The following is a 55,842-nucleotide window of genomic DNA, read 5'->3' on the forward strand; positions in this document are numbered from 1 at the left end:
GGCACGTCGCTCACCCTGCCGGATGATGTGCTGGTGCAGGCGCCGGTCCTGCTCATTGACGGCTATTCAACCCATTCCGAAGCCGTCGTCGCGCGGGCGCGGGCCTTGGGTCTGTCTGTCGTCGCGGATATCGAATGGACGATTGGTGCTGCCACCGACAGGATCATGGCTCTCACCGACCACCTCGTGCTGCCGCTGGCTTTCGGTCGATCCTATACCGGGCTGACCGCGCCCGAGGCGGTGCTCAACGCGCTGTGGTCAGAAGAACGATCCGCCATCGTGCTCACCGACGGCGAAAACGGCTCTTATGTGCGTCAGAGGGAGGGCGCCACGCGGTGGCATTTCCCCGCGTATGCCGTACGGGCGGTCGATACCACCGGTGCCGGGGACTGCTTTCACGGTGCCTATTGCCTGGCGCTGGCGCAGGCAAAGGCGCCGCTCGATTGCGTCGCCTATGCCACGGCCGCCGCCGCCGTCGCCGTCACGGCGCGGGGTGGCCGCATGGGTCTTCCCGACGACAGCACGTGCCGCCAGCGGATGGCTGCGGAAGGCGCGCCCGTTCCCATCCCGCTCGCCGGGTGACGATGCAGGCCAAACGGTCTTCTAGCGGCGGCGATCCCGATCGGCCCGCCGCGTTTGGCGTTTCCTTCCTGCTGTCGAGCTTTCGCCTGAAGTGCTATTCAGCTGAAGCCGGGGATGCATAAAATTACGCGCGTCAAAAAATAAAATCCCATGCATATAGATAAATAAATACAATAATAGCATTTTAGATCAATAACTTAAGTTTCAGGATGGCGATCCATTCTCCATCATAGGACGTTTTTTGTATTGACTTTGTGTCGCACTCCTGAGCTTTTTGTCGAGGAGCCGGTAGCGGGGAAGAGGGTCGCTCATCGGTATGTCGGAATGACAGGAGGAGATTGTCGTGGCCGTGGTTGTTCTGGATAAAATCTGCAAGACCTATGGAAACAACTACCATGCGATCAAGGAGTTGAGCCTGACGATCCACGATGGCGAATTCCTGATCCTGGTTGGACCATCCGGCTGCGGGAAATCGACCGCGCTGCGCATGATTGCCGGCCTGGAGGAGATCACCAGCGGCACGTTGAGCATCGGTGGACAGGATGTCGTCGATCTTCCGCCCAAGGACCGGGATATCGCCATGGTCTTCCAGAACTATGCGCTCTATCCGCACATGACCGTGTTCGACAACATCGCGTTTTCGATGAAGCTCGCCCGCAAGAGCAAGGCCGAGCGCACCAAGCGCGTCAACGAGATCGCCAAGATCCTGCAGCTTGAATCCTTGCTCGGCAACAAGCCTGCCCAGCTCTCCGGCGGCCAGCGCCAGCGCGTCGCCATGGGCCGTGCGATGGTTCGCGAACCGGCAGCCTTCCTGATGGACGAGCCGCTATCGAACCTCGATGCGAAGCTGCGCGTGCAGATGCGGGCGGAAATTGCCAGCCTGCAGCGGCAACTCGGCGTGACGACGATCTACGTCACCCATGACCAGACCGAAGCGTTGACGATGGGCGACCGCGTGGCGGTCCTCAAGGGCGGCGTGCTGCAGCAGGTCGATACCCCGAAGGCGCTCTACAATCGTCCGGTCAACGCATTTGTGGCCGGCTTTATCGGCTCCCCGTCGATGAACCTCTTCGAGGGACGCCTGCAGAATGGCAGCATCCATCTGCCAACCTTCTCGATCCCCCTGCCGATGAGCGCTTTCGAGCGGGCGCCCGGTCTTTCGGACTTCGAGGGAAAGCCGGTTGTTTTCGGTATCCGTCCCGAAGCGCTGTATGACAGCCGCCTGCCGTCCGGTGCCGCATTCCCCTCCATCCCGGCCGTCGTCAAGACCATCGAGGAACTCGGCTCCGAACTGATCGTGCATTTGAATGTCGAAGCGGTTCGTGTCGATTCCGGTGACCCGGATGCCGTCGAAGACCTGCGGGGGGCTGCCAACGCGGTCGCGAAATTCGAGGCGACCAGCACCGTGGCGATCGGACAGACGATCGATGTCGCCCTCGATCCGGCCAAGCTGCACTTCTTCAATCCCCAGACGCACATGGCGCTGTGATGGCCCTGCCCGGCGGCAGGTGACTGCTCCGGGACCGCTATCCGTGACCGCGGCGTTGCACTGAAACCACGAGACTTCGAGAGTTACCCATGCCAGCAAAGCAAGAAAAACGCCTTCGTGTCGGCGTATTGGGAGCGGGCCAGATCGCCCAGGCAGCCCATTTCGAAAGCTGCACCAAGGCGGCCAATGCCGATCTCCACGGAATCTGCGACGTCGCCGATGATCTGCGCGAGCGCATGGCGATCACCCATGGCGCGAAGAAGACCTACAACGATTATGACAGGATGTTGGCCGATCCCGATATCGACGCGGTGATCATCGCGACAGCCGATGCCTTCCACGTTCCGGCCTCCCTTCGCGCGCTCGAAGCCGGCAAACATGTCCTGTGCGAAAAGCCGGTCGGCCTGACGGTCGAGGAATGCCGCGACCTGAAAGCCGCTGTCGACAAGTCCGGCAAGGTGTTCCAGGTCGGACATATGAAGCGCTTCGATGCCGGCCTCCAGGCGGCAAAGTCCTTCATCCGCGACGAGATGGGCGCGCTGATTGCGCTGAAGGCCTGGTATTGCGACAGCACCCATCGTTATCCGATGACGGATGCGGTTCAGCCGCTGATCGTCGCGAGCGCCAATGCCCGCAAACCCTCGACCAATCCCAAGGCGGATCTGCGGCGCTATTACATGCTGGCGCATGGCTGCCACCTGATAGACACGGCGCGCTATTTCGCGGGCGATATCGTGTCGGTGGAAGCGCGCCTATCGGAGCGCGCCGGCATCTGGTGCTGGTTCGTCGATGTCGAATTTGCCTCCGGCACGCTTGGTCATCTCGATCTGACCGTACAGGTGCGCATGGACTGGCACGAAGGCTTCCAGATCTACGGCGAGAATGGCAGCATTCTCGGCAAGACCTTCAACCCCTGGTACTACAAGTCGAGCGAAGTCGATATCTTTCGCGAAGCCGACGGAGCGACCCATCGGGTGCTCGGGGCTGATGGTCATTTCTATCGCCGCCAGCTGGAAGGCTTTGCCCGCACCATCCTCGACGGCACGCCCATGGAGGGCGCCGATATCGATGATGGCCTTGCCTCCGTCCAGGCGATGGTGGCGATCGCCCGCTCCGTGGAAAGCGGCAAGGCGGTGGCGCTGACCGACGTTTCGGGTGGCGTGTGATGAAGCTCGGCATCTTCGCCAAGACGTTCGAGGGCAGCGATCCGGAAACGGTGCTGAGATCCGTTGCCGACGCGGGTTTTGCCTGCGCGCAATATAACATGGCGTGCTCCGGACTTGCCGCAATGCCGGACGCCATCAGCGAAGAGCAGGCGCGTTCGGTGGCTGCGGCCGCAGAGGCGAGCGCGATCGAGATTGTCGCCGTGTCCGGCACCTACAACATGATCCATCCCGATCTGGCCCTGCGCGCGGCGGGGCATGTCAGGCTGGCGGTTCTGGCCGAGCGCTGCGTTGCCATGTCGACCGGCCTCATCACGCTCTGCACGGGAACGCGCGATCCGGTGGATCAGTGGAAGGAACATCCAGACAACAATTCGCCAGAGGCCTGGCGCGATCTGCTGGACGCCATGGGTACTGCGGTCGAGATTGCCGAACGCTACGATATCGATCTCGGGATCGAACCGGAACTGGCCAATGTCGTCAATTCGGCGGCCAAGGCACGGCGCCTGATCGACGAACTGAAGAGCCCCCGCATCAAGATCGTTCTGGATCCGGCCAATCTCTTTGAGGTGGAGACGCTGGAGGAACAGCGGACCATCGTGGCTTCGGCGATCGACCTTTTGGGCGACCGCATTGTCATGGCCCATGCCAAGGACAGAACTCAGGACGGACGCTTCGCCACGGCGGGCAAGGGCGTTCTCGACTATCCCTTTTACTTGCGCAAACTGGCCGAGATCGGCTTTGACGGCAGCCTGATCACCCACGGGCTTGGCGCTCAGGAAGCCGCTGGTGTCGCGGAATTCCTGAAGGCTGGGCTTGCCGGAGCAGGGCGATGAACGAGAGCCGGTTGTTCGAGACCAGCGACGGAACGCGGCTCAACGTCGACAGGGCCGGCGAGGGACAAGCAGTCGTTTTCCAGCATGGGCTGTGCGGCGATGCCGGCCAGACGCAGGAAGCCTTTCCGGTCGAGCCCGGGTTTTGCCGCATTACGGTGGAAGCCCGCGGCCATGGCGGTTCGCAGTCCGGCCCGCTCGAGCGCCTGTCGATCGCGACATTTGCCGATGACATCGCCTCATATATCGAAAGCCGCCTGCAGCCGCCGGTGGTCGTTGGCGGCATCTCGATGGGAGCGGCCATTGCGTTGCGCCTGGCGGTCAAGCGGCCGGATCTCGTCAAGGCGCTGATCCTGGCAAGACCTGCCTGGGTGACGGCGGCAGCGCCGGACAATATGGCGCCGAATGCCGAGGTCGGCCGGCTTCTGCAAACCCTGCCGCCAGATGAGGTGAAGGCCGCATTTCTGGCCGGACCAACCGGCCAGCGCCTTGCCGCAGAGGCACCCGACAATCTGGCTTCGCTGACGGGTTTCTTCGCGCGGCAGCCGATCGCGGTGACTGCAGCCTTGCTGACCGCGATCTCCAGTGATGGGCCTGGCGTGACCGATGAAGAGGTTTGCCGCATCGCCGTGCCGACCCTGGTGATCGGCCACGATCACGACGTCATTCACCCCATCGCCTATGCGCATGAACTGGCCGAATGGATTCCAGCCGCCCGTTTTGTCCAGATCACGTCAAAGACGGAAAGCCGCACGCACTATGTCGCCGACTTCCGGCATGCCATGAGCACATTTCTGAAGGAGCTTTAAATCATGACCGTCCCCTCCAAGACCTGGATCGCCGACCTTCCAGAGGATCGCCTGATTGCAGAATTCTCCGTCTGGTCTGCCGACCTCGTGCGCCTGGCCGACGATCTCGCCCGCGTCGATCCCTATGTGGATGTCTTGCATATCGATGTCGCCGACGGCCACTTCGCGCCGGCCATGCTGTTCTTTCCCGATCTCGTCGCGGGCGTGCGAAAGATTTCCGCGCGCCCGATCCATGTCCATCTGATGGTGGCCGACAGCATCCTGCTGTCGCAGATCGAGCAATTCGCCGATGCCGGCAGTGACCTGATCAGCATCCATGTCGAAAACGAAGCGGTCGCAGAACCCGCTCTCGACCTGATCGAGTACCGCCGCGTCGCCGCCGGCATGGTTCTCCGGGTGGAAACGCCGGTCGAGACGATCCGCAAATACGCAGCCCGCCTCGATTTCGTGACGCTGCTGGGTACGGCAATCGGGGTCAAAGGGCAGGGGCTGAACGAAAAGGCCGGCGAGCGTCTGCAGCAGGCGGCGCAAATCATTACCGATTGCGGTGCCGCGCATCGCATCGTCCTTGCCGCCGATGGTGGCATCCGCGAGCATACCGTGCCGCTGCTTCGCCAGGCCGGCGCGCAGACCGTCGTACTCGGTTCGCTTGCCTTCAACGCGCCATCGCTTGCTGAGCGCATGGCGTGGCTGCACGCACTCTAGCCGGCAGGTCGCGGGATGCAGCAGGTCGCCATCGGCATTGATCTGGGAGGGACGCAGGTTCGTGCGGCCCTGGTCGGCGAGCAGGGCACAATCTTTGCCCAGGCCGAGGATCGGACCGATGCGGCGGCTGGCCCGGAGCGCGTTCTGCGTCAAATTCTCGATCTCGCCGAACAGGTCCTGGCGGCAGGACAGCCCTTGTCGGTGGTGGGCGTGGGGGTGTCGACGCCCGGTCCGGTCGATACGATCGCCGGTATCGCAAGCGACGTGCCGACGCTGGCCGGCTTTGCCGGCTTTCCGCTGAAGGCGGAACTGCAGAAGCGCTTCGCCTATCCTGTCAGCCTGGAAAATGACGGTATTGCCGCGGCCATCGGCGAATGGCAGTTCGGAGCCGGCAAAGGGCGCGGCAACCTGATCTATGTGACCGTCAGCACCGGCATTGGTGGCGGCATTATCTCGGACGGTCGCGTCGTACGCGGCCGCAAGGGCATGGCAGGCCATATCGGCCATATGTCCGTCATGCCGAACGGCGAACTCTGCCCCTGCGGCAACCGGGGATGCTTTGAGGCCTACGGATCGGGAACTGCCTTTGCGCTGCGGGCCCGCAGGCGGGCACTGGCCTGCACGGAAACCACACTCGGAAAGAAGGGCGGAGAGATTCACAGTCGCGACGTCTTTGCCGCTGCCAGAAACGGCGATGGGCTCGCCAATACACTGATTGACGAGGAGGCCGAAATCCTCGGCCGTGGTTTCACCAGCCTCATCCAGATCTTCAGCCCGGATATCGTCGTGATGGGCGGCGGGCTTTCCCACGAGTTCGAGCGGTTGCAGCCCGGCATCCAGGACTATATCGCCCGATGGGCCATGCCGGCTTTCAACGATGTGCACGTCGTCCGGGCGGCACTCGGCCAGAATTCAGGCCTGGTGGGTGCGGCAGCCCTGGCCTTTCTTGCCGAACGGCCACCCCAGGACCAGCCGGGATTCTTCACGACCTTCTGATATCGGGAACGTTGAAGGTCATGCGGGGCTTGTCGCACATTTCCGAGCCTAGGCTCAGGCCTTATTGATGAAGCTCCTCCCAATTTTGCGTCATAATACCAGCCTAGACATATTCCGAAGCTCTCTGGTCTCAGGGGTTTGGCGTGACAGGCGGCAGCTGGCATTCGCTTGAAAACAGTCGCGTGCTGATAAAATCGACGAACACTCGGACTTTGGGGGAAAGGTGTCGGCTCGATGGCCAGATCAGGTTGAACTGGCCGGGGGCATCGAGGTGATCGACCAGCAGCGGCACGAGTTCGCCTGTTTTCAGCGAGGCCGCAGCCAGAAAATCGGGCATGCAGCCGATGCCGAGCCCGCGCAGCACGGCGCCGCGCAAGGCCTCCATATTATTGCAGGTCAGGATATGGCGGACCCTGACCTCCTTCTCTCCCGCCGGAAGAATGAGCGGCCAATCCTGAACTTTCCCGCTGTTGGGGTAGCGAAAACCGATCCCGATATGGTCACCGCATAGATCACGTGGGCATTTCGGCGTGCCCTGCCGCTCCAGATAGGCGGGAGACGCGCAGAGGAGCAGCTGGAACGGACGAAGTGCACGGACCATGATGCGGCTGTCCGGCAATTGCCCGCTGCGAATCGCGACATCGACACCTTCCTCGATGAGGTCGACGATGCGGTCGGTGAAATCGAGATCGAGTTCGATCTCTGGGTAAAGCGACAGGAACTCGGCAAGCACCGGCAGCAGTAGGTGGTAGGCGACGATGGGTGCGCTCACTCTGACGCGCCCGCGCGGCGTCTCCCGTGTCATCAATAGCGTCTCTTGGGCGTCGTCAAGATCATCGAGGATGTGGCGGCATCGTTCGTGAAATGTGCGACCTTCCTCCGTCAGGCGCAGGCTGCGGGTCGAGCGCTGGAAGAGCCGCACGCCCAACTGGCTTTCGAGACGTGTGACGGCCTTGCCGACGGCAGACGGCGACAGGCCGAGCACACGTCCGGCGGCGACGAAGCTTCCGAGGTCGGCCGTGCGCACGAAGGCCGTCAGGCCGGTCAGGCGGTCCATGTCACTCGTTCCATTTCCATCCTATTCGAGCGTTTTGTTCCGTTATGATTGGAACCTTGACGACATTTTCGAATATTCAAGCACAGATAGACTGGTCTGGAAATAGGCCGCGCTCTGCCGCGGCATCCTCCAGCTTCAGGAACGTTTATGTCCTCCCATTCGAAAACTTCAAACGGAACCCCGAAATGGCTGCCGTTGCTGGCGGTATGTCTCGCCGCCGCCGCCATGCCGCTGACCTTTACCGGAACGGCGGTGGCACTGCCCTCCATCGGCCGGGCGCTTGGTGGTAGCCCTGTGGCCATCGCCTGGGTGACCAACGCATTCATGCTGACCTTCGGCTCGACCTTGATGGTGGCGGGTGCGCTGGCCGATAGCTATGGCCGCAAGCGGATCTTCCTGATCGGGGTTGGATCGTTTGCCGTCTTCTCACTGGCGCTCGTCTTTGCGCCGGATATTCTCGTGTTCGACCTGTTGCGCGCGGCCCAGGGGCTTGCGGCCGCCGCGGCCTTTTCCAGCGGCATGGCGGCCTTGGCGCAGGAGTTCGACGGCCCGGCGCGCCTTCGTGCCTTCAGCATCGTCGGCACCAGTTTCGGCGTCGGCCTGTCGCTCGGCCCGGTCGCATCGGGCCTGATGATCGAAGCTTTTGGCTGGCGCAGCGTCTTCCTGGCGGTGGTGGTCTTCGCCTTTCTCGCCTTTGCTCTCGGTTGGCGCGTGCTGAAGGAAAGCCGGGATCCGGCCTCCCGTGGGCTCGACTGGAGTGGTGCGCTCACCTTCACCGCGGCGCTCGGTCTCTTCACCTACGGCATCCTGCTGGCCCCGGAGCGTGGATGGGGCGACGGCAGGGTCGTCGGCTTGCTGTCCGGTGCGGCCCTGTTCCTCATCCTCTTCGTGGCGATCGAACGCCGAGTTCCCCGACCGATGCTCGATCTGTCCCTGTTTGCCTATCCGCGCTTTGTCGGCGTTCAGTTGCTGGCGGCGGCCCCCGCCTATGGCTTCGTCGTCTTGCTGATCCTGCTGCCGGGACGCTTCATCGGCATCGAAGGCATGCGCGAGGTCGCGGCGGGGACGTTGATGATCGCACTGTCGGCGCCACTGCTGATCCTGCCCGTTGCTGCCGGATTGCTGACGCGCTGGTTCCGCCCCGCTACGATCTGCGGCACGGGCCTCCTGATCACAGCCGTCGGCCTGTTCTGGCTGGCGCAAATCCCGGTTGGCGCTTCCATCTGGATGACTGCCCTGCCTATGCTGGCGATCGGGACCGGCATCAGTCTGCCCTGGGGGCTCATGGATGGGCTGGCGGTCAGCGTTGTGCCGAAGGAGCGTGCCGGTATGGCGACCGGCATCTTCAGCACCACGCGGGTGGCGGGCGAGGGCGTCGCACTTGCGGTCGTCAGCGCGATACTGTCCTTGCTGGTCGCGGGCAGAATGGGCGGGCACGCTGCGCCCGGCGACATCGCCACCGCTGCCCAGAGGCTCGCCGCCGGAGATGTCGGCATGGCCCAGATCGCCATGCCGGGGGCGGAGCAGGCCGCGCTGGTGTCGCTCTATTCGGATGCTTTCAGCGAACTTCTGCTACTGCTGACGGCCATCACCCTTCTCACGGCGCTCGTGGTATTCATGTTTCTGAGGACAGATGCGCACGACGTGTCCGGTAGGGAAGCCGAAGGAGCGACGTCATAGGTGCCATCGCTGTGCCCCATTCAAGGCAGCGATATTTCAAGCGGTCGGATCGCCACAAATGGATTGATCCTTTGCAGATGGAATTCGCACCTTGTGCTCATTCACGATTGAGTTGAGCTCAGGTGGCGATCCGTCCGGCCGTTTGGTTTCGATTTTGGATTGTGATGTCGTTTGTTTCGAGAATGCGGACGAGACAAACCCGATGGGGGAACTTGCCGGACAACCGAATTTGGTCCAGCGTCCCCACACCAAACTCACGACATGATCAATCCTCCGTCAACGTTGATGGTCTGTCCTGTGATATAGGCTGCATCCTGTGAGGCAAGGAAAGCGACAAGGGCGCCAACTTCGGCCGGTGTGCCGGCGCGGCCCATCGGGATGCCTTCGACCCATTCGGCCATCAGTTCACCGGGGCCGTAGTCGCCCAGCATTTCACCCCAGACGCGGTCGTTGTAATCCCACATTTCGGTGTGGATGATGCCGGGGCAGATGGCGTTGACGGTGATGCCTTCGCGGGCCAGTTCCTTGGCGAGGCTCTGGGTCAGGCCCACCACGCCGAACTTGGAGGCGGCGTAATGCGGCGTGTAGATGAAACCTTGCCGTGCCTGGCCGGAGGCGGTGTTGATCAGGCGTCCTTTCGTGCCGCTGGCGCGAAAGCGGCGGATAGCCTCCTGGCAGCAGAGAAACACCCCCTTGGTGTTGACGTCGAGGTTGAGATCCCACTCCCGTTCCGTCAGGTTTTCGACCTTGGCAATGGTGATGACGCCGGCATTCTGGACGGATACCGAGAGAGGCCCCAGTTTGCCTTCGGCTCCGGCATAAGCATCCTGCACGGCTTGAGCATCGGTGACGTCCAGAACGAAGCCGACCACCTCGGTGCCGGTTTCTTCAGCAAGTGCCGCCGCGACCTCGGGCGTATCCTTGTCGATCGCCGCGATCGCCACCTTGGCGCCTTCCTCGGCGAAACGCCTGGCAATTCCGTGGCCGATCCCCTTGTTGCCGCCCGTGACGAAAACGGACTGATCTGCAAAACGTCTCATGGTACCTTACTCCCCATTGCGCAGCAGATCGGCCGGTCCGTCTCGGGTGAGATCAGGCCGTCAGTCTGGCTGCTGTGAACTTGTCTGTGACGAAGACATCGATGACGCCCAGTTTCAGGGCGCCGGCGATCGCCTGCGTCTTTGATTCTCCGCCGGCCAGCGCCATGACGCGGTCGGCCTTCTTGAGGTCTTCGAGGGTTATGCCGATGACCCGCTCGTTGAGCGGTGTCTCGACCGGCCTGCCATCCTTGTCGTAGAAGCGGAACGATATTTCGCCGACCGCACCCGCCTCGTTCAGCATCGCCATCTCCTGGCGGGAAAAGACATTGCCGGAGCGGGCCAGCAGTTCCGATGGCTCCACCGCGCCGATGCCGATGATGGCGAGACTCAACCGGCCAAACAGGTCCATCGTGCCGCGCACGACCGGGTCGGCCAACATCACCAGTTTCGCCTCACGCGACGAGGTGATGCCCTGCACGAGCAGCAGCCGCGGTTCCCCTCCGGTCAGTTTGGCGAGACGCGCGGTCAGTTGCGTGGCGTGGGTCTGAACGGAAGCCTCGCCCATGCCACCCAGGATTTGCACGATGTATTTGGCCTTGCCGGTCTTGAGGGGATGAATGTTGTCGACCATCCGCAGGATCGTCTGGCTCCAGCTTGAAACACCGATGATCTCGTCCTGCTGAAGCGTGACCTCAAGGAAATGCGCCGCGGCCTCTCCGATGCGCGCCATGATGGCGCCGTCGCGGTCCTCGGAACAGTCGATGACGATCGCTTCCGTCAAGGCGTAACGCTCACGCAGGGCGGTTTCCAGATCGGCGAAGGTGCCCGGCGGCGGGATGACCGTGGTCCGGACGATGCCTTCCACCTCCGCACGCTTCAGCATGCGCGACACCGTCGCCTGGGACATGTGCATGGTGACGGCGATCTCTGCCTGGCGCTTGCCTTCGACATGATACATCTGTGCAATGCGGGCAATCAGTCGAAGCTCGTTGAGGCGTCCCATGGTCCCTCCAGGGTGTGAATTTTTATTCACCCATAGTTGAAGTCGTGGGAACGGTCGAGCGGAAGATTGCGTCCTGCCAGACCTGAAGACGCTCGCCGGCATCGTTCGGCCGCGGCGCAAGCGCGGTCCTGGCGCGGGGCAGTGCGGAGATCACTGCAAGGTCGGACCAGATTCCAAGCGACAGGCCGGCGAGATAGGCAGCGCCCAGGGCGGACGCCTCCGGCGCATCGCACTGGAAGAGTTCGTGACCCAGCGTATCCGCCACGCATTGCATGAGGAAGGTATTCTGGCTCGGTCCGCCGTCGGCATAAAGACGGCCAAGCGGTGTGGGAGACTGCGCCGACATCGCCTTGAAGACATCATGGACCTGGAAGGCCATGGAATCCGTGACCGCCCGGGCCATCTGGGCGCGTGTCGTGTTGAAGGTGATGCCGGAAAAAAGCGCCCGCGCATCGGCATGCCAATGGGGTGCGCCCAGGCCGACAAAGGCCGGCACGAAGCCTGGCCCCGAAGGTGCGGCGGTCGCCGCCAGGTCCACCAGCGCCTGGACATCCGGGAGGCCCAAGATCTCGACCATCCAGGGCAAGGCCGCTGCCGAAACGAGGATATTGCCCTCGAATGCATAGGTCGGCTTGCCGTCGATCGACCAGGCGATCGTCGTCGTGATGCCGAGTTCAGGCGCAATGAAGCGGGGCAGGGTCGTCATGATGGAAGAGCCCGTGCCGAATGTTACTTTTCCGTCACCCGGATTGAAGGCGCCATGGCCGAACAGGGCGGCGTGACTGTCCCCGATCGCCGCAGCGATCGGGATCCCATCGGCAAGTCCGGAAACGTTGCGCGTCTCCCCGAACAAGGCTGCGCTGTCGCGTACCTGCGGCAATGCCGCCTCTGGCACGCCAAACAGGTCGCAGAGGTCGTCACTCCAGACCTGACGGGTGAGATCATAGAGTTGGCTACGGGCCGCGTTCGATGCGTCACAGGCATGTATGGCGCCATCCGTCAGGCAATGGATCAGCCAGGAATCGATCGTTCCGAGGCGAACAGGCCGGCCGGCGGGTGCGCGATCGAGCAGCCATTTCATCTTGGGGCCAGGGAACATCGGGTCGATCGGTAGGCCCGTCAAGGCCTGAACCGTAGCGGAATGACCGGCGGCATTCAGCTCGGCGCAGGCCGGGGCACTGCGGCGGCACTGCCAGCTGATGACCGGGCCAAGCGGTTTTCCCGTCTCGGCGTCCCAGATCGTCACGGATTCGCGCTGGTTCGAGATGGCTATTCCCAGGATCTCCACCGTCGGCCCGTTGGCAAGGCATGTGGAAATCGCCTCCTGCACGGACGCCCAGATGCGTTCCGGGCTCTGCTCGACCCAGCCCGGCTGCGGAAGGGAAAGCCCGACGGGCGAGGCGCCGCGCGACAGGATCTCGCCCGTGGTCGCGACAAGCACCGCCTTCGAATTCGTGGTGCCCTGGTCAATGGCGAGGATCGCGGTGGTCATGCTGGCTCCGGAAAAGTGGTGGGCGCGGCCGCCGCATGGATCGGTCGCGTCCCGTTGTTATCAGCGTGAACGATGTCAGTTGCGAGCGGTTTTTCGGGCAATCAATGCCTTGGCCGCCGACGCAATGCCATCAGGCGACATGCCGAATTCGTCGAGAAGGGCTTCTGCCGATCCGGTCGGTGCGAATATGCCCGGCACGCCGAGGATCTTCATCGGCACGGGAGCCTCGGCCACGACGACTTCCGCGATCGCAGAGCCAAGGCCGCCGAAGATCGAGTGTTCCTCCGCGCTCAGAATGGCGCCGGTGTCAGCTGCTGCCGCGATGATGGCATCCACATCGATGGGGCGCACGGTCGCCATGTTCAAAACACGCACCTCGATGCCTTCTGCGGCCAGCAGGTCCGCCGCTTTCATCATGCGATGGGTCAAGGTGCCGTTGGCAATCAGCGTGAGGGCATCGCCGTCGCGCAGCAGATTGGCCTTGCCGAGTTCGAACCTGTGGCCGGGGGGGAGAAGATCCGGGACGCCGACACGGGAGAGGCGCAAAAAGACCGGTCCTTGATACTGTGCCGCCCATTCCACAGCGGCCGCCGTTTCGATCGAATCGCAGGGTGCGATCACCGGCAGGTTCGGCAGCACGCGCATCCAGGCAAAATCCTCGATGGAGTGGTGCGTGGGGCCAAGCTCACCATAGGCCATGCCCGAGGAGATGCCGATCAGTTTTACATTGGCATTCGAGTAGGCGATGTCGGCCTTGACTTGTTCCAGCGACCTGCCCGTAAGAAAGCAGGAGGCGCCACAGACAAAGGGCAGAAGGCCGCCATTGGCAAGACCGGCGCCGACGCCGACCATGTTCTGTTCGGCGATGCCGACATTGACCAGTCGTTCCGGCCACTTGGCCTTGAAGCCGCCAAGCTTGGAGGATCCGACGGAATCGTTGCAAACGGCGACGATCTTGGGATTGTCCGCTCCGAGACGTTCCAGCACGGAGACAAAGGCGTCGCGGCAATCGTGGAGTTTGGGAGATGTCGTCACGGCATTCATCATAGCACCTCCGAAAGCTCGGCCACGGCAATTTTATACTGTTCGGCGTTCGGCACCTTGTGGTGCCAGTCGACCGTGTCCTGCATGAAGGAAATCCCTTGCCCCTTGTTGGTATGGGCGACGATGCAGTGCGGGCGTGTTGTGCGATGCTGCAGTGCCGGGACGATCTCGCTCATGGCGTTGCCGTCGATTTCCGTGACGTCCCAGCCGAAGGCTTCCAGCTTGGAGGGAAAGGGGGCCAGGTTGTTGGTGTCCTTCAGCGACGCACCCTGCTGGAAACGATTGTGGTCGATGATGAGGGTCAGGTTATCGAGGTTGAACTGGGCTGCCGATGAAATCGCCTCCCAGTTCGAACCCTCCTGCATCTCGCCGTCACCTGTCAGCACGTAAGTGTGATAGCCGGCGCCCGTCAGCTTGGCGGCCTTGGCCATGCCGACCGCGACCGGGAGCCCGTGGCCCAGAGGTCCGGTATTTGTCTCGACGCCGGGCACCTTGTTGCAGTTCGGGTGTCCGTTGAGTCGCGAGTGCGGCTTCAGGAAGGTCGAGATTTCCTCCTCCGGCAGGAAGCCGCGCTTGGCGAGCGTGACGTAAAGTGCCAGCGCGACATGACCCTTCGACAGCACGAACCGATCGCGGTCCGGGTGTTTCGGCTGTTCCGGCCAGAGGCGCAGCACCTGAAAATAGAGCGCGGTCAGGATGTCGATGGCCGACATTTCGCCGCCGATATGGCCGGCGCCTGCTTCGTAAACCGCTTGCAGATCGCGAAGGCGTATCTGTCGGGCGATGCGGTCGAGATCATTCGGCTGCATGAAATCCTCGTCGTGAATAATTATGCTATTGCCAATATAATTGCATTTGCTGCCGGGGTGTCAAGCCAGAGACGCGAAAATAATCCGGCGCCGATTGCTCGATGGGTGGTTGACAGGGTGCAGTTTGATCGGATACGAATTTCCACACAAGCATGAATATTTATGCTATACCGAAAGCCAAGCGGTGCGGTGCATGAAACTGGGAGGGCTGGATGCTCGCGTCCGTGAAAGATGAAAACAGAACCGTAAGCTCGGGCGTGTTTTCCGTGCTGAGAGGGGCGACAGGGCCGCTGATCGGGCTTATCCTGCTGTGCATCTTCCTATCCTTTGCGACCGACAAGTTCATGTCCGTTCGCAACCTCCTCAATATCCTCGACCAGATCACCGTGCTCGGGATCATGGCGGTCGGCATGACCCTGGTGATCCTGATCGGTGGCATCGATCTCGCGGTCGGTTCGGTCATGGCCCTGACCATGATGGTCATGGGATATCTCGCCAATCAGGTCGGTTTTCCACTGGTGTTGGGAATAGGGCTGGCGCTGGTTGCCGCCGGTGTCACCGGCGCGATATCCGGGATCTTAATCACCGCACTCGGGGTGCCCGCCTTCATCGCAACGCTTGCCATGATGTCTGTCGCACGCGGCCTTGCCAATATGATCACCGACGGCCAACAGATCGTCGGATTTCCGACATGGTTCAGCCTGCTCGCCTATACCCGCTTCGGCGGATTCCTGACCCTGACCGTGGCCATCATGCTGATCGTCTTCGTGCTCGGCTGGCTCTATCTGCGCTACACGTCGGGCGGCCGTTCGCTCTATGCGATCGGCGGCAATCAGGAAGTGGCGCGTCTCGCCGGCATCAACGTCAATCTCTACACAGTCGGAGTTTATGTCGTCTCTGGTCTGTTGGCAGGGCTTGCCGGCGTCGTCCTGGCGATGCGGCTGGACTCCGTCCAGCCGACGGCAGGTGTCTCCTATGAACTCGATACGATTGCAGCCGTCGTCATCGGCGGTACCAGCCTCAGCGGCGGCAAGGGCGGCATCCTCGGCACCATCATCGGCGTGCTGATCATTGGCGTCCTGCGCAATGGCCTCAACCTGCTGGGTGTTTCACCCTTTACGCAGGCGGTCGTCATCGGCGTGGTCATTGCCCTTGCGGTTGCGGCGGAGGCCTTCAAACGAAAATGAAATTTGGCTTTGCGCCAAAGTCTGGCGGCCCTGCCGCTAGTTCACCGCCCGGCGAGACGCCAGGCTAAAACTTCGGTCCTGCGATGGTAGCGGGTGCCCGAATCCAACGGAGGAGATCTACCATGAAAATCAAGACTGTTCTTCTGGCTGCCGCAGCATTGGCGACCACGGCCCTCATTCCCCTCGGCGCTTCGGCAGCTGAAGTGAAGAAGATCGGCCTCGCGGTTTCCAACCTGCAGGCCGACTACTTCAACCAGATCAAGATCGGTGTCGAAAGCTATGCCAAGGAGAAGGGCATTGAGGTCATCACCGTCGACGCCAAGAATGACGGAGCGACCCAGGTCAGCCAGGTTCAGGACCTGCTGACGCAGGGCATCGATGCCTTCATCTACATTCCCGCCGGCGCTGCGGCTGCCGCAGTCCCGACCCGTCTCGCCAAGGAAGCCGGCATCCCCGTCGTCAACGTCGACCGCAACGCCGACGGCGCACCGGGCGACACCTTCATTGCCACCGACAACGCCACATCCGCCTACGAAGTCTGCAAGCACATCATCGGCCTGGCGGGCGGCAAGGGCAAGATGCTGATGATCCACGGCCAGAAGGGCACGACACCGGAAGTCGAGCGCACCAAGGGCTGCATGAAGGCGATCGGCGAAAACGCGGGCGTCGAGCTCGTGGCCGAGCAGTGGAGCGAGCAGTGGTCCCAGGCCGAAGGCCTCAACATCGGCCAGAACCTGCTCCAGGCAAACCCTGAAGTCTCGCTGATCTTCGCCCAGGCGGACGGCTTGGCGCTCGGTGCCGCTCAGGCCGTCAAGGTCTCGGGTGTGTCGCAGCGCATCTATGTCGGTGGTTTCGACGGCGACACGACGGCTCTGCCGATCCTTGCCCAGGGCGGCTTCGATGCGACGGCAACCCAGCAGGTCCGCGGCATTGGTCGCCTGGCCGTCGACAGCGCCATCAAGCTGGCTGCCGGCGAGAAGCTGCCGGCCGAGCAACTGCTTCCGGGCTTCCTGACGACGCCGGAAAATGCAGCCAAGTACGTCGCCGAGCATCCCTGATCCACAGCGGAAGATAGTGCCATGACTGCCAAGGACCTCCCTCCCATCCTTTCCCTCCGCCAGATCCGTAAGGTCTACGGGTCGCTGGAGGTGCTCCACGGCATCGATCTCGATGTCGGGGCAGGGGAAGTCGTGGCACTGCTTGGCGAGAACGGTGCAGGAAAGTCGACTCTTTCGAGGATCGTTTCCGGCGCCGTTCAGCCATCCGCCGGCGACATGACATGGTTCGGGGCGCCCTACGCCCCGGCCTCTCCCCGTGACGCGATGGATGTCGGTGTCGGCATGATCCACCAGGAGCTCAAGCTCCTGCCGCAGTTGTCCATTGCCGAAAACGTCTTCGTCGGGCGCTACCTTATGAAGGGCGGTCGCATAGATCGCCATGCCATGGAGGAGCGAGCCCATGCCGGCTTGCAGCGCCTGGGGCTGGATGTCTCGCCTCGCCGCGTGGTGGAAGGTCTCTCCACGGCAAAACAGCAGCTGATCGAGATCGCCAAGGCGATGACGCTCAATGCCAAGCTGCTCATTCTCGACGAGCCGACGGCAGCGCTGGGCGGCGATGAAACGCAGCTGTTGTTCCGGCAGATCGAACGCCTGAAGGCCGATGGCGTCGGCATCATCTATATTTCTCATCGGTTGGAGGAAATCCGGCAGATCGCCGACCGGATCGTCGTCATGCGCGACGGTTCCAAGGTGCAGGAATTCGACAGCGGCGACGTGCCGGTTCGCACCATCGTGGAGGCCATGGTCGGCCGCTCGCTGGAGCGCATGTTCCCGGCCATTCCCGAGCCGCAACAGGATGTGACGCTGGAAGTGCGCAGCCTCTCGTCCCCGGCTGGGACCTTCAACAATATCAATTTCTCGGTCCGGCGCGGCGAAGTCTTCGGGATCGCCGGCCTGGTCGGAGCGGGCCGAACCGAACTGGTGCGCGCCATCACAGGCGCCGATCCGATTGCCAGCGGCGACGTCCTGCTGAATGGCGAGGCCATCCCTTTGCGCTCGCCGCGCGACGCGATCCGCCGCGGCATTGTTCTGGTGCCCGAAGATCGCAAGCTCCAGGGCCTCGTTCTGGAGCATTCCATCCAGGAAAACATCGGTTATGCCAACCTGGAGGAAGTCTCGCGTCGCGGTTGGGTGACGTCGCGGCGGCTCAGCCAGTTTGCCGACGCCTATATCCAGAAATTCGGGGTCAAGGGTCGCGGCGGCCAGAATGCCGGAGAACTGTCCGGGGGCAATCAGCAAAAGGTGGTGCTGGCGAAATGGCTCGCCCGCAAGCCGAAAGTCGTCGTCCTGGACGAGCCGACCCGCGGCATCGATGTGGGCGCGCGGTCGTCGATCTACGATACGATCATGGATCTGGCCCGCGAGGGCGTGGCTGTGATTGTGGTGAGCTCGGATCTGGAAGAAGTGCTGGGCGTCTCCAATCGCATCATGGTCATGGCGCAAGGAAAGCAGGCCGGTATCCTGGACCGCAAGGACGCCAACGACGTCTCGGTCATGGAACTGGCAACGATTTGAAAGGGAATCGAAATTCATGTCGGACATCACACTGAATGCACCAAAGCTGTTTGATCTTAGCGGCAATGTCGCCTTGGTCACGGGGGCGGGCAGCGGCATAGGCCAGCGGATCGCCATAGGACTTGCCCAATGCGGCGCCGATGTCGCGTTGCTGGACAGGCGCACGGACGAGGGCCTTGCCGATACCGCAAAATTCATCGAGGCGACCGGCCGCCGCAGCATCAGGATCGCTGCCGATGTCACGCAGTCGGCTGCGCTGAACGACGCCGTCGCGCGCACGGAAGCGGAACTGGGGCCGCTGACCCTGGCCGTCAACGCGGCCGGTATCGCCAATGCCAATCCGGCTGAAGAGATGGAGGAGAGCCAGTTTCAGACGATGATGGACATCAACCTGAAGGGCGTCTTCCTGTCCTGCCAGGCTGAAGCCCGAGCCATGCTGAAGAACGGCCGCGGATCGATCGTCAATATCGCCTCCATGTCCGGGGTGATCGTCAATCGCGGCCTGAACCAGTGCCACTACAATGCGTCGAAGGCCGGCGTCATCCACATGTCGAAATCCATGGCCATGGAATGGGTGGGCCGCGGCATTCGGGTCAATACCATCAGCCCAGGCTACACGGCGACCCCGATGAATACACGCCCCGAAATGGTCCACCAGACCAAGCTGTTTGAGGAACAGACGCCGATGCAGCGCATGGCGACGGTCAACGAGATGGTCGGACCGGCGGTCTTTCTCCTGTCGGATGCGGCAAGCTTCGTCACGGGCGTCGATCTGCTCGTCGATGGCGGTTTCTGCTGCTGGTGAGCCGGCCGGGTCGCCTGGAATCTGCAGCGATTTTTCTTTAGCGCTTGAAATTGCTCCGGAAGTATACTTATCTTTCGATTGTTCTCAGGGCGGGGTGCAATTCCCCACCGGCGGTATCCGGCTTTGCCGGGAGCCCGCGAGCGCTTCCACTTCGGTGGAAGGCAGCAGATCCGGTGCGATGCCGGAGCCGACGGTCACAGTCCGGATGAAAGAGGACAACGTCTGCGACGCCACCCGCAAGGGGAAGGCGTAGGCTTTGTTCGCCCAAGGGATGGATGGCGGCCGGAAGGCCGTGGTTTGGCCGCACATGCGGTGACCCTTGAAAGGCACAGGAATGACACTTTCGACAATTGAAGATGCAATCGACGCATTGACACGGGGCGGCATGATCGTCGTCGTGGATGATGAAGATCGCGAAAACGAGGGCGACGTCATCATCGCCTCGGATGCAGTGACGCCCGAGGCGATCGCGTTCATGATGAAGCATGCACGCGGACTGGTTTGCGTGGCGATGGAAGGCGAGAGACTGGATGCGCTGGACATACCCCTGATGGTTCCGAAGAATACGGAATACCTGAAGACGGCCTTCACCGTTTCCGTCGACTACATCCATGGGACCACGACCGGCATCTCGGCCGCGGATCGGGCCGCCACCGTGCGGGCCCTGATGGACGACAAGACAAGAGCAGACGACTTTGCCCGTCCAGGCCATATCTTCCCCCTGCGGGCGCATCCGGACGGCGTGTTGGGACGACCGGGGCATACGGAGGCTGCGGTCGACCTGGCGCGACTGGCGGGAAAACGTCCCTCAGGCGTCATCTGCGAGGTTGCCAATGATGACGGCACGATGGCCCGCCTTCCAGATCTCCGGGAGTTTTGCCGGCTCCATGACCTGCCGCTGATCTCGATCAAGGATCTGATCCGCTACAAGCAGCAGCGAACGGGCCAGGCGGCGGCCGCATGACCTGTTTCCGTGCCACTCCTCGACATCCGGGGTCTACGCCGCCTGCATAGAGTTGCACAAGGGAGTTGCAGCAAAGCTCGGGTTCAATTCCGAAGACGCCGTAGCGATCCGCCTCAAGCGCAAGGGCGATGCGGATCGCCGACCCGGACCTTGGACGCGGCGGCGTGTTCGACTTGCGCCGATACGACGAGTCTGCCTCGTTCGCAACCGAGGACAGTGAGACCGCATTCCTCACCGATCGGTCCCTCGATCTTCTGTCTGTTCAGGGGCAATCGCCCCTTTTGCGCACCTGTCTTTTGCCGCGCCTCGCTCGCGATTTCGCATGCATTTTCTGCCGCTCTGCGCGATGACGGTCACTGGCTGCCGACCCGGTTTCGCGCTTGCTGATCGCGATCGGAATGAAAGCCCAGTTTCTCCGAGATCTCGTTTGCGGCCGTCAGCAGGCTGTCGAGATAGGCGTCACGATTGCGCAGGCCATCCTCGCGGGGAGCAACCAGGCACAGCGTGGCAATGCAGGCACCGTCTGCCTGGTGGATCGGCACTGCGAAACATTGCGTGAAGTTCTCGACTTCGCTGTTGAAGGTAAAGTAACCGTCGCGGCCGGCCTGGCGCACCTGGGCGATAAAGTCGGCGGGCTCGAACAGCCGGCCGTTCGGCAGAACGAAGTCTTCCGCCGGGATCAGGTCGAGGATTTCCTGGTCGCTCAGATGCGAGACCAGCAGGCGGCCCGAGGCGGTCCAGGGGACCGAGACCAGTTCGCCGACATTGGAGGAAATGCGAAACGGCCGGATGCCCTCGCGCATCATGGCGACGGTGTATTTGCGGCCTTCCAGCAGGCACATCTGCGCTGTCTCGCGGGTTTCCTCGGCAAGCCGCACGAGCATGCGGTCGCATTCCCGCATCAGGTCGAACTGTTCGGCATAGGCCGTTCCGAGGAAATAGAGGCGGCGGCCGAGAAACACCCGGCCATCGCCCCCCTGGTAGTCCAGCATGCCGTGACTGAGCAGCAGGTTGACGAGTTCGTAGATCGAAGAGCGGGGGGCGCCGATCTCCGAGGCGATCTCGTTTGGCCGCATGGGCTGGCGCTTGACGCGCAGGAACTCGAGGATCTCGAAAGCGCGATCCAGTCCCCGCGTGCGTCGCGAGATCGTATCGCCTGCGGCCTCGGTCATGCTCTTCTCCACAATTTTGTCAGGCGCGATCGGCGCGATAGGCCACGCAGTCCACCTCTACCTTGCAATCGACCATCATCCGCGACTGAACACAAGCGCGCGCTGGCGGGTTCTCGCCGAAGTACTCGGCATAGACGCCGTTGAAGCTCCAGAAATCGCGGGGATCGTCGAGCCAGACGCCGACGCGCACCACGTCCTCGACGCCGTAACCGGCCTCATGCAGGATGGCAATGAGGTTCTCGATGGCCTTGTGGGTTTCTGCCACGATGCCGCCGCGGACGATCTCGCCCTTTTCCATCGGCACCTGGCCGGACACGTAAAGCCATCCGTTTGCTTCGACCGCGCGCGCGAAGGGAAGGGGCTGTCCGCCTGCACCGGATTCGCCGGCGCCGTAACGTTTGATCGTCATGAAATGCTCTCTTTTCTTGTCGTTAAAGCTGGTCTTTTAGTTGAAGCTGGAGGTCTTGAGGAACTCGGCAAGCCGCTCGGTTTTAGGCCTGACGAACATGTCCTTGGGGTCGCCTTCCTCGCAGATGACGCCCTGGTTCATGAAGATCACGCGGCTTGAGACCTCGTAGGCGAAACGCATTTCGTGGGTGACCAGCAGCATGCTCATGCCGTCGGCGGCCAGACCCTTGATGACCTGAAGAACTTCGCCGACGAGTTCCGGATCGAGCGCCGAGGTCACTTCATCGAACAGCATGAGCTGCGGCGCCATGGCAATCGCGCGGGCAATGGCGACACGCTGCTGCTGGCCGCCCGACAATTGCCCGGGATAGTGGTCGCCGCGGCCGGTCAGCCCGACGCGATCGAGCCATGTCTCACCAAGCACGCGGGCCTCGTCGCGGCTCATCTTCTTCACCTTGAGGAGGCCGAGCATGACGTTCTGCACCGCGGTCATGTGCGGAAAGAGGTTGAACTGCTGGAAGGCCATGCCCGTCATCGCCCGCTGCCGGGCGATTTCCTTTTCGCTCTTGCGCTTGCGAACCGGGCCTGCGTGCTCGTAGCCGATCTCTTCGCCGGCCAGGCGAATATGCCCGCCCTGGAATTCCTCCAGCATGTTGATGCAGCGCAGCATGGTGGTCTTGCCGGAGCCGGACGATCCGATGATCGAGATCACCTCGCCTTCGTGCATGGTGCAGTCGACGCCCTTCAGCACTTCGACCGGGCCGTATTGCTTTCGAAGCCCCTGGATTTCGAGAAGTATCTTGCTCATGCGGGAGCCCTCACGACGGAACGGCGGTCTTGCGCTCGACATATTTGCCGAAACGTTCGATGCCGTAGTTGATAACGAAATAGAGAAAGCCGGCGACGAAATAGAACTGCAGGCTCATGAAATTGCGGGAGATGATCTCCTGGGTTCGCAGCAGCAGTTCCGCGACGCCGATCACCGAGAGCAGCGTCGAGGCCTTGACCATCTCGGCCGAGGTGTTGACCCATGCCGGAAGAAACTGCCTGAGTGCCTGTGGCCAGAGCACGTAAGCGAAGGTCTGTCCGAAGGTCAGGCCGATCGCCTTGGCCGCTTCCGTCTGCCCCGTCGGAATGGCCTGCAGGCCGCCGCGGACGATCTCGCCGACATGCGACGAGCAGAAGACCGCCAGTGCCAGCACGCCGGCCTGGAACGGTCCAAGCTCGATGCCGATCGTCGAGAGCACATAGTAGCTGGCCAGAACCAGCACCAGGACAGGCGTGCCACGGATAAAGTCGACATAGGCGCGCACGACAAAGCGCAGCACGCGGTTGCCGTAGACCAGGGCCAGGCCGACCAGCACACCGAGCATCGACCCGATGACGATCGACAGGAGCGAGATCGAGACCGTCACGCCTAGGCCCTTGAGAATGACGGCGCGGGCAAGCCAGATCTGTTCGAAGAAGGCTGATAAATCCATCATGACATCACCTCGGTACGACCAGGCGCCGCTCAAGCAGGCGCATCAGCGCCGCCAGCAGCGAGCAGGTGGCGACATAGAGACCGGCGGCGACGATCCATGTCTCGATGACCCGGAAGGTCTCGACATTGATCTTGCGGGCCTCGAAGGTCAGCTCCGGTACGGCAATCGCTGCGGCAAGCGACGTGTCCTTGAACAGCGAGATCACGGTGGACGACAGCGAGGGAAGAACGTTGCGGAACATCAGCGGGGCGATGATCGAGGTGCGGATCTGCATCGGCGTCAGACCGATCGCCAGACCCGCCTCCGTCAGCCCGCGGGGGATCGACAAAAGCCCGGCACGGAACACTTCCGCCAGATAGGCGCCGGAATAGATCGACAGCACCGCCACGAAGGTCTCGATCTTGCCGAGCCGCACGCCCAGTTGCGGCAGCGCGAAATAGGCAAAGAGCACCAGAACGAGGATCGGCAGGTTGCGGATCACGGTGACATAGGTTGCCGCCGGCAGCTTGACCCAGCCGCTTTTGGCGATCAGCGCGAACGCGACGATCAGGCCGATCACGGCACCGACCAGGATGGAAAAGAAAGCTAGGCCGAGGCTGAGCAGCAGTCCTTCCAGAAGCTGGTCGAAACTGCGCCAGACGGCGGCAAAATTGAGGGTGTAACCCATGGGAAGGTCCCGTCACAGAGAATGGAGACGGGACGAAGGGTGTAACCTTCATCCCGATAGCAGGCCTTGAGGCTTACTTGTACTCGACCGGGAAGCCGATCTGCGGCGGGGCCAGTTCCTTGCCGAACCAGGTCTTGTAGGATGCGGCATAGAAGTCGAATTCGACGCCGGTCATTGCCTCATGCAGGGCGGTGTTGACGAAGTTCAGCCAATCCTGGTCGCCGCGCTTGACGCCGCAGGCGTAAGACTGCGGGTTCCAGCCATAGCCGGCATCCTTGTAGCGGCCCTGGTTCTGGGTCATGTACCAGGCCAGCGACGACTGGTCGGTGGCCGCCGCATCGGCGCGGCCGGATTCCAGTGCCTGATAGATCATGTCGACGGACTCGTACTGGTCGACCGTCGCCTCCGGCAGGGCGGCATGCACCATGGCTTCGGCATAGACATTCTGCAGGACCGAGATCGTCACCGAAGACCTGGCGGCCTTCAGGGCAGCATAGTCGGCATATTTGCCGTCAGCCTTGAGCATCAGGCCAACGCCTTCGCGGTAGTAGGGAATGGTGAAGGCGATCTGCTGGGCGCGCTCCCCGGTCACCGTCATGAACTGGCAGGTCAGGTCGACCTTGTCGGTGGTGATGTTGGGAATGCGGGCGTCGGACGACTGGTTGACATATTCGATCTTGTCCGGGTCGCCGAACAGTGCCTTGGCGACAATGCGGCCCATGTCGACGTCGAAACCCTGCAGCTTGTCGTCAGCGCTCTTGAAATGCCACGGCGCATTTGTGCTGCCGGTGCCGAGAACAAGATGGCCGCGTGCAAGCACGGCATCGAGCTTGCTGCCTTCGGCGAGGACCGGAGTGGAAGAAAGGAAGGTGGCGGCGACCAGCGACATCATGCCGGCGCGGAAGGAAATGGTCATGGCGTTCCCCTGAGATTGAGCGCTTCTTTGAAATCCAATATACCGGACATATGTCTGCTTTATCGGACAGACATATCAAGACTGAACGAGATAGACTTGTCAATGGCTCGCGGCGATAAATGAAGCAGCCTGGATTGGTGGCGCATTTTTCGGCAGTGCAGCATGATTGTGGGAGGTCGAAGCCGAGCCGTGGGCGGGGCCTGCTTTATCCGGATCGTTCCTGGATCAGGGCGCGGGCTGCTGGTCAACGCGCCGGCTGAGGGAAGGGTAACGCTGGACGCCAGGAGCTTCGGGTCGACGTTCCGAAGCCTGTGATGCGGCTGCTATTGCGAGCCGAGCGCTTTGCGACTGCAACTGAGGTGCGGCCCGTGATCCCTACTTCCGGTCGACCGCCAGGCCGTTCATCACGAGATCAAGATGCGCCTTTATGTAGGATGGTAGGTCGTGATCGCGACGACGGACCAAGAGCAACCTCTCGACCATCATGGCGATTATTGGTGCAGCGACGACGGGTGCAAGCGCGGCCGGTGCGTTGCGGAACTCGCCGTTGGCGATCCCCTCGTCGAGCAGCGATTGGGTGAGCCCAAAAAGCGGGTCGATCAGTTCGTCGTGATGCGCCTCGATGACTTGCGGAAAACGTGACCCTTCCGAGATCACGAATCGGATCAATTCGCGCGTGTGTCGGTCGTCCGATACCTTTTCGTAAAAAAGAAGGAGAAGGGCTCGAAGCCGCTCGGCGCAGGTCCCTTTCAATTCGCCGGAATCGCGCAGCAGCTCCTCCAACGGTACCGAAATGTGGTTGATCATCGCAGAGAAGAGATCTTCTTTCGTCGGGAAATACACATAGATTGTGCCCTTGGTCACACCAATGCGATCCGCGATGTCTTCCACGCGGGTTGCAGCGTAGCCATTCGCGACGAATTCTTCAAATGCCGCGTCGAGAATTTGAATCGGCCTGAGGGCCTTTTGCTCCGCCCGTGTCAGCTTTTTGGATCTTGCCATCGATGTCGTCCAGTCATTCTTTGTTATGCGTTCAAGAATTTTCATTGACTAACGCGTCACTCAACAGTATCACGGCCTTGTCATTGATCAAGAGGCGATTATGCGACGGTTAGTTACGAATGCGCTTTTAGCGTTTTTATTTGTGCCCCTGACGGCTTGCGCTCCCCAGGAAAAGGCGCACGAGAAGGAAGTGCGGCATGTCGAGACAGTTGTCGTGAAGACGGAACCGTTGTCGGAAACCATCTCGACGACGGGTGAGATCAGCGCTCGCGTTCAGTCCGATCTTTCCTTCCGGACCAGCGGGCGAATTATTGAACGCCTCGTCGATGTCGGTGATCGTGTCAAGGCCGGACAGGTTTTGGCGCGCATCGACGCCGAAGAACAGAAGGCCGATTTGGAGGTGGCCCTGGCTAACCTGCTTTCCGACGAGGCGCAGCTGACGGAAGCGCAGCAGGCGTTCGATCGACAGGAGAGATTGTTTGCCACGGGCGTTACGACGCGGGCGGCACTCGATGAGGCGCGGGAAACGTTGCTGCGAGCACAGGCGACGGTGCAGTCCGCACAGGCAGACGTCGATACCGCCAACGACACGCTCGGACATGCCAACCTCGAAGCGGACGCCGCCGGCATCATCACCGCCCGTAATGCGGAAGTGGGGCAGGTGGCGCAAGCCGCGCAACTCATCTTCACACTCGCCCATGATGGTCCTCGTGACGCGGTGCTAGACGTCAATGAATCCGCTCTCCTCGGCCGCCAACTTGAAGACGACGTCGAGGTCAGACTGCTGTCAGGCGGTGAGGCGCTCAAGGCCAGCGTGCGTGAGGTTTCTCCGACGATTGACACCACGAAAGGTACTATTCGCGTCAAACTCGCCCTTGAAGGCGCTCCCGATGTCCGGCTTGGCAGTGCCGTGGTCGCCACGGCGCGCTACAAGCCGGTAACGACGATCGAACTGCCTTGGTCCGCCATGGCGTCGGCTGCAGGGCAACCCGCCGTATGGATCATTGACCCCAAGACACGTGCAGTTTCCATCCGCCCCGTGAAGGTCCTTGCCTATGGCGCCGAACGCTTTTTCGTCCAGTCTGGTCTGAACCAGGGAGAAATCGTGGTCAGCAATGGAACGAAGTTCCTGAGCGATGGTGAAGTCGTGGCATTCGAAGAGGCTATCCAATGAACTCCACCTCCAGTCTTATCGCCCTTCTGATCGCCAGCACGCTGCTGACGGCCTGCCAGAAGGAAGAAGCGGCCACGGTCGAGCCGCCGCGTCCGGTTCTCTCCCAAGTCATAGCGCTTGAACCGGCGGCCCGGTTGACGCTTCCAGGTACGGTCGAAGCGCGCATCGAAACGGAATTCAGTTTCCGTATCCTGGGCCGCATCGTTGCGCGCAACGTCGACATAGGCGACCTGGTGAAAAAGGGTGATGTCCTCGCGGCTATCGATCCTCTGGCCCTAGAGCTTGCGGTCAAAAGCGCGCAATCCGATCTCGCCAACAGCGAGGCGCAGCTCGCCAACGCGCTGACCAACGAAGAACGACAGAGAATACTTTACGAAAAGCAGTCCGCCGCGAAGGCCACCTACGAGACGGCCCAGCAGGAACGCAAGACCGCCGAGGCCGCCGTGGCGAAGTCCAAGGCCAACCTCAACAAGGCCAACGAACAACTGAGCTATTCGCGCCTTCTGGCCGAATTTGACGGCGTCGTCACGTCGACCTCCGCCGAGGTTGGCCAGGTGGTGTCTGCAGGCCAGAGTGTTGCCACTGTGGCCAGGCCGGAAGAGCGGGATGCCGTCATTGACGTTCCCGAAGTCGCAGGCGATCAGCTGAAGCCGGGTGCGGAATTCGACGTTTCATTGCAACTCGATCCCACGGTCCGTGCCAAGGGCATCGTCCGCGAGATTACGCCCGAAGCCGACGAGGCAACTCGCACCCAGCGCACCAAGCTGACGCTTGTCGATCCGCCCGAGGCGTTGAGGCTGGGCGCGGTCATCACCGCCAGCGCCACAACTGAGGCGGGTTCCGTTATCCGTGTTCCTTCATCCGCAATCAAGACGGACGGTTCGAACCATTTTGTCTGGGTCGTCAACGAATCCGATGGCAAAGTGGCCTCGCGCCAGGTCACGGTTGAAGGCAGCCCCATCCCGGGGGGCAACATCATTGTTGCAGAAGGGATAAAGTCCGGCGACCGCATTGTCGTTGCGGGCGTCAACAAACTCGAAGAAGGCCAGACCGTTCGTATCGACCAGGAGATGACCAAGTGAAATCGTTTAACCTATCCGACTGGGCGCTCGAACACCGTTCGCTCGTCTGGTACTTCATGATCGTCTTCATTTTGGCGGGCACGTTCTCCTATCTTAACCTTGGCCGCGAAGAAGACCCCGCCTTCACCATCAAGACGATGGTGATCAGCGCTCAGTGGCCAGGAGCGTCTGCTGAAGAAGTGACGCGCCAGGTCACGGACCGGATCGAGAAGAAGCTCCAGGAACTGGACTCTCTCGATTATACCCGCAGCGAGACGACTGCCGGGCAGACGACCGTCTTCGTCGAACTCCTGGCCTCGACAAAGGCAAGAGACGTGACGGGCAACTGGGTCCGGGTCCGCAATATGGTCAACGATATTGCGGGGGATTTCCCAAGCGGTGTCGTCGGGCCGTTCTTTAACGATACGTTCGGGGACGTCTATGGCAATATCTATGCCTTCACCTCGGACGGTCTGACGCAGCGTCAGCTTCGCGATTTCGTCGAGGATGCCCGTACCCAGCTGCTGACCGTCCCGAATGCCGGCAAGATCGACATCGTGGGTGCGCAGGACGAGGCGATTTATCTTGAATTCTCCACCCGCAAGATCGCCGCGCTCGGCATTGACCAGCAATCGGTTATCGAAACGCTTCAGGCGCAGAATGCCGTAACGCAGTCCGGCTTCGTCGATGCTGGGCCGGAGCGCATCGCCTTGCGTGTCGGTGGGCAGTTTACGTCTGAGGAAAGCCTGAGAGCCATCAACCTCCGGGTGAACGATCGCTATTTTCCGCTGACCGATATCGCGACCATCAAGCGCGGTTATGCCGATCCGCCATCGACGCTGTTTCGGTTCAAGGGCCAGCCGGCCATCGGTCTCTCCATCGGCATGACGACCGGTGCAAACCTGCTGGAATTCGGCGAAGCGCTCGACGCCCAGATGAAGCAGGTTGTCGCCGATCTGCCCATCGGCGTCGATGTCGAGCGGGTGTCCGATCAGCCGGCCGTCGTCGAAGAAGCCGTGTCGGGTTTCACAAAGGCGCTGTTCGAGGCAATCGTCATTGTCCTGGCGATCAGCTTCATCAGCCTGGGCATGCGCGCCGGCATGGTTGTTGCAATCTCGATCCCGCTTGTTCTCGCGATCACCTTCGTCTTTATGGAATATACCGGCATATCGCTACAGCGAATTTCGCTCGGCGCTCTGATCATCGCGCTCGGCCTGCTGGTCGACGACGCCATGATCGCGGTCGAGATGATGGTGTCACGACTGGAAGCGGGTGACACCCTGCGCAAAGCGGCCACCCATGTCTACACATCCACGGCGTTTCCCATGCTGACGGGTACGCTTGTCACTGTTGCGGGCTTCATCCCGATCGGGCTCAACAATAGCGCGGCCGGTGAATTCACCTTCACGCTGTTTGTCGTCATCGCCGTTTCCTTGGTCGTGTCATGGATCGTTGCCGTGCTGTTCACGCCGCTGTTGGGCGTGGCCATCCTGCCGAAGACGATGAAATCGCATCATGAGAAGAAGGGACGGGTTGCCGCCGGCTTCGCTTGGCTGCTTTTGCTTGCCATGCGCTGGCGCTGGGTAACGATCATCGCGACTGTCGTGACCTTCGCTGTCTCGGTGGGCGGTCTCGGGCTTGTGCAACAGCAGTTCTTCCCCTCGTCCGACCGTGTCGAGCTCATCGTCGACTGGAACATGCCGCACAACACCACCATTACCGAGACGAACAGGCAGATTGCTCAGTTCGAACAGGAAAAGCTCGTGGGCAACGAAGACATCGACCATTGGTCGACCTATGTCGGCGAAGGCGCTCCACGGTTCATCCTCTCCTATGACGTGCAGACGCCGGCCGTGTGGTTCGGACAAATCGTCATCGTCGCAAAGGACCTTGAAGCGAGAGACCGCCTTCGCGCCGATCTTCAGGCCTATGTGAAAAAGGCTTTTCCGGGCACTGACGCTTTCGTCAAGCTTCTGGACATCGGTCCTCCCGTTGGAAAGCCCGTCCAGTACCGCGTCGGCGGGCCCGACATCCAGAAAGTTCGCCAGCTGGCGCAGCAATTGGGGGGCATCCTCAATCAGCATCCGCTGCTGACCAACATGACCTATGACTGGAACGAGCCGTCGCGCGTCGTGAAGGTTGACGTCCTGCAGGACAATGCCCGCCAGCTCGGCATCTCGTCGGAAGATATCGCGACTGCGCTGAATGGCGTTGTCGAGGGATCCTCGTCGACACAGGTCCGGGATGACATATATCTGATCGACGTGATCGGGAGGGCTCAGGATTCCGAGCGGGGTTCGATCGAAACGCTGAAGAACCTGCAACTGCCGAGCTCGAGCGGAAAATCGGTTCCGCTGTCGGCGATTGCCAAGTTCCGCTACGAACTCGAACAGCCCTTCATCGGCCGTAGGGACCGGATCCCGACGATCACCGTCAAGGCGGCGGTCATTGGCTCGACCCAGCCGGCGACGGTCGTCGAACAGCTGAAGCCCGAGGTGGAAAAGTTCTCGAACGCTCTGCCTGTCGGCTACCATGTCGAGATCGGTGGTTCCGTCGAGTCCAGCGCGGATTCGCAAGGACCCATCGTGGCGGTCGCGCCAATGATGCTGTTTGCCATGGCGACCATCCTGATGATCCAGCTTCAGAGCTTCAGCCGTCTCTTCCTGGTGTTTGCCGTTGCTCCGCTTGCCCTGATCGGGGTCGTGGCAGCGCTGCTTCTCAGCAACGCGCCGATGGGCTTCGTGGCGATCCTCGGCGTGCTGGCGCTGGTCGGTATCCTGATCCGCAACTCGGTTATTCTCGTCGTCCAGATTGAGCATCTTAGAAGCGAGGGCATGCCTCCCTGGAAGGCGGTGGTGGAAGCAACCGAACACCGCATGCGGCCGATCATGCTGACGGCAGCGGCGGCCACCCTGGCGCTCATCCCGATTTCCCGGGAAGTGTTCTGGGGGCCGATGGCCTACGCCATGATGGGCGGGATTGTGGTCGGAACGGTTCTGACGCTTCTGTTCCTCCCGGCTTTGTATGTGGCCTGGTTCCGCATACCAGGCGAAGAGCCGAAGGCTGAAGCCGAGGTCTAAACGCTTTGTCAATGAGGGCGCCCACTGGATGCCCTCTTATTTCCTGACCATTACCCAAGGCTTATCCATGCCCGTTCTATACCCGAGCCGCATTCAGCGCGCGATTCTTGGCATTGCCCTGCTCAGCGGCCTGATCGGCCTTGGAGGGTGCACTTCCAGACCAGATTCTGCGGTTCTTGAACCCGCGACCATCGTCCAGAAGAACAACGACCAGGTCACTGTGTTCGCGGTCACCAACCGCAATCAACTGGGAGGCCATGGCGGTTTCGGCAGCGAATGGGCAAGCCACCTGAGCTACGAGCGCTATGGCTTTTCCGTGCCTGAGAGCCGCAAGGGTTCGACGATTGTCTATCCAACCGCGAAGCCGGATCCCAGCCGTCAATATGTCGTTACCGCGCGAGAAAAACTGGCTGATCAAGCTTTCATCGACAAGATTACCCGATCAACCGAGTTTAACGGCACTGTTGCCGTCTTTGTCCATGGCTATAACTACAGCTATCAGGAAGCGCTTTTCCGGACGGCTCAGATGGCAGCCGACGCCAATACCATCGGGCTGCCGATCCTCTTTTCCTGGCCTTCTGCGGCCAGCGTGACCGGATACGTGGCCGACCGCGACGCTGCCCTGTATTCCAGGAGCGAACTCGACCGGTTGCTGCAGGCGCTGGCAACGGCGCCGAAGGTCAAACGGGTTATGGTGCTCGGCCACAGCATGGGCGGATTTCTCACCATGGAAGCCGTCAGGCAGTTGAAACTCCAAGGGCATTCCGATGTTCTCGCGAAGCTTGAAGTGGTCCTTGCCGCACCCGACATCGACGTCGACGTTTTCCGCTCGCAACTCCGCGATATCGGGAGAATGCGGGCGCCGATCACCCTCCTTGTGGCGAAAACAGACCGGGCCTTGGCCGTGTCGAGCTTTATCGGCGGCGAGCGCCTACGGGTTGGTCTCCTGGATATCGACGATCCCATCGTCCAGAAGGCCGCCGAGACCGAGCATGTGCGCATTATTGACATTTCCTCGGTCGAATCCTCCGATGGGCTTGGGCATGATCGGTATGCCGCACTTGCTCGTTTCGAGAAACAGCTCTCGCTTGCGGAAAGCCGGAGAGAGAATGGCACGAACGGTGTCGGGGCCTTCGTTTTCGATACGGCGGGTGCCGTGGTGGCAAGTCCGTTCCTGTTGGCGGGGCAACTGGTGAGGCGCTAAAGCCAAGTCTCGATGATAGGAACCTGTAGGCTCCTATCATCGAGACTTGGTGTAAGACCATCTTGAGCCCACTCAATATCCCCGATCGCGATCGACTGTCGCCGGCATTACGCCGCGGTCCCGCCAGGCGTGCACATTGGCGGCCACAATGGCGCAGGCCGTTTCAGGCGTCGTCGGCGCCGAGATATGCGGCAGCACTGTCACCCTGTCATGGCCCCAGAAACGTGCGTCCGCAGGCAGGGGCTCCTGCTCGAAGACATCCAGCACCGCATGGGTGATCCGGCCGCTATCGAGTGCGGCCAACAGGGCGTCGCCGACAATGACGGCGCCGCGGGCAAAATTGATGATCGATGCCCCGGGCTTGATCGAGGCCAGTCGCTCGGCGTTCAGCAGCCCGCGCGTGTTCGATGTCAGCGGCACCAGGCAGATGACGATATCGCTTGTTGCCAGCACATGCCGCAGGCCGTCGTCGCCGCAGACGGTCTCGACCCCCTCCAGCACCTTCGGAGAGCGGCTCCAGCCGCAGACCTTGAAACCGGCACCGGTCAAACGGTCCGCCGCAGCCGTGCCGAGAGCCCCAAGCCCCAGAAGGCCGACCGTGACATCGCGCGGATGACGGTAGTCGAGCGGCTGCCACAGCCGATTCTGCTGGCTTTTGCGATAGGCCGGCATGTCCCGGTGGATGTAATAGGTCCAAGCGAGCACCGCTTCGGCCATCACCCGCGACAGTTCCTGATCGACGAGTCGCACGATCGGCGGCGCTAGGCCGCCGAGCTCGGCGACCAGCCGCTCGACACCGGCCCACAGGCTGTGGATCCACGACAGGCATGGCAGAGCGGCCACATCCGCCGGGTCGGGATTGGCGACAATGGCGATCTCGGCAAGCCGCCGCTCTTCGGACGTCAGAACCCGGAAGGGACGGATCGTCTCCCCCGGCATGGCCTTGGCCAGACGATCAAGCCAGTCCTGCTCGGAGGCTTCATCCATACGGGTCACGAGCGCGATGGGTGGCAGCATGCCGGTATCTCCCCTTTGGTTCTCAATCAGTGCGCGAAAACGCTGTCGAAGTCCTTGAAGCCCTTGACCTCGATCGGATTGCCGGAAGGGTCGAAGAAGAACATCGTACGCTGTTCGCCCGGTTCGCCGGCAAAGCGGATAACCGGCGGAATGTCGAAGGCGATGCCGGCCGTGACCAGCCGCTCCGACAGCGCCAGCCAGTCTTCGAGCGGCAGGACGACGCCGAGATGCGGCATCATCACCATGTGGTCGCCGACCTTGCCGGTGCGGGTCACCTCGAAGGGCTTGCCGAGATGCAGCGAGATCTGGTGTCCGAAAAAGTCGAAGTCAACCCAAGTTTCGGTTGAGCGGCCTTCGGCGCAACCGAGCACACCGCCGTAGAATTTGCGCGCCTCGTCGAGATCGGTGACGTGATAGGCGAGATGGAAGAGAGAACGCATGAAAGCTCCTTGGATGTTTTGCTGTTTCAGCACACAGTGATGCCGCGGGGAAGGGTGGAGAGAATGTCGCAGCCGTGATCCGTGACGATCACGGTTTCGGACGCGCCGACGGTGAAGCGCCCGAAGGCGCGCAGCGTGGCGGGCAGATGGAAGACCATGCCGGGTTCGAGCCGCACATCGGTGCCGGTAAACAGGCTCAGGATGCCGCCTTCGCCCCAGTCAGGCGCAAAGGCGACCCCCATGGAATAGCCGATGCGCTTGCGGAAGGCGTCGGTATAGCCGGCCGCATCGATGACTGTCTGGGCGGCCTCATGCGGTCTGGCACAGGAGGCGCCCGGACGGATCTCAGCAAGGGCGGCATCCAGCGCCTTCAACGCGCAATCCATCATGGCGCTGACCTCGGCGGGGACGGGGCCGATGAACGCCGTGCGCATCAGCGCCGAATGATACCGGGCATGGCTGCCGGCCATCTCCAGGAAGACGGCATCGCCACCCTCCATCAGCCGACGGCGCCAGGTCATGTGCGGCAGGCCGCTGCGCGGGCCAGACGAGACCAGCGGCTCCATGCCGAAGGTTTCCGAGCCGGCAGAGACGGATGCCGCCAACATTGCGGCTGCGACCTCGTTTTCGGACGCGCCGCTGCGGCAGGTGGCAAGACCAGCTGTAAGCCCAGCCTGCGCATAGCCGGCGGCCAGCCGGATCATGTCGAGTTCGGCCGGCGATTTCAGCATCCTCAGCGGCGCCACCAGCGTGGATCCGTCGGCGAGCACACCGGTGCCGATCGCCGTCTCGATCTCGGCCATCAGATTGGGTGAGACGAACCAGCCGGCTTTCTCGATGGCGGGCCGGGCGATGCCCAGCCGTGCCAGGATGGACGCCAGAGCCTGTGCCGGGTCCTCGCCGTCCTGATAGGCGACGATGTCGGTCAGCCAGGTATTGGCGATGGCGCCGGGCAATTCCAGCTGCCGGACCAGCAGCACCGGCGCGCCTTCGACGGCTAAGATCAGGGCCTGAAAGGCGAAATAGCCGGCGGTCTGGCGCCCGGTCAGCCAGTAGATATTCTCAGGTCCGGTGACGACAAGCGCCTTATGCCCGGCGTCCTGGATACGCTGGCGCGCCTGCGCCTGGCGCTTGGCAAATTCTTCTGCGGGAAAGGCCGCCTCGGTCCCGCGAAGATAGGTCAGTTCATGCACGTCTGGTCTCCCGTCCGATCGTCCTTGTTCCGGTCCTGGTCATGGCCTGGCCAGCCAATCGAGGAACCGGGTTCGCACGCTGGCGAAATGGGCTTCCATTGCAGCGCGTGCGCCTTCCGCGTCGCCGGCTTCGATGGCCGCGATGACGGCGAGGTGTTCCCTGGCCTGCTCGGTGAAGCGGTCATGGGTCCGGGTAATGGTACAGCGCCGCGCCGTCTCGCGCAGTTCCGCCAGCATCGTCGGCCAGAGGGTCAGGCCTGCGGCCTGGGCGACGGCGGTGTGAAAGGCATCGTCATGTTTCCAGAACTCGTCAAAGGCGGTCGCTTTGCCATTGGCATAGGTCTCGGTCACCTCTTTGACGGCGACGAGCGCCGGGTGCAAACCCGCGCTGCGCGCCATCTCTGCCGCACGGGCGGCAGCGGCCCCCTCCAGAAGACGGCGCAGCTGCACGATGTTGAGCAATTGCTCCACGGTGACGGGCTGGACGGCCAGCGTGCCATTGGCAAGCCTCGCAATCACGCCTTCCTGCTCGAGACGCGCCAGCGCGACCCTAAGCGGTGTGCGCGAGGCGCCGGCCTCCGCCGCCAGCTGGTTTTCGCTGAGGCTCTCGCCGCTGGCGATGCCGCCTTCCAGGATGCGCCGCTTGATGTCGTGGTAGATCCGGTCGGCCAGCGTATCCTTCTCGCTGACCTCGATGCGGGGCGTTCCGTCCATGGTGTCTGTCATGGCCGGCCCTGCCTGTCGGCAAAGGTTTCCGCCAGCGCCCGCACGGCCAGTGCCAGGTCCTTTTCGTCCATGCCCTCGTCGGGATTGTGGCTGCCGTTCCAGTTGCGGATGAACAGCATGGTGGAGTCCCAGCCGGCCGCCGCAAAGGCCGCCGCGTCATGTCCGCCGCCAGACAGCATGATGCGCGGCGACAGGTCGAGCGCGCTGGCGCCGGCCAGGATCCGGTCGTTCAGCGAAGCGGACAGGTCGCTCGGCTTGCTGCGCGACTGCGGCCCCAGCCGGAAGCGCACGCCGCGCTTTGCTTCTATCGCTGCGATCTCGGCTTTCAGGGCGGCATCCATGCGGTCGAGCACCGCATCGTCGCCGGACCTGATGTCGACACAGAATTCCAGCCGGCCCGGTACCTTGGCAAAGGCGTGCTCGTCGCTGGCCGCATCGACCCTGCCAAACGTCACCGCGCAATCATGGCCGCCCTCCAGCATTTCCCCCCAAAGGCGATCGAGCGCCGTCACCAGGTCGGCGAAGGCGAACACTGCGTCCGCCCGCTCGCTGCGCGGCGCCCCACCCGAATGGGCCCAGACACCGTCGATGCCCGCCTGGCGATAGCGCAGCCCGCCGCGCACGCCGCTGACCAGCGCAAAGGGCTCGTCCGCCTTCAGCAGCACTGGTCCCTGCTCGATATGGATCTCGATGAAACGGGCGCTCGTCAGTCCCGGGCCTCTGAGCACCGCATCCGGGTCGCCCCCCTCGATGCGCATGTGATGGGCAAGCGTCTGGCCGGTATCGACGCGGCAGGCTTCCATCTCCGGCGCCGTCAGCCGGCCGAGGGCGGCGCGCGAACCGATATAGGAGACCGGAAACCAGACGCTTTCCTCGGCCCGTGTCACGGTGACGACCAGATCGACCGGCGGGGTTTCGCCGCTTTTGACGAAATGCGCCGCCAGCGCCATCGCGCCGGCCACGCCGGCCACCCCGTCATAGGCGCCGCCCATGGCGACGGTGTCGAGATGCGAGCCGATATAGAGGGCGGGTGCTGCCCGGTCGCGGCCGGGAAGGCGCGCAAAGAGATTGGAACCGGCATCCCGCGTCACGGTCATTCCAAGCTCTTCGGCCTTCTCGGCGATGATGGCATGGGCCTGGGTTTCCAGCGGGCTGTAGGACGGACGCGTGAAGCCGGGTCCCGGCAGGCTCAGCCGGTTCACGCGCTCGATGATATCGGCGATCATCGCTTCGATCATGACGCTTTCCTTTCGTCTGGCGCGGCGAAGGCTCCGATCGGCGCGTTGAGCGCCGTGGCCGGCGTCTGGCCTGACAAGGCCGCCAGCACGTTGCGGGCGGAACCGACCGCCGTGCGCTTCAGGGCCTCCAAGGTGGCGCCGCCCAGATGTGGTGTGAAAATGACGCGGCTGGAGGCGCCAAGCGGTCCTTGCGGGGCGTCATGGCTATAGACGTCGAGACCGGCGGCCGCGATGCGGCCGTCATCGATCGCCACTGCAAGCGCTGCCTCGTCGACAAGCCCGGCGCGCGCCGTATTGATCAGGATCGCGCCCTGCTTGGTAAACCTAAGCGTTTCGGCATTGATGAGATGTCGAGTTTCCGGCCGCATCGGCGTGTGCAGGGAAATCAGATCGGCCTGGGCAAGGCCTTCGGCCAGGGTGGCGACGCGCTCGAAGCCCTCGAGATCCTGTGCGCGGGGCGAGTAGACCATCATCCGCATGCCGAGCGCGGCCTTCAGCATATGGGCAAGCCCGGCACCCGTGGCACCGAAGCCGATGATCAGCGCCGTCTTGCCGGACAATTCGCTGAAGCGCTCGCGCTCGCGGAAACCATGGTGTCCCGCCCGCTCATCGCGATCGGCCGCCGGGATCAGCCGGGCGGCCGAAAGGCTGAGACCCAGCGCCAGTTCCGAAACGGATCGCGCATTGAAGCCCGGCGAATTGCACACCAGCACGCCGTGGGCGACGGCTGCCTGCTTGTCGACGGCATCATGGCCGGCACCATGCACCACGATGACCTTGAGCGCGTCGGCAGCCTCGAAATAGGCGGCCGGGAAGCCGACATCGCGGGTGATCACCGCCACGCAGCCCGGCAACAGGCCGCGCACCGTGTCCAGCGAAGGATCGGGGCAGATCACCGGCGTAATCCCGGCGGCCTCGAGAAGGGCAAGCCCGTCGGCGTGGACGGGCTGAAGGATCAGGCATTTCATGTATTCTGGCGTCCCATGCGGTTTTCAAGATGGATCAGGATGGCATCGCGCGCCTGCAGAATGTGATAGGACATCAGCCTTGCGGCCTCCTCGGCCTGCCCGGCGGCAAGGGCTGCAAGGATTGCCAGATGTTCGTGGCAACCCTTCAGGAAACGCTCGGGAACGCGGCCATAGTCGAACATGCAGGTGCGCAGGCGCAGGGCCTCGACCGTGGAGACCAGCAGCGGATTGCCGCTGGCAGCGGCGATCATATGATGGAAATCGTCGTCCACCCGCCATTGCTCCTCGCCCGGTCCGGCCGCCATCACGGCCTCGACCCGGGCGCGCATGGCATCGAGCATCGCCGGCTGCAGCTTGACGGCCTGCCGGGCGCCATGGCTTTCCAGGGTGTCGCGCAGGAAGAAGATCTCGCGGACCTCATCGGCCCCGATACGGCGAACCTTGAGAAAGCGCCCCTCGCGGGCGGCTAGCCCCTCCGCTTCCAGATGCTTCATCGCCTCGCGTACCGGGGTGCGCGACATGTCGAGCAGCTTGCCCAGCTTGTCTTCGGACAGCGTGTCGCCAGCCGACAGATCCCCCGACAGGATCATCTCGACGATACGGTCGCGGGCCTGACTGGCCAGAGGCTGGGTCATGATGCGTTCTCCTCCGTAACCGTTGCGATTGCAGTCCCGGCCGGGGTCAGCGTCGCGATCACATCCGCAAGCTCTCGGGCCGCCCGCAAGCCGATATCTTCGGCATGCTCGGCCGAGACGGCACGAAACCGGAAAGCGCGGCCCGAGGGCAGTTGCGCGAAGCGGCCGAGATCGGCGGAAATGATCGTCGCGATCTTCGGGTAGCCGCCGGTCGTCTGGCGGTCGGCCATCAGCACGATCGGCCGGCCGCTCGACGGCACCTGCACCGAGCCGGTCAGCGTTCCGTCCGAGACGATATCGTGGCCCCTGACCGCCGGCAGCGACGGTCCATCCAGCATGCTTGCCATGCGGTCGCGCATCGTGCCGACAGAGAAGGTCTCCGTCAGGAAACGCTGCCGGATATCGGCAGCAAAATAGTCGTCCTGCGGCCCGGCCACCACGCGGATCGGTCCGACAGCCCGGCGAAACGTTCGGCCAAGGCACAGGCATTCGCCCCCAGGTTCGCGCCCGAGCGGCAATGCGTCTCCGGCGGCAAGCACCCGGCCCTCGTAGCCGCCGAGTGCTGTGCGCAGATGGGTGGAGCGGCTGCCAAGCACCGGTGCGGTCTCGATACCGCCGGACACGGCGACATAGCCCCAGGTGGCATCGCGCAGGGCGCCGATGGTCAGGATTTCGCCTGCCTTCAGCCAGTGGCTTTCCCAGCCCGGCAGAACGCGGTCACCGATGCGGATGTCGCAGGCGCCGCCGGTGATGGCGATGCGGCAATCGCGGCTGATCCGCAGCGCTCCGCCCATGATGGCGAATTCGAGTACGGCGGAACCCGGGTCGTTACCGACCAGTGCATTGGCGATCCGATAGGCGTCCTGATCCATGGCGCCACTGGCGGAGACACCCTGGTGCAGCAAACCAAAGCGGCCGGCATCCTGCACCGTCATCATCATGCCAGGGCGTTCGATCGTCAGGACCCCGCTCACGATGCGATCTCCTCAAGACCCGGCGCGCCGGCGGCAATCCGTGCCGCCAGATCAGCCTCTTCCGCGGCTTCGATCGGCCGGAACCGGACCCGGTCGCCGGCCTTCAGCAGGAAGGCATCGGCCCGTGACGGATCGAACAGGCGCACCGGCGTCTGGCCGAGAAAACGCCAGCCGCTCGGCCCGGCCACCGAATTGATATTGGCCTGCTTGCCGCCGATGCCGATCGCGCCGGCAGCGACATGCTGGCGCGGCACCGCCAGGCGCGGCGTATGCAGGGCGTCCGGCAGGCCGCCGAGATAGGCAAAGCCCGGTGCAAATCCGATCATGTAGACCCGGTAGTCGACCGAGGCATGCAGTGCGATCAGGTCTTCCACGGTCATGGCCTTCATCGCGGCCAGATCCTCGAGATCGAGGCCGACCGGGCCGCCATAACGCACGGGCACCGAAAACAGCCGACCGGATGTGCGGCCCGGCTGCAGAATGCGCAGGCGCTCTTCAAGCCGCAGGGACAGGTCCTTGCCGCGGATGATCGCCGGGTCGTAGAGCACCATCAAGGAGCGATAGGTCGGCACCGTTTCCTCGATGCCGCCGATCGGATCGGACGAAAGCGCCGCCGTCAGATCGATGATGCGGGCATTCACCGTCTCATCGATCCGGTCGGACAATTCGACGCTGAGCGCCCTGTCGCCGCAGGGCAGAATTCGCACGGTCATAGCCTCCCCCAAGCCCATGGTACCTTATGGTTTGCTCATCATATCAGGCACCAGCATGACAATGCCCGGAAACAGCGCAATCAGGATCACGAAGCCGGCCATGATGAAGAAGAACGGCAGCGTGGCCCGGGTAATGCGCGCCATGCTGTCGCCGGTCAGGCGCTGGATGACGGTCAGGTTGAAGCCGACCGGCGGTGAAATCTGCGCCATTTCCACGACGATCACGATGAAGATCCCGAACCAGACCTTGCTATAGCCGGCCGCCATGACGAGGGGAAGCGTGATCGGCAGCGTCATGACGATGCAGCCGAGGCCCTCCATGACAGTGCCGAGAATGATATAGAAAATCAACAGCACGACGATCAGCGCGAAGGGTGACAGGCCCCAGCCTTCGATCATTCCGGCAATATAGGCAGGCATGCCGAGATAGCCGATCGTGGTGGAGAGGAACATGGCGCCGACCATGATCAGGCCGATCATGGCGCAGCTGTCGGCCGCCTGATGGGCGGCTTCCATCAGGCGCTGGAAATTCAAGGTCCGCTGCCAGAAGCCGATCAGCATCGAGCCGCCGACACCGACCGCAGCCGCCTCGGTGGGCGACGCGAAGCCGCCATACATCGAGCCGACGACGCCGATGATCAGGAATAGAAGCGGCCCCAGATCCTTCAGCGCCACCAGCTTTTCGCGAAGCGTCGTGGAAGGCGGGGTGACGCCGACGAGCGAGGGCTTCAGATAGGCACGCAGGCCGATATAGCCCATATAGGCGGCTGCCATCAGAAGGCCGGGCAGGATGCCGGCCATGAACAGCCGCAGGATGGATTCCTCCGCAATCACGCCGTAGATGATCATGATGGTCGAGGGCGGGATCAGGAAGCCAAGGGTGCCGGCACCGGCGAGACTGCCGGTGACCAGATCGCGGTCATAGCCGCGCGAGATCAGTTCTTTTGCCGTGATCCGGCCGACGGTCGCCGTGGTGGCGGCCGACGAGCCGCAGACCGAGGCGAACAGGGTGCAGCCGAGCACCGTGATATGGCTGAGCCGCCCGGGCACGCGCCGCAGCCAGGGGGCGAGCCCTGAAAACAGCGCCTCGGAGATCTTGGTGCGGAACAACAGGTCGGCCATGAAGATGAACAGCGGCAGTGCCAGCATTTCCGGCGAGACCAGGGTGTTCCAGGTCTGCTGCGCCAGCAGCTTGGAAAACGGCAGATTGGGCCGGTAGAGCGCCAGCAGGCCGGCAGCGGTGCCGATCAGCCCGAGGCCGATCCAGACGCCGGTGCCCAGAATCAGGGTCATCAGGCCGAGAAGGCTGAGTGATATCTTTCCCATGGTCTATTCCAATCCCGGTCCGGTGGTCAGGGCTTCGCCGCGCAGCAGTCTCAAGCATTGCGCCACCATTTGCAGGCAGAGCAGCACGGCGCCGAGCGCGAATGCGGCTTGCGGCCAGACCAGCGGGGTGCGGATCACCGAGGCGGAGGTTGAGCCGCGCTGGTAGGAGAGAAACGCCATTTCGATCAGGGCGCCGCAAAGGGCGATGGAAATGGCGAGCCCGATCAGGCAGGCGGCCATTTCAATCCAGCGGGCACCGCGCATGGGCAGCATTTCGGCGATGGCCGTCACCCGGACATGGCTGCCGGATTTCAGCGCGCTGGCGGCCGCCAGCATGAAGCTGCCACCCATCAGGTAAGCGGCGACATCCCAGGAAAAGCTCAAGGAAAAGCCGAGGATGTTGCGCAGGATGATTTCGCCGGCGATCAGCGCAAAGATGCCAAGCAGGCAAAGGGCCGCAATGCTGTTGCCGACGGACGTCAGGGCATCGATCGGGTCGATCACCCGTGAAAAGCGTTGGGCTGGACTGGGTTCCATGGCCGTTCTCCGGAAGCGCAAAGAAAAAGGTCGCCGCCACTGCAGGGGGTGACGGCGAATGTTAGGCTATGGCCTCAGTTCAGCGCCTTCAGATAGGCGTCGATATAGGGAGCGGCGTCCGGAACGCGGGTCTTGAATTCCTCCCAGAGCGGCTTGGCCCGCTCGATCAGGGCGGCCTTCAGTTCCGGCGACGGGGCGGAGACATCGATGCCCTTGTCTTTCAGGATGGCCAGCTTGGCGTCGTCTTCGGCGCGGCTCACCAGCCAGAACTCGCCTTCAAGCGTCTTGGATGCGGCCTCGATCGCCTTCTGGTTTTCCGGCGACAGGGCATTCCATGCATCGAGATTGACGGTGACGATGTTGCTGGATGCCTGCCAGTTGAAGGTGCTCATGTTCTTGGTGAATTCCCAGAAGGCGCCGTCGACGCCCGAGGAGGACGAGGTCGTCACGCCCTTGATCGTGCCGGCCGCCAGCGACGGCACGACTTCACCCCATGGCATCTGCACGGGTGCTGCCCCGAGCGCATTGAAGAAGTTGTGACCATTGGCGTCGACGACACGGATCGTCAGGCCCTTCAGGTCTGCGATCGTCTCGATCTTGTTCGGCGAATAGACCGCCTGGCCCGGCCATGGCACCATGTAGAGCAGCTTCTGGTTCATCGAGGTGGCGACTTCCTCGATCTTCGGGCGGAAGAATTTGTGCAGTAGCGCCAGATCCGGCATGGTCGGCGCCAGATAGGGCAGCGTTTCGATGCCCAGCACCGGCGCTTCGCCGACCTGCTGGCTCATCAGGATGTCGGCGACCGGCACGATACCGTCGCGCACCGCTGCCATGCCCTCGGGGCCCTTGATGCCGAGTGCGCCACCGGGGTGGACGGTGATGACCACTTCGCCCTTGGTGACGTCCTTGACCGTCTCGGCAAATTTCATGGCATTCTTGGTGTGGAAATTGCCGGGCGGCCACACGACCGACATATCCCAAGCCGTTTGCGCGACAGCGGGTGCGGCGAGGCTGGCAAGAAGCACGGCCAGGCCGGCACGAAGCATGTTCTTCATGGTGCAGTAACCCCTCTTTTATGATTCTGCGGCCAGCCGTTGGGAGCGGCGGGCGCGCTGAAATTGGCATTTGCATTTTCGGTATACAGGACGTATTCCCAATTGGCCAGAGGCTATGGCGCTTTTTTCGCCGCTTTGGAGATGGGTCTAATTTTTATGCACAGCGCTCTGCCAGATGCAACCAGGAGACGAGGGAGGGCTGCTGCATTGAATAACTAAGTAGTTGGATATTAATGCATTTTACAATGTCTCCTTATATTTCTATAAGTTGACGCTATCGATCCATCGCACGATAAGCCACAGAAAGCCGCCCGCGGGCGTCGTGCCAACTCTCTGGGAGAACTGCCCGTCATGTCCCGTATTGTCTATCTCAATGGCCAATGGTTGCCGGAAACAGAAGCCAAGGTTTCGGTCTTCGACCGTGGCTTCATGTTTGCCGATGCCATTTACGAGGTCACCGCCGTGATTGGCGGCAAGCTGATCGACTATGCCGGCCATGCCGGTCGTCTGAAGCGCTCGCTTGCCTCGCTCAACATTGCAGCCCCCGTTTCCGACGAGGACATGCTGGCCCTGCACCGCGAGATCCTTGCCCGGAACGGCATGACCGACGGGCTGATCTATCTGCAGATCTCGCGCGGCGCCCAGGACCGCGACTTCCTGTTTACCGATGACCTGACTCCGACATTCGTGATGTTCACCCAAAGCCGCCCGGTGCTCGGCAACCCGAAATGGAACAAGGGCATTTCCGTCATCACCATGCCGGAAGGTCGATGGGAGCAGCGCCAGATCAAGACGGTGCAGCTGCTCTATTCGTCACTTGCCAAGATGGAGGCGCAGAAACAGGGCGCCGACGACGCGTTCTTCGTTGAGGATGGCTTCATCACCGAGGCCAGTTCCTCCAATGCCCATATCGTCACCAAGGCCGGAACGCTGGTCACCCGCGACCTCTCCAATGCCCTTTTGCATGGCATTACCCGTGGCTCGGTGCTGGATCTCGCCAGGCGCGCCGGTCTTGCCGTCGAGGAGCGCGGCTTTACGCCGGCAGAAGCAAAGGACGCGGCGGAAGTCTTCATCACTTCGGCGACCAATTTCGTCATGCCGGTCACCCGCATCGACGGTCAGCCGGTGGGCGACGGCAAGCCGGGGCCGGTGTCGCAGACACTGCTGCAGGCCTATATCGAGGACCGTCTGGCGAGCGCCATCTAGAACCGCGCCTCCCTCCAGTCGGCCCCATGGTAGTGGCGGTGCTGTACGTTGTTCCGGGGCGATGAGCCCCGGGCTCGGTGGGACCATCGCAATTTAGCCGATCGTCGCCCATACGCCCTTCGTTTGCGTATAGGAGACAAGCGCGTCGAAACATTTGTCGCGCCCGTTGCCGCTTTCCTTCCAGCCTCCGAACGGGAACTGCATGTCGCCGTTCATGTAGCTGTTGATATAGACCATGCCGGCCTCGACATCCCTTGCGAACCGGTGCGCCTTTCCAAGATCGGAGGTCCAGATGCCGGCCGCCAGTCCGAAGCTGGTGTCGTTGGCGATCGCGACCGCTTCCTCAAAGGTGTCGAAGGCGATGATGCTGGCCACAGGCCCAAAGATTTCCTCCCGCGCGATTGCCATGTCATTGGTGACGCCGGTGAAGATCGTTGGCGCCACATAGGCCCCCTTTTCGAGCCCTTCGGGCACGCCGCCGCCGATCAGGCAATGGGCGCCGGCCTGCTTGCCGATATCGACATAGTCCAGCACCCGCTTCTGTTGCTTGACGTCGACGAGCGGTCCCATGCCCGTCGTCGGGTCGAGCGGATCGCCCGGCCGATAGCCGGCTTCTGCCTTGGCGCGCAAGATCTCGGTGAAGTCCGCCAGGATCTGTCTTTGAACGAGAATGCGCGAGCCAGCACAGCACACTTCACCCTGATTGCCGAAAATGCCCATGGCGGCCCATTCCGCCGCCGTTTCCAGATTGGCGGCATCCGCCATGACGACATGCGGAGACTTGCCGCCGCATTCGGTCGAGATCTTCTTGAGGTTCGATTGACCGGAATAAAGCATCATCAGCTTGCCGACTTCCACCGATCCGGTGAAGGCGATCTTTTCGATATCACGGTGCAGCGCCAGGGCCTTCCCAGCTTCCGGACCGTAGCCGTTCACGACATTGAAGACGCCGGGAGGCCCTCCGGCCTCGACAAACAGGCGGGCCAGCAGCAGAGCCGACAGCGGCGACTGCTCGGCGGGCTTCAGCACGACCGAATTGCCGGCGGCCAGCGCGGGCGCAATCTTCCACATGGTCATCAGCAAGGGATAGTTCCACGGCACGATGCAGCCGACCACGCCCAGCGGCTGTCGCAGGACATAGGAGAGGACATCGGGCGCCGTTGCGCCGACCGTGCCTTGCAGCTTGTCGACGCATTCGGCAGTGAAGCGCAGGCAGGTCAGCGCCAGCGGCACGTCCACCGAAAGCATTTCGGAGATCGGCTTGCCCATGTCCATCGTGTCGATGAGAGCGAAGTCCTCCATTTGCGCTTCCACCAGATCGGCAAAGCGATAGAGCACGGCCATGCGTTGGCGCGGAGCCATGCGCGACCAAACGCCGGACTTGAAGGCCCTGAGGCCTGTGGCGACAGCCCGGTCGATATCCGCGGCATCACCGCGGGCGACCTCTGCAAGCACCGCGCCGTTGGCCGGATTGACACTCTCGAAGACGGCGCCCGATTTGGCCGGCACAAAGTCGCCGTCGATAAAGAGACGGCCTTCCAGCGACAGGGTTTCAGCCTTCTCCGCCCAGGTCCGGACCTTTGGAACGATAGTCATGCGTCTCTCCTTATGTTGCGAGAATCTTCTGGCAGGCGCGTTCGGCGACCATGATCGTCGGAGCGTTGAGGTTGCCGGACACCATGAGCGGAATGGCGGAGGCGTCGGCGATGTGCAGTCCCTCCAGGCCGTGGACCTTCATCGTGGCCGGATCGGTGACAGCCATGGCATCCACCCCCATGCGACAGGTGCTTGAGGGATGGTAGAGCGTCGTCATATGGCCTCGCACATAGTCGGCGATGTCCGCGTCCGAGACGCATTCGGCGCTGGGCGAAAGCTCATAATCGATCAGGTCGCGGATCGGCGATTGCGCCAGGATGCGCCGGTTGATCCGCACCCCCTCGACCAGAGTGGCCAGATCGGTGCCGGTCTCATCCGAAGCGAAATATCGGGGATCGATGGCCGGATGTTCCGTCGGATCGGCGGAGCGAAGACGGATTTCGCCGCGGCTGTTCGGCCTTTGCAGCACGCAATGGGCCGTGATGCCGGAACGCCCGCCCAGAAAACGGGCGTAATCGCGGTGCGGCGAGATCGCACCATAAAGCTGCAGATCGGGTTCCACGCCGTCGCGGCTGCACACGTGCGCGCCGGCGGCGACCCAGGGCGAAGTGCGGATCCCGGAACGGTGGTCCCGCCATTCGGCAAGACTCTGGTCCATCAGCTCCGCCGTCCAGGCCCCGATCCCCATCGGTTCCTTCGCGTAGAAGGAGATCGGAATATTGAGATGATCCTGAAGATCCTTGCCGACGCCGGGCAGGTCATGGACCGGCTTGACGCCGGCGACCGTCAATTCGTCCGCCGGACCTATGCCCGAGAGCATCAGGATCTGGCAGGTGCCGATGGTGCCGGCCGCCATGACCACTTCGCTTGCAGCGTGGGCGATTTCCGGAACGCCGTTGACCAGATACCGCACGCTGGTGACGCGGCCCTTGTCGAGGATGAGGCCGGTCACCAGAACGCCCTTCTTCAGGGTCAGATTGGGCCTCTCCAGCGCTGGGCGAAGATAGGCCTTGGCCGTGCCGAAACGCTCGCCGTTCTGGATGGTGAACTGGAAGAGGCCCGCGCCTTCCTGGTTCTGGCCGTTGAAATCCGGATTGAAGGCATAGCCCGCGGCCTGCGCCGCCTCGATCCACAGCCGTTCATGTCGGTCGATATAGGGCACGTTTTCGACAGGGAGGGGCCCTTGCGTGCCATGATGGGCGCTGTCGCGAAACTGCGCGTTGTTTTCGGACTGGAGGAAAACCGGCAGGACGTCCTTCCAGCTCCAGCCACGACATCCCGCCTGTTGCCAGGCATCGTAATCCGAGGCAAGCCCGCGCATGTAGATCATCGCGTTGAGCGATCCCGAGCCGCCCAGCATCTTGCCGCGCGGCCAGAAGATCCGCCGCCCGCGGCAACCGGCCTGGGGTTCGGTATGGTAACTCCAATCGGCTCTCGTGTTGAACAGGGTCACCCAGTCCGATGGGATATCTGACGCCAAAGGGGCCTCCTGTCCGGCTTCCAGCAGGAGGACCTTGCGGTTCCTGTCCGCGCTCAGGCGCAAGGCCGCAACGCAGCCCGCCGAACCGGCACCCACGATGATTGTGTCGTACATTGCGCCTTCCTGTAGCCGGATGGGTCGTTCCTGGAGCATCTCTGGTGCGGGACCGGCGGCCTTTCGGTCGCCGGTCTCCGTCTCATGCCTTGGTCGATGTCTCGATGGCGGTGACCAGGGTCACCGGCCCATCGAGGATCGGCCGGGCGATCGCGAAGAACGCTGCCACCGCGTCCGAACCGTTGTGCCTGTCCATCGCCGCTTTGTTCGTGAAGCGCTCGTAGGTGGTGAAGAGGCACGGATCCTCATCGCCCTGCGCGATGAAGAAGCCGACGGTCTCGGGTTCGTTCAGCCGGACATGGTCGGCAACCGCGAGCAGCGCGTCTCGCATCGTCGTTTCCTGTCCGGGCCTGGCGCGGATGATGGCGCTGAGCGTCTGCATCAGAAGGACTTCCAGTCGCCGTCCGCCTCGAAGGCACTGGCGGCCCGATAGATGGTCGCCTCGTCATAGTCCTTGCCGATCAGCATCAGGCCGACCGGCAAACCGTCGATCAGCCCGCACGGGATGGACATGGCGGGATGGCCTGTCACGTCGAACGGACTGGTGGTGGCGGTCATCTCGAAAGCCCGCGTGACGATCTCTTCGAGCGAGGCGTCCTTGCCGGGGATCGGTGTGGCGACGCAGGGCAGGGTGGGCATCAGCAACAGGTCGTATCGACCGAATACCGCATCATAGGCGGCCTTGGCGGCGATCGAGATGTTGCGGGCCTTGGCATAATAACGGCCGCGGTAATGGGTCAGGCCCCACTGGCCGACCAGCATGGTGAGCTTCAGCGTCTTCGACAGGTCGTCTGCCTTGTTGCGCCAAGCGGAATGGGCATCGAGCAGACCGACATCGTAAAGTCCCTTCCAGTTGAAGCCCATGCCATTGCCGTGCATCATCTGCGCCATGAAGCCTTCGAGCGTGATCGGGTTCCAGGCGGCGAGCGCATGCAGGTGTTCGGGGATGGAGACTTCCGAAATCTCGGCCCCCAGAGCCGCGAGACGATCGGCGCCGGCGCGAACCTTGTCGGCGACAGCAGCCTCCATGTTCGAGACCGCGAAGCCTTCCTTCAGCAGGCCGATCTTCATTCCCTTCACGCCCTTGCCGAGCGCCTCGGTATAGGCCGAGACCTTGGGCGCATACTGGCGCGGATCGAGACCATCGGCTCCGGCGAGCACTTCCAGCAGCAGGGCGTTGTCGGCGACCGATGCCGTCATCGGGCCGGTATGGTCGATGGTGGATTCAATCGGCATGACACCGGTATAAGGCACGAGGCCATGGGTCGCCTTCATGCCGTAGATACCGCAATAGGATGCGGGGATACGGATCGAACCGCCCTGGTCGCCGCCGATCGCCATGTCCGCTTCACCGGCAGCCACGAGGGCTGCACTGCCCGACGAGGACCCGCCGGCCGAATAGCCGAGGCGGTAGGGATTGTGAACGGGGCCGGGATCCGAGGTATGGCTGCCGCCAGACAGGCAGAAATGCTCGCAGACCGCCTTGCCGAGAATGGTGCCGCCGGCATCGAGAATGCGGGTGACGATGGTGGCGTCGGCAGCCGGAATGAAGCCTTCCAGTGTCGTGGCGCCGTTCATCATCGGCACGCCCGCCAGCGCGACATTGTCCTTGAGGACGATGGTCTTTCCGGCAAGCTTGCCCTCGGCCGCTCCCTTGACCTCGCTCTTGATCGCCCAGGCACTATATCGGTTGTCGGCGGCGGCAGGCTTGTAGCCCGGCGTACGAGGATATTTCACCGTAGGCAGCGGATTGGGCAATTCGTCGACGACGTCATAGGCGTCGAACATGCCGTCCATGAGCGCCCGATAGGCGGCAGCCTCTTCCAATGACATGGACATGTGGAGGCTTTCCGCCAGATCGGCGACGTCGGCAACTGTTGGGCGAGTGATGGACATGACTTATCCTTTCCTGTTGAGACAAGAGTGTTGAAGGCAATCGTGATGAAGGGGAGAGTGTCGTCGGCGCGACGGCTAGGCGGGCGCTAGGCCATGGCCGACATTCCGACCTCGCCGGCCAGGACGGCATTCCTGTCCAGTTCGCCGGTCATCCGGCCTTTCTGGATGTGCAGGATGCGATCGGACAGCGAGGTGATGAATTCAAGGTTCTGCTCGACGACGATCAGGGAGAGTTTCCAACGGTCCTTGAAGGCAAGGAGCGTTTCGATCATTTCCTCGATGATCAAGGGCTGAATGCCTTCGGTCGGCTCATCGAGCAGGATCAGGCGCGGCTTGGTGCAGAGGCATCGGGCCAGCGCCAGCAATTGCTGCTCGCCGCCGGACAGGGCGCCGCCGCGCCGGTCGAGGAGACGGACCAGACGCGGGAAATCTTCCAATACGGCGTCGATCACTGACTTGTCTTCCCTCGGTGCGGAGGCAAGTCCCATGCGCAGGTTTTCCAGGACGCTAAGGTCGGGGAAGATCTCGCGGCCCTGGGGTACAAGCCCCAGTCCGAGCCGTGAGCGTTCGAAGGGCTTCATCGCGGTGATATCCCGTCCGTCGAACTCGACCTTGCCCGAGGTTGCCGGCAGGTGTCCCATCAGCGTCCGCATGAGCGTCGTCTTGCCCATGCCGTTGTGGCCGAGGATGCCCAGATATTCGCCCGCTTCCATGGTCATGTCGACACCGGCGAGAATCGGTATGCGTCCGTAGCCGGAGCGCAAGTCCTTGACATTGAGGAGCCTGGTCATGCCGCCACCTTCTTTCCGAGATAGACATCGCGGACGCGCTGGTCGGCCAGTACGCGGTCGACCGTGTCCTCGATCAGCACCCGACCCTGGTGAAACACCGTCACGGTTTTGGCGATCAGTCGAATGAAGGCCATGTCATGCTCGACGACGACGATCGCCCGGGACTCGTTGATGTCGCGGATGATGTCGGCGGTGCGCAGCGTTTCCTCGTCGGTCATGCCGGCCGCCGGTTCATCGAGCAGGATGAGATCGGGTTCGGCCGCCAGCACCATGCCGATCTCCACCCACTGGCGTTGGCCGTGCGACAGCGTGGCGACGATGCGGCCCGCGTCCGGCGTCAATCGGATGAGGTCGAGAACGCTTGCGACGAGATGCGGCAATTGCAGGACGCTGGCCTTGCGGCGGGCGGCGAGCCATATGTTCTCCCTGACCGTCAGGCCATTGAAGACATTCGGCACCTGCGTCTTGATGCCGATGCCCATGCGGGCGATTTCGTGGGGCAGTTTGCCGGTGATCGGCTGGCCGCGAAAGGCGATGGAGCCGGATGTCGGGGTCTGTTGGCCGGTCAGTGATTTGAAAAAGGTGCTCTTGCCGGCGCCGTTCGGTCCGATGAGGCAGCGCAGTTCCATTTCCTGCAGCGTGAAGCTGATGTCATCATTGGCGACGACGCCGCCGAACCGCATGGTCAGGTTTTCCGTTTTGAGAAGCGGGGTGAGTTCGCCCATATCATTTGGCTCCTGCGGGATGCGCGATGGGAGGTGAGGCGGTCTCGGGGGACCTGCTGCGGCCGATGAGCGTGAACAGCCTGAGCAGCAGATCACGCGCCGTCGGCACGAGGCCGCGGGGGAGAAGCAGGACGAAGAGAACGAGTACGGTTCCCAATACCAGGTTTGCATTCAGCATCTGTTGTGATCCGATGCTGGCGACGATGTATTCGATGAGAATGCATCCGATGATCGGCCCGAGCAGCGTCCCAAGACCGCCGATGGTGATCCAGATGATGATTTCCGCCGAGAGCGACAGGCTGAAGATCGTCGGCCCGACGAATGCACCCCAGTTGACGTAGAGCGCGCCGGCGAGGCCTGCAATCGCCCCGCCGAAGATGAAGGCGACCAGTTTGATCAGCCGCGGATCGTAGCCGAGCAGCGAGGCGCGCGTTTCGTTTTCGCGCACGGCGACAATCACCCGTCCGAAGGGGCTGGCGAGCAGCAGGCGAAGGCCGAGATAGACGGCGAGCAGCGCACCTGCGGTCACCCACCAGCAGGCCTCGGGAGAAAGCGGGCTTGAGGGATCGAACGGCATGTTGAAGGTTGGTACGGCGGGAATGCCGTTGAAGCCGCCGAGCATGGCGTCGCCGATGCGATATTCGTCGCCGGACGTCGAGTTGACGACATTGAAGAGAATAAGCGTCACGGTGAGCGTGATGACGCCCAGATAGACGTCCGAGATCCGCCCGTAGAAGACGAAGTAGCCGAGGATTGCGGAAAACACCGCCGGGACGAAGATGGCGAGCAGGATGCCTTGGGTCGAATCCTGGAAATTGATCGCGGCAATGGCATAGGCATAGGCACCCAGACCGAAGAAGGCGGTCTGGCCGAAGGAAAGGATGCCGCCGAAACCCCAGATGAAGGCGAGGCTCAGGGACAGCACGGCCATGGCTGCAAACAGCGTGACTTGCATGAGCGTGAAGATTTCAAGCATTCCGGGCGCGAGCGCGATGACGACTATGGCGGTGGCGACGGCAAGTGCCTGAATCATAAGGCTGAGACGCTGGGTCATTAGAGGCTTCCCTTGAAGAACCGGCCGGAAATTCCCTGCGGAAGAAGACGAATGAGGAGGATCGCGGCGGTGAAGACGATGACTTCGCCATAGACGGGTGTCGTGAAATACGCGCCGATCTGGTTGACGGAGCCGAAAAGGCTGGCGGCCGACAGCGTGCCGGACAGGATCGCCGCACCGCCGCCGACGACGGTGATGAAGGCCTTGGCAACATAGGCGCCGCCCATGACCGGGGTGATGCCCGAGACCGGAGCGAGCAGCCCGCCGGCAAGGCCGGTGATCGCCGCACCCGCGGCGAAGGTGCCCATATAGACGCGGGCAGGATTGACGCCCAGCGAATTGGCCATGGCCGGGTTCTGCATCGTGGCGCGGGCCACGAGGCCAAGCCGCGTGAACCGCATGACGCCGTAGACGATGGCCATCATGATCAGCGCCATGGCGAGCAGGAAGAGCGTGTAGTAGCTCGACCGGTATTCACCGATGGAGAAGCCGCCGAGCGGCGTGGGGACGCCCTGGATGGTGTTGCCGAAGATCGTCGTGACGATGCCGATGATCAGCAGGCTGAGGCCCCAGGTCGCCAGCATCGAGTCGACCAGCCGACCGTAGAGGAAGCGGATCAGGCAACGTTCGATCACCAGGCCGACGAGACCGACGAAAACAGGCGCGATGACCAGCATCGAAATCCAGATATTGACGCCGGCATTGGTGGAAATGACCGTGGCATAGGCACCGAGCATGATGAACTCGCCATGGGCGAGGTTGATGATCTTCATCATGCCGAAGATGATTGCCAGGCCGAGGCACAACAGAAACAGCGATGCCGTGCCGTTGATCACGTCGAGCAGCAATATGATATAGATGTCCATGTCGATCCTTCGACGTCCGAGACGCTTTGCTGGGCGAGACGCTGTGCGGGAAGGGCGGCACTGGCCGTGCCGCCCGGTGCCGGTCGTCAGAGGTTGATCACGTACTGCTTGGTATCGTTCGGGTTCTTGACGAGGTCGCAGACGCTGGCGGTATCGAGCGGCTTGACGTCCTTGTAGCTCTCGAGCACCGACCACTTGCGATCCTTGACCTCGGCGAGAAAGGCATTGCGGGTCGTGTGGTGCGTGGCCTTGTCGATGGAGACGGTGCCGGTGGGACCTTCGAACGAAATGCCGGATTCCAGCGCTTCGAACACTGCCATGCGATCGAGGCTGCCGGCTTTGCGCACGCCCTCGGCCCAGAGATAGACGCCTTCATAGGTGGCTGCCGCCAACTCGCTGATATAGGGCGTATCGGGATGCGCCTTCTTGATCTTCTCGACGAAGGACTTGCTGGCCGGTGTGTCGAGCTCCTCGAAATAGCCGTAGGCGCCGAGGATGTCCTTGCTTTCGGCGGCGTCCAGCGTGCTCGGCTCGTTGACCAGGCCGAAGGTGGTGGAGGCGATCGGGATCTCACCCTTCATGCCGGCGGACGTCCACTGGCGGTAGAAGGCGGTGTGATTACCGCCGACCAGGGCCGAGAGAATGAGGTCCGGCTTGGCGGCCTGGATTTTCGAAATCGTCGTGCCGAAATTCGTCACGTCGAGCGGGAAGAAATCGGTCGAGACGACCTCGCCGCCATTGTCCTTGACGTATTTCGTCATCCATTTCGCGGTGATCTGCCCGTAATTGTAGTCTGCGGCAATGATATAGACCTTCTTGCCTGATTTCTTCATCGCAGACGGTACGAGCTTCTCGACGGTCTGGGCAGGCGTCGTGCCGGTGCAGAAGGTGTTGCGGTCGCAGACGCCGCCTTCATAGAGAACATTGTAGAAATAGGGCACTTTGAAACGGTCGAAGGTCGGGCGTACCGCCTCGCGGGATGCCGAGGTGATGCCGCCGTGGACTACGGCGACCTTGTCCTTCAGCGCCAGCTGCTGCGCATATTGGGAGTACATCTGGATGTTGGACTGGGTGTCGTAATGCACGACCTTTGTCGGGCGGCCGAGAAGGCCGCCGGCCGCGTTGATTTCGTCGACGGCGAGGTTCAGGGCATGAACCATCGGCACGCCGGAAGCGGCAATCGGTCCGGACTGATCGTGAAGGCTGCCGAGCAGGATCGGATCATCGGCTGCGAGCGCGCCATGGCGAAGAATGGCCGGCGCGGCGATGAAGGCGGCAGAGGTGAGGGCAGAACGATGGAGAAAGCGGCGGCGCGACAGGATCATGGTTTGAGTTCCCCTTGTTATGATCACGATGGGGATACTTAAAATTACAACATTTGAAAAGGCAAGTAATTTCTTCAAAGACCGTTGAGAATGGAAAACTCGTAGCCGTCGATGCGCGCCACATGGACCGGATGGCGACGGCCGACGATATGGGTCGCATCGTTTCCGCGCGCGGTTTTCTGCTGGGGCGTTCGGCCGAACACCTGTTTCAGGAGCCGAGTGTCGAAACTTCCGGCTTCCTCGACCATGGCTGCAAGCGAATAGATCCCCTCGTAGCAGGATTGACCGAAGGCATTGGCGGGCGGCGGGCTGTCGCCGTATGCGGTGTGATACCGCTCCAGAAATGCGCCGTTGTTGCGCGACCGGATGGATGCAAAATAAGCCGAGGAAACAAAGATGTTCTCGGTTTCATGTTCCCGAAGGCCATAGACGATCGTCTCGTCGATGGCTGAGGTGAAGCGGAGAACGCCGGGGGATAGTCCCACTTCGCAGAAAGCGCGGTTGAAGGCGATGCTGTCGGACCCGAGGAAATACGGAAACACCGCATCGGAACGGGTCGTCTTGATGCGGTCGAGGATCTTGTCGTAGTCGTGCACGCCGACGGGAACGTAGAGCTCGCCGGTCACGAGACCGCCAGCGCGGCGGATGAGTTCGCGGGCAATTCGCAAGCTGGAGCGTGGCCAGATATAGTCGTTGCCACACAGGAAGAAGCGTCGCGCGCCTTTACGCTCGGTCAGCCACCGGATCGCCGGTGCGATCAGTTCTTCTGAGGTCTCGCCCGTGGTCATGACGTTGCGTTCGGGCGCAAATCCTTCAAATTGCGGCGTGTAGACAAGCGGCACCCGGTCGCTGGTCACATTGGCGACCGACTCCCGGGCATAGCTGGGAATCATGGTGACGATCCCAGAAACGCGCTGCTCGTCGACGGCCTGCTTGGCGGCCATAGCCGCGGATTGGGCTGTGGCGCCGGCATCGATCACGCAGAGGTCGATATGCCGTTTCAGAATACCGCTGTTGCGATTGATTTCCTGGACGGCCATGCGGCCGCAGGCTTCAGCCGAAGGCGCCCAAAGCCCGGCGGAGCCGCTCTGGGCAATGAGTAGACCAATCCGCACATCATGCACAGTCAGCACCCCTTATGGTTACTTACATAACCGGACCAATCGCCAGGCCATGCAGGAACCATGCCATTCTGCAACGGGATGATATGAGCCTTGCCTGCCGCTCTGAGCGGCAATTCTATCCGATTGCGATGGAGATTCGGGTGCCCCACATCGGCGATGCGCCGTAATCATCAGCAGGCAATTTGCGATCTGCATAAATGTTGTGCGCAGGAATTCTCAGAGGAGCCTTGCCTGAATCAGTAGAAAAATTATATGGAGAATGAAATATTGAAAAGGAACGTATCGGCATGGGAGGTCAATCGCGTGCAACTGGCTGACCTTATTTGCGGCGCCAATCGAAAGATCGAGCAGTCCATCGAAGCGGGCCTGAAGCCTCACGGCGTCTCGATCGAGCAGTATCGGGTGTTGATGGCGCTCTCCTTGAGCAATGCCATGCCGATGGGA

At 62.3% G+C, this 55,842-nt stretch carries 54 protein-coding genes and 1 riboswitch (2 of these 55 running past the window's edge); of the genes, 19 read left to right on the forward strand and 35 right to left on the reverse strand.

The genetic code is table 11. From position 1 onward, the window contains the following. The 7 genes from HFC70_RS06000 to HFC70_RS06030 all read left to right on the forward strand — a co-directional run. Positions 1 to 582 carry the 3' portion of a PfkB family carbohydrate kinase gene (locus HFC70_RS06000; RefSeq protein ID WP_168472309.1) on the forward strand. Its footprint begins 351 nt before the window's first position, so the window shows 582 of its 933 coding nt (coding positions 352-933); its start codon lies beyond the left edge, outside the window; the stop codon is at positions 580 to 582. A 343-nt stretch (positions 583 to 925) separates the two neighbouring features. Further along, on the forward strand, positions 926 to 2,071 hold the full coding sequence (locus HFC70_RS06005; protein WP_168472310.1) for a sn-glycerol-3-phosphate ABC transporter ATP-binding protein UgpC: 1,146 nt from the start codon (positions 926 to 928) through the stop codon (positions 2,069 to 2,071). An 89-nt stretch (positions 2,072 to 2,160) separates the two neighbouring features. After that, positions 2,161 to 3,237: a Gfo/Idh/MocA family protein gene (locus tag HFC70_RS06010; protein WP_168472312.1), complete on the forward strand. Its 1,077-nt coding sequence runs from the start codon at positions 2,161 to 2,163 to the stop codon at positions 3,235 to 3,237. Next, positions 3,237 to 4,070 carry a sugar phosphate isomerase/epimerase gene (locus HFC70_RS06015; RefSeq protein WP_168472313.1) on the forward strand — a complete coding sequence of 278 codons (834 nt, stop codon included), beginning with the start codon at positions 3,237 to 3,239 and terminating at the stop codon, positions 4,068 to 4,070. Before HFC70_RS06010 ends, HFC70_RS06015 begins: the two co-directional genes overlap by 1 nt. Continuing rightward, the gene (locus HFC70_RS06020) at positions 4,067 to 4,876 is read left to right on the forward strand and encodes an alpha/beta fold hydrolase (protein WP_168472314.1); all 810 of its coding nucleotides are present in this window, start codon (positions 4,067 to 4,069) and stop codon (positions 4,874 to 4,876) included. The genes HFC70_RS06015 and HFC70_RS06020 overlap by 4 nt, the downstream gene beginning before the upstream one ends. A gap of 3 nt (positions 4,877 to 4,879) precedes the next feature. Beyond that, a complete protein-coding gene (locus HFC70_RS06025; protein ID WP_168472315.1) occupies positions 4,880 to 5,581 on the forward strand; it encodes a ribulose-phosphate 3-epimerase in 702 nt (233 codons plus the stop codon). Between the two features lie 15 nt (positions 5,582 to 5,596). After that, a complete protein-coding gene (locus HFC70_RS06030) occupies positions 5,597 to 6,577 on the forward strand; it encodes an ROK family protein (RefSeq protein WP_168472316.1) in 981 nt (326 codons plus the stop codon). Positions 6,578 to 6,707: 130 nt separating this feature from the next. Here HFC70_RS06030 and HFC70_RS06035 read toward each other — a convergent pair whose 3' ends face one another. Further along, positions 6,708 to 7,634, reverse strand: coding sequence for a LysR substrate-binding domain-containing protein (locus HFC70_RS06035; protein ID WP_168472317.1), 927 nt, complete (start codon positions 7,632 to 7,634; stop codon positions 6,708 to 6,710). Between the two features lie 147 nt (positions 7,635 to 7,781). Between HFC70_RS06035 and HFC70_RS06040 the strand changes: the two genes are divergently transcribed. Then, positions 7,782 to 9,314 carry an MFS transporter gene (locus tag HFC70_RS06040; protein ID WP_168472318.1) on the forward strand — a complete coding sequence of 511 codons (1,533 nt, stop codon included), beginning with the start codon at positions 7,782 to 7,784 and terminating at the stop codon, positions 9,312 to 9,314. A 254-nt stretch (positions 9,315 to 9,568) separates the two neighbouring features. Here HFC70_RS06040 and HFC70_RS06045 read toward each other — a convergent pair whose 3' ends face one another. The 5 genes from HFC70_RS06045 to HFC70_RS06065 all read right to left on the reverse strand — a co-directional run bounded on the left by HFC70_RS06045 (position 9,569) and on the right by HFC70_RS06065 (position 14,702). After that, entirely contained in the window at positions 9,569 to 10,354 is a 786-nt protein-coding gene (locus tag HFC70_RS06045) for an SDR family oxidoreductase (protein WP_168472319.1), read from the reverse strand. Positions 10,355 to 10,406: 52 nt separating this feature from the next. After that, on the reverse strand, positions 10,407 to 11,357 hold the full coding sequence (locus HFC70_RS06050) for a sugar-binding transcriptional regulator (protein WP_168472320.1): 951 nt from the start codon (positions 11,355 to 11,357) through the stop codon (positions 10,407 to 10,409). A 22-nt stretch (positions 11,358 to 11,379) separates the two neighbouring features. Further along, entirely contained in the window at positions 11,380 to 12,849 is a 1,470-nt protein-coding gene (locus tag HFC70_RS06055) for an FGGY family carbohydrate kinase (RefSeq protein ID WP_168472321.1), read from the reverse strand. Between the two features lie 75 nt (positions 12,850 to 12,924). Continuing rightward, the gene (locus HFC70_RS06060; RefSeq protein ID WP_168472322.1) at positions 12,925 to 13,893 is read right to left on the reverse strand and encodes a transketolase family protein; all 969 of its coding nucleotides are present in this window, start codon (positions 13,891 to 13,893) and stop codon (positions 12,925 to 12,927) included. Next, positions 13,893 to 14,702, reverse strand: coding sequence for a transketolase (locus tag HFC70_RS06065; protein WP_168472323.1), 810 nt, complete (start codon positions 14,700 to 14,702; stop codon positions 13,893 to 13,895). The genes HFC70_RS06060 and HFC70_RS06065 overlap by 1 nt, the downstream gene beginning before the upstream one ends. 212 nt (positions 14,703 to 14,914) lie before the next feature. Here HFC70_RS06065 and HFC70_RS06070 point away from each other — a divergent pair, with 212 nt between their 5' ends. The 5 genes from HFC70_RS06070 to ribB all read left to right on the forward strand — a co-directional run bounded on the left by HFC70_RS06070 (position 14,915) and on the right by ribB (position 20,231). Continuing rightward, complete coding sequence (locus HFC70_RS06070; RefSeq protein ID WP_168472324.1) at positions 14,915 to 15,889, forward strand: ABC transporter permease; 975 nt, start codon at positions 14,915 to 14,917, stop codon at positions 15,887 to 15,889. A 122-nt stretch (positions 15,890 to 16,011) separates the two neighbouring features. Then, a complete protein-coding gene (locus HFC70_RS06075; protein WP_168472325.1) occupies positions 16,012 to 16,947 on the forward strand; it encodes a substrate-binding domain-containing protein in 936 nt (311 codons plus the stop codon). Positions 16,948 to 16,968: 21 nt separating this feature from the next. Further along, entirely contained in the window at positions 16,969 to 18,462 is a 1,494-nt protein-coding gene (locus tag HFC70_RS06080; protein ID WP_168472326.1) for a sugar ABC transporter ATP-binding protein, read from the forward strand. Positions 18,463 to 18,478: 16 nt separating this feature from the next. Continuing rightward, on the forward strand, positions 18,479 to 19,267 hold the full coding sequence (locus HFC70_RS06085) for an SDR family oxidoreductase (RefSeq protein WP_168472327.1): 789 nt from the start codon (positions 18,479 to 18,481) through the stop codon (positions 19,265 to 19,267). A 76-nt stretch (positions 19,268 to 19,343) separates the two neighbouring features. Further along, positions 19,344 to 19,488, forward strand: a riboswitch (FMN riboswitch). Between the two features lie 113 nt (positions 19,489 to 19,601). After that, positions 19,602 to 20,231, forward strand: a complete 630-nt coding sequence (gene ribB, locus HFC70_RS06090) for a 3,4-dihydroxy-2-butanone-4-phosphate synthase (protein WP_168472328.1) — start codon at positions 19,602 to 19,604, stop codon at positions 20,229 to 20,231. Between the two features lie 353 nt (positions 20,232 to 20,584). Here ribB and HFC70_RS06095 read toward each other — a convergent pair whose 3' ends face one another. From HFC70_RS06095 to HFC70_RS06125, 7 genes are all read right to left on the reverse strand, one after another. Next, complete coding sequence (locus HFC70_RS06095; RefSeq protein WP_168472329.1) at positions 20,585 to 21,403, reverse strand: IclR family transcriptional regulator; 819 nt, start codon at positions 21,401 to 21,403, stop codon at positions 20,585 to 20,587. A gap of 19 nt (positions 21,404 to 21,422) precedes the next feature. Next, a complete protein-coding gene (locus tag HFC70_RS06100) occupies positions 21,423 to 21,812 on the reverse strand; it encodes a RidA family protein (protein WP_168472330.1) in 390 nt (129 codons plus the stop codon). A gap of 36 nt (positions 21,813 to 21,848) precedes the next feature. Beyond that, positions 21,849 to 22,619, reverse strand: coding sequence for an amino acid ABC transporter ATP-binding protein (locus tag HFC70_RS06105; protein ID WP_168472331.1), 771 nt, complete (start codon positions 22,617 to 22,619; stop codon positions 21,849 to 21,851). 10 nt (positions 22,620 to 22,629) lie between these two features. Further along, a complete protein-coding gene (locus HFC70_RS06110; RefSeq protein ID WP_168472332.1) occupies positions 22,630 to 23,295 on the reverse strand; it encodes an amino acid ABC transporter permease in 666 nt (221 codons plus the stop codon). A 4-nt stretch (positions 23,296 to 23,299) separates the two neighbouring features. Next, positions 23,300 to 23,962, reverse strand: a complete 663-nt coding sequence (locus HFC70_RS06115) for an amino acid ABC transporter permease (protein WP_168472333.1) — start codon at positions 23,960 to 23,962, stop codon at positions 23,300 to 23,302. A gap of 73 nt (positions 23,963 to 24,035) precedes the next feature. After that, entirely contained in the window at positions 24,036 to 24,878 is an 843-nt protein-coding gene (locus tag HFC70_RS06120) for a transporter substrate-binding domain-containing protein (RefSeq protein ID WP_168472334.1), read from the reverse strand. A 375-nt stretch (positions 24,879 to 25,253) separates the two neighbouring features. Further along, positions 25,254 to 25,880 carry a TetR/AcrR family transcriptional regulator gene (locus HFC70_RS06125; protein WP_168472335.1) on the reverse strand — a complete coding sequence of 209 codons (627 nt, stop codon included), beginning with the start codon at positions 25,878 to 25,880 and terminating at the stop codon, positions 25,254 to 25,256. 100 nt (positions 25,881 to 25,980) lie between these two features. Here HFC70_RS06125 and HFC70_RS06130 point away from each other — a divergent pair, with 100 nt between their 5' ends. The 4 genes from HFC70_RS06130 to HFC70_RS06145 are packed head-to-tail and all read left to right on the forward strand — an operon-like array spanning position 25,981 to position 32,399. Then, on the forward strand, positions 25,981 to 27,054 hold the full coding sequence (locus HFC70_RS06130) for an efflux RND transporter periplasmic adaptor subunit (protein ID WP_168472336.1): 1,074 nt from the start codon (positions 25,981 to 25,983) through the stop codon (positions 27,052 to 27,054). Continuing rightward, positions 27,051 to 28,136, forward strand: coding sequence for an efflux RND transporter periplasmic adaptor subunit (locus HFC70_RS06135; protein WP_168472337.1), 1,086 nt, complete (start codon positions 27,051 to 27,053; stop codon positions 28,134 to 28,136). The genes HFC70_RS06130 and HFC70_RS06135 overlap by 4 nt, the downstream gene beginning before the upstream one ends. Then, positions 28,133 to 31,195: an efflux RND transporter permease subunit gene (locus tag HFC70_RS06140; protein ID WP_168472338.1), complete on the forward strand. Its 3,063-nt coding sequence runs from the start codon at positions 28,133 to 28,135 to the stop codon at positions 31,193 to 31,195. The genes HFC70_RS06135 and HFC70_RS06140 overlap by 4 nt, the downstream gene beginning before the upstream one ends. Positions 31,196 to 31,223: 28 nt before the next feature. Beyond that, positions 31,224 to 32,399 (forward strand): alpha/beta hydrolase, encoded by a 1,176-nt coding sequence (locus HFC70_RS06145; RefSeq protein WP_246735664.1) that lies wholly within the window; start codon positions 31,224 to 31,226, stop codon positions 32,397 to 32,399. A 72-nt stretch (positions 32,400 to 32,471) separates the two neighbouring features. On the opposite strand, the gene HFC70_RS06150 is transcribed toward HFC70_RS06145, so the two are convergent. The 12 genes from HFC70_RS06150 to HFC70_RS06205 all read right to left on the reverse strand — a co-directional run bounded on the left by HFC70_RS06150 (position 32,472) and on the right by HFC70_RS06205 (position 43,221). Continuing rightward, entirely contained in the window at positions 32,472 to 33,416 is a 945-nt protein-coding gene (locus HFC70_RS06150; RefSeq protein WP_168472339.1) for a glyoxylate/hydroxypyruvate reductase A, read from the reverse strand. Positions 33,417 to 33,442: 26 nt separating this feature from the next. Next, positions 33,443 to 33,856, reverse strand: a complete 414-nt coding sequence (locus HFC70_RS06155; RefSeq protein WP_168472340.1) for a VOC family protein — start codon at positions 33,854 to 33,856, stop codon at positions 33,443 to 33,445. Positions 33,857 to 33,882: 26 nt separating this feature from the next. After that, on the reverse strand, positions 33,883 to 35,049 hold the full coding sequence (locus HFC70_RS06160) for a Xaa-Pro peptidase family protein (RefSeq protein WP_168472341.1): 1,167 nt from the start codon (positions 35,047 to 35,049) through the stop codon (positions 33,883 to 33,885). 39 nt (positions 35,050 to 35,088) lie between these two features. Then, positions 35,089 to 35,775 (reverse strand): GntR family transcriptional regulator, encoded by a 687-nt coding sequence (locus HFC70_RS06165; protein ID WP_246735665.1) that lies wholly within the window; start codon positions 35,773 to 35,775, stop codon positions 35,089 to 35,091. Continuing rightward, positions 35,772 to 37,013, reverse strand: coding sequence for a hydantoinase/carbamoylase family amidase (locus tag HFC70_RS06170; RefSeq protein ID WP_168472342.1), 1,242 nt, complete (start codon positions 37,011 to 37,013; stop codon positions 35,772 to 35,774). The genes HFC70_RS06165 and HFC70_RS06170 overlap by 4 nt, the downstream gene beginning before the upstream one ends. After that, a complete protein-coding gene (locus tag HFC70_RS06175) occupies positions 37,010 to 37,981 on the reverse strand; it encodes an NAD(P)-dependent oxidoreductase (protein WP_168472343.1) in 972 nt (323 codons plus the stop codon). Before HFC70_RS06175 ends, HFC70_RS06170 begins: the two co-directional genes overlap by 4 nt. Beyond that, complete coding sequence (locus HFC70_RS06180; RefSeq protein WP_168472344.1) at positions 37,978 to 38,616, reverse strand: GntR family transcriptional regulator; 639 nt, start codon at positions 38,614 to 38,616, stop codon at positions 37,978 to 37,980. Before HFC70_RS06180 ends, HFC70_RS06175 begins: the two co-directional genes overlap by 4 nt. Further along, positions 38,613 to 39,590 carry a biotin-dependent carboxyltransferase family protein gene (locus tag HFC70_RS06185; protein WP_368669554.1) on the reverse strand — a complete coding sequence of 326 codons (978 nt, stop codon included), beginning with the start codon at positions 39,588 to 39,590 and terminating at the stop codon, positions 38,613 to 38,615. Before HFC70_RS06185 ends, HFC70_RS06180 begins: the two co-directional genes overlap by 4 nt. Then, positions 39,587 to 40,303: a 5-oxoprolinase subunit PxpB gene (gene pxpB, locus HFC70_RS06190; RefSeq protein ID WP_246735666.1), complete on the reverse strand. Its 717-nt coding sequence runs from the start codon at positions 40,301 to 40,303 to the stop codon at positions 39,587 to 39,589. Before pxpB ends, HFC70_RS06185 begins: the two co-directional genes overlap by 4 nt. A gap of 24 nt (positions 40,304 to 40,327) precedes the next feature. Next, positions 40,328 to 41,629, reverse strand: coding sequence for a TRAP transporter large permease (locus HFC70_RS06195; RefSeq protein ID WP_168472346.1), 1,302 nt, complete (start codon positions 41,627 to 41,629; stop codon positions 40,328 to 40,330). 3 nt (positions 41,630 to 41,632) lie between these two features. After that, the gene (locus HFC70_RS06200; protein WP_168472347.1) at positions 41,633 to 42,166 is read right to left on the reverse strand and encodes a TRAP transporter small permease subunit; all 534 of its coding nucleotides are present in this window, start codon (positions 42,164 to 42,166) and stop codon (positions 41,633 to 41,635) included. Between the two features lie 74 nt (positions 42,167 to 42,240). Next, on the reverse strand, positions 42,241 to 43,221 hold the full coding sequence (locus HFC70_RS06205) for a TRAP transporter substrate-binding protein (protein ID WP_168472348.1): 981 nt from the start codon (positions 43,219 to 43,221) through the stop codon (positions 42,241 to 42,243). 351 nt (positions 43,222 to 43,572) lie between these two features. Between HFC70_RS06205 and HFC70_RS06210 the strand changes: the two genes are divergently transcribed. Further along, positions 43,573 to 44,427, forward strand: coding sequence for a D-amino-acid transaminase (locus HFC70_RS06210; protein WP_168472349.1), 855 nt, complete (start codon positions 43,573 to 43,575; stop codon positions 44,425 to 44,427). 93 nt (positions 44,428 to 44,520) lie between these two features. Here HFC70_RS06210 and HFC70_RS06215 read toward each other — a convergent pair whose 3' ends face one another. From HFC70_RS06215 to HFC70_RS06260, 10 genes are all read right to left on the reverse strand, one after another. After that, complete coding sequence (locus HFC70_RS06215; protein WP_168472350.1) at positions 44,521 to 46,023, reverse strand: aldehyde dehydrogenase; 1,503 nt, start codon at positions 46,021 to 46,023, stop codon at positions 44,521 to 44,523. Positions 46,024 to 46,033: 10 nt separating this feature from the next. Next, positions 46,034 to 47,617, reverse strand: a complete 1,584-nt coding sequence (locus HFC70_RS06220; protein WP_168472351.1) for a GMC family oxidoreductase — start codon at positions 47,615 to 47,617, stop codon at positions 46,034 to 46,036. Between the two features lie 82 nt (positions 47,618 to 47,699). Beyond that, positions 47,700 to 47,999 carry a putative quinol monooxygenase gene (locus tag HFC70_RS06225; protein ID WP_168472352.1) on the reverse strand — a complete coding sequence of 100 codons (300 nt, stop codon included), beginning with the start codon at positions 47,997 to 47,999 and terminating at the stop codon, positions 47,700 to 47,702. After that, on the reverse strand, positions 47,999 to 49,513 hold the full coding sequence (locus HFC70_RS06230) for an amidase (protein WP_168472353.1): 1,515 nt from the start codon (positions 49,511 to 49,513) through the stop codon (positions 47,999 to 48,001). Before HFC70_RS06230 ends, HFC70_RS06225 begins: the two co-directional genes overlap by 1 nt. A gap of 86 nt (positions 49,514 to 49,599) precedes the next feature. Continuing rightward, positions 49,600 to 50,304, reverse strand: a complete 705-nt coding sequence (locus HFC70_RS06235; RefSeq protein ID WP_168472354.1) for an ABC transporter ATP-binding protein — start codon at positions 50,302 to 50,304, stop codon at positions 49,600 to 49,602. Continuing rightward, a complete protein-coding gene (locus HFC70_RS06240) occupies positions 50,301 to 51,029 on the reverse strand; it encodes an ATP-binding cassette domain-containing protein (protein WP_168472355.1) in 729 nt (242 codons plus the stop codon). Before HFC70_RS06240 ends, HFC70_RS06235 begins: the two co-directional genes overlap by 4 nt. Before the next feature lies 1 nt (position 51,030). Then, positions 51,031 to 52,083 carry a branched-chain amino acid ABC transporter permease gene (locus HFC70_RS06245; protein ID WP_168472356.1) on the reverse strand — a complete coding sequence of 351 codons (1,053 nt, stop codon included), beginning with the start codon at positions 52,081 to 52,083 and terminating at the stop codon, positions 51,031 to 51,033. Beyond that, complete coding sequence (locus HFC70_RS06250) at positions 52,083 to 52,949, reverse strand: branched-chain amino acid ABC transporter permease (protein ID WP_168472357.1); 867 nt, start codon at positions 52,947 to 52,949, stop codon at positions 52,083 to 52,085. Before HFC70_RS06250 ends, HFC70_RS06245 begins: the two co-directional genes overlap by 1 nt. Positions 52,950 to 53,035: 86 nt before the next feature. Then, positions 53,036 to 54,274 (reverse strand): ABC transporter substrate-binding protein, encoded by a 1,239-nt coding sequence (locus HFC70_RS06255; RefSeq protein WP_168472358.1) that lies wholly within the window; start codon positions 54,272 to 54,274, stop codon positions 53,036 to 53,038. Positions 54,275 to 54,348: 74 nt separating this feature from the next. Next, positions 54,349 to 55,398: a substrate-binding domain-containing protein gene (locus tag HFC70_RS06260; protein ID WP_168472359.1), complete on the reverse strand. Its 1,050-nt coding sequence runs from the start codon at positions 55,396 to 55,398 to the stop codon at positions 54,349 to 54,351. Between the two features lie 303 nt (positions 55,399 to 55,701). Here HFC70_RS06260 and HFC70_RS06265 point away from each other — a divergent pair, with 303 nt between their 5' ends. Beyond that, on the forward strand, positions 55,702 to 55,842 hold the start of the coding sequence (locus tag HFC70_RS06265; protein WP_168472360.1) for a MarR family transcriptional regulator. Its footprint extends 333 nt past the window's final position; 141 of the gene's 474 nt are visible here — the first part of the coding sequence; the start codon lies at positions 55,702 to 55,704; its stop codon lies beyond the right edge, outside the window.

Source organism: Agrobacterium sp. a22-2, from assembly GCF_012276985.1.
Taxonomy (GTDB): domain Bacteria; phylum Pseudomonadota; class Alphaproteobacteria; order Rhizobiales; family Rhizobiaceae; genus Allorhizobium.

What these genes read in the sequence shown, in the direction of transcription:
- HFC70_RS06010 (WP_168472312.1), top strand. Translation starts at nt 2,161, where the DNA reads ATGCCAGCAAAGCAAGAAAAACGCCTTCGTGTCGGCGTATTGGGAGCG.
- HFC70_RS06145 (WP_246735664.1), top strand. Translation starts at nt 31,224, where the DNA reads ATGCCCTCTTATTTCCTGACCATTACCCAAGGCTTATCCATGCCCGTT.
- HFC70_RS06070 (WP_168472324.1), top strand. Translation starts at nt 14,915, where the DNA reads ATGCTCGCGTCCGTGAAAGATGAAAACAGAACCGTAAGCTCGGGCGTG.
- ribB (WP_168472328.1), top strand. Translation starts at nt 19,602, where the DNA reads ATGACACTTTCGACAATTGAAGATGCAATCGACGCATTGACACGGGGC.
- HFC70_RS06175 (WP_168472343.1), bottom strand. Translation starts at nt 37,981, where the DNA reads ATGAAATGCCTGATCCTTCAGCCCGTCCACGCCGACGGGCTTGCCCTT.
- HFC70_RS06020 (WP_168472314.1), top strand. Translation starts at nt 4,067, where the DNA reads ATGAACGAGAGCCGGTTGTTCGAGACCAGCGACGGAACGCGGCTCAAC.
- HFC70_RS06035 (WP_168472317.1), bottom strand. Translation starts at nt 7,634, where the DNA reads ATGGACCGCCTGACCGGCCTGACGGCCTTCGTGCGCACGGCCGACCTC.
- HFC70_RS06170 (WP_168472342.1), bottom strand. Translation starts at nt 37,013, where the DNA reads ATGATCGAAGCGATGATCGCCGATATCATCGAGCGCGTGAACCGGCTG.
- HFC70_RS06135 (WP_168472337.1), top strand. Translation starts at nt 27,051, where the DNA reads ATGAACTCCACCTCCAGTCTTATCGCCCTTCTGATCGCCAGCACGCTG.
- HFC70_RS06130 (WP_168472336.1), top strand. Translation starts at nt 25,981, where the DNA reads ATGCGACGGTTAGTTACGAATGCGCTTTTAGCGTTTTTATTTGTGCCC.
- HFC70_RS06120 (WP_168472334.1), bottom strand. Translation starts at nt 24,878, where the DNA reads ATGACCATTTCCTTCCGCGCCGGCATGATGTCGCTGGTCGCCGCCACC.
- HFC70_RS06065 (WP_168472323.1), bottom strand. Translation starts at nt 14,702, where the DNA reads ATGCAGCCGAATGATCTCGACCGCATCGCCCGACAGATACGCCTTCGC.
- HFC70_RS06015 (WP_168472313.1), top strand. Translation starts at nt 3,237, where the DNA reads ATGAAGCTCGGCATCTTCGCCAAGACGTTCGAGGGCAGCGATCCGGAA.
- HFC70_RS06105 (WP_168472331.1), bottom strand. Translation starts at nt 22,619, where the DNA reads ATGAGCAAGATACTTCTCGAAATCCAGGGGCTTCGAAAGCAATACGGC.
- HFC70_RS06030 (WP_168472316.1), top strand. Translation starts at nt 5,597, where the DNA reads ATGCAGCAGGTCGCCATCGGCATTGATCTGGGAGGGACGCAGGTTCGT.
- HFC70_RS06155 (WP_168472340.1), bottom strand. Translation starts at nt 33,856, where the DNA reads ATGCGTTCTCTCTTCCATCTCGCCTATCACGTCACCGATCTCGACGAG.
- HFC70_RS06060 (WP_168472322.1), bottom strand. Translation starts at nt 13,893, where the DNA reads ATGAATGCCGTGACGACATCTCCCAAACTCCACGATTGCCGCGACGCC.
- HFC70_RS06055 (WP_168472321.1), bottom strand. Translation starts at nt 12,849, where the DNA reads ATGACCACCGCGATCCTCGCCATTGACCAGGGCACCACGAATTCGAAG.
- HFC70_RS06195 (WP_168472346.1), bottom strand. Translation starts at nt 41,629, where the DNA reads ATGGGAAAGATATCACTCAGCCTTCTCGGCCTGATGACCCTGATTCTG.
- pxpB (WP_246735666.1), bottom strand. Translation starts at nt 40,303, where the DNA reads ATGACCGTGCGAATTCTGCCCTGCGGCGACAGGGCGCTCAGCGTCGAA.
- HFC70_RS06235 (WP_168472354.1), bottom strand. Translation starts at nt 50,304, where the DNA reads ATGACCAGGCTCCTCAATGTCAAGGACTTGCGCTCCGGCTACGGACGC.
- HFC70_RS06100 (WP_168472330.1), bottom strand. Translation starts at nt 21,812, where the DNA reads ATGACGATCAAACGTTACGGCGCCGGCGAATCCGGTGCAGGCGGACAG.
- HFC70_RS06215 (WP_168472350.1), bottom strand. Translation starts at nt 46,023, where the DNA reads ATGACTATCGTTCCAAAGGTCCGGACCTGGGCGGAGAAGGCTGAAACC.
- HFC70_RS06050 (WP_168472320.1), bottom strand. Translation starts at nt 11,357, where the DNA reads ATGGGACGCCTCAACGAGCTTCGACTGATTGCCCGCATTGCACAGATG.
- HFC70_RS06110 (WP_168472332.1), bottom strand. Translation starts at nt 23,295, where the DNA reads ATGATGGATTTATCAGCCTTCTTCGAACAGATCTGGCTTGCCCGCGCC.
- HFC70_RS06210 (WP_168472349.1), top strand. Translation starts at nt 43,573, where the DNA reads ATGTCCCGTATTGTCTATCTCAATGGCCAATGGTTGCCGGAAACAGAA.
- HFC70_RS06230 (WP_168472353.1), bottom strand. Translation starts at nt 49,513, where the DNA reads ATGTCCATCACTCGCCCAACAGTTGCCGACGTCGCCGATCTGGCGGAA.
- HFC70_RS06250 (WP_168472357.1), bottom strand. Translation starts at nt 52,949, where the DNA reads ATGGACATCTATATCATATTGCTGCTCGACGTGATCAACGGCACGGCA.
- HFC70_RS06025 (WP_168472315.1), top strand. Translation starts at nt 4,880, where the DNA reads ATGACCGTCCCCTCCAAGACCTGGATCGCCGACCTTCCAGAGGATCGC.
- HFC70_RS06220 (WP_168472351.1), bottom strand. Translation starts at nt 47,617, where the DNA reads ATGTACGACACAATCATCGTGGGTGCCGGTTCGGCGGGCTGCGTTGCG.
- HFC70_RS06125 (WP_168472335.1), bottom strand. Translation starts at nt 25,880, where the DNA reads ATGGCAAGATCCAAAAAGCTGACACGGGCGGAGCAAAAGGCCCTCAGG.
- HFC70_RS06225 (WP_168472352.1), bottom strand. Translation starts at nt 47,999, where the DNA reads ATGCAGACGCTCAGCGCCATCATCCGCGCCAGGCCCGGACAGGAAACG.
- HFC70_RS06255 (WP_168472358.1), bottom strand. Translation starts at nt 54,274, where the DNA reads ATGATCCTGTCGCGCCGCCGCTTTCTCCATCGTTCTGCCCTCACCTCT.
- HFC70_RS06085 (WP_168472327.1), top strand. Translation starts at nt 18,479, where the DNA reads ATGTCGGACATCACACTGAATGCACCAAAGCTGTTTGATCTTAGCGGC.
- HFC70_RS06200 (WP_168472347.1), bottom strand. Translation starts at nt 42,166, where the DNA reads ATGGAACCCAGTCCAGCCCAACGCTTTTCACGGGTGATCGACCCGATC.
- HFC70_RS06075 (WP_168472325.1), top strand. Translation starts at nt 16,012, where the DNA reads ATGAAAATCAAGACTGTTCTTCTGGCTGCCGCAGCATTGGCGACCACG.
- HFC70_RS06115 (WP_168472333.1), bottom strand. Translation starts at nt 23,962, where the DNA reads ATGGGTTACACCCTCAATTTTGCCGCCGTCTGGCGCAGTTTCGACCAG.
- HFC70_RS06240 (WP_168472355.1), bottom strand. Translation starts at nt 51,029, where the DNA reads ATGGGCGAACTCACCCCGCTTCTCAAAACGGAAAACCTGACCATGCGG.
- HFC70_RS06180 (WP_168472344.1), bottom strand. Translation starts at nt 38,616, where the DNA reads ATGACCCAGCCTCTGGCCAGTCAGGCCCGCGACCGTATCGTCGAGATG.
- HFC70_RS06045 (WP_168472319.1), bottom strand. Translation starts at nt 10,354, where the DNA reads ATGAGACGTTTTGCAGATCAGTCCGTTTTCGTCACGGGCGGCAACAAG.
- HFC70_RS06095 (WP_168472329.1), bottom strand. Translation starts at nt 21,403, where the DNA reads ATGACCGAGGCCGCAGGCGATACGATCTCGCGACGCACGCGGGGACTG.
- HFC70_RS06080 (WP_168472326.1), top strand. Translation starts at nt 16,969, where the DNA reads ATGACTGCCAAGGACCTCCCTCCCATCCTTTCCCTCCGCCAGATCCGT.
- HFC70_RS06165 (WP_246735665.1), bottom strand. Translation starts at nt 35,775, where the DNA reads ATGACAGACACCATGGACGGAACGCCCCGCATCGAGGTCAGCGAGAAG.
- HFC70_RS06245 (WP_168472356.1), bottom strand. Translation starts at nt 52,083, where the DNA reads ATGACCCAGCGTCTCAGCCTTATGATTCAGGCACTTGCCGTCGCCACC.
- HFC70_RS06205 (WP_168472348.1), bottom strand. Translation starts at nt 43,221, where the DNA reads ATGAAGAACATGCTTCGTGCCGGCCTGGCCGTGCTTCTTGCCAGCCTC.
- HFC70_RS06040 (WP_168472318.1), top strand. Translation starts at nt 7,782, where the DNA reads ATGTCCTCCCATTCGAAAACTTCAAACGGAACCCCGAAATGGCTGCCG.
- HFC70_RS06150 (WP_168472339.1), bottom strand. Translation starts at nt 33,416, where the DNA reads ATGCTGCCACCCATCGCGCTCGTGACCCGTATGGATGAAGCCTCCGAG.